General features: G+C 67.3%; 51 protein-coding genes. 23 read left to right on the top strand and 28 right to left on the bottom strand.

What is annotated here, in order from left to right; translation table 11 throughout:
• Positions 1-24: 24 nt before the first annotated feature.
• Together ACFQ2V_RS20305 and ACFQ2V_RS20300 are read right to left on the bottom strand one after the other, a co-directional pair.
• On the bottom strand, positions 25-858 hold the full coding sequence (locus ACFQ2V_RS20305) for a hypothetical protein (protein WP_386054759.1): 834 nt from the start codon (positions 856-858) through the stop codon (positions 25-27).
• Between the two features lie 616 nt (positions 859-1474).
• Complete coding sequence (locus ACFQ2V_RS20300; protein ID WP_386054758.1) at positions 1475-1711, bottom strand: hypothetical protein; 237 nt, start codon at positions 1709-1711, stop codon at positions 1475-1477.
• 293 nt (positions 1712-2004) lie between these two features.
• On the opposite strand from ACFQ2V_RS20300, the gene ACFQ2V_RS20295 reads away from it, so the two are divergent.
• From ACFQ2V_RS20295 to ACFQ2V_RS20285, 3 genes are all read left to right on the top strand, one after another.
• Positions 2005-2412 (top strand): hypothetical protein, encoded by a 408-nt coding sequence (locus ACFQ2V_RS20295; RefSeq protein WP_386054757.1) that lies wholly within the window; start codon positions 2005-2007, stop codon positions 2410-2412.
• Between the two features lie 82 nt (positions 2413-2494).
• On the top strand, positions 2495-3169 hold the full coding sequence (locus ACFQ2V_RS20290; RefSeq protein ID WP_386054756.1) for a DUF6766 family protein: 675 nt from the start codon (positions 2495-2497) through the stop codon (positions 3167-3169).
• 136 nt (positions 3170-3305) lie between these two features.
• Positions 3306-3596 carry a hemerythrin domain-containing protein gene (locus tag ACFQ2V_RS20285; RefSeq protein ID WP_386054755.1) on the top strand — a complete coding sequence of 97 codons (291 nt, stop codon included), beginning with the start codon at positions 3306-3308 and terminating at the stop codon, positions 3594-3596.
• 906 nt (positions 3597-4502) lie between these two features.
• Here the strand turns inward: ACFQ2V_RS20285 and ACFQ2V_RS20280 are convergent.
• The 7 genes from ACFQ2V_RS20280 to ACFQ2V_RS20250 all read right to left on the bottom strand — a co-directional run bounded on the left by ACFQ2V_RS20280 (position 4503) and on the right by ACFQ2V_RS20250 (position 15080).
• A complete protein-coding gene (locus ACFQ2V_RS20280; RefSeq protein ID WP_386054754.1) occupies positions 4503-6122 on the bottom strand; it encodes an ANTAR domain-containing protein in 1620 nt (539 codons plus the stop codon).
• Positions 6123-6701: 579 nt separating this feature from the next.
• Positions 6702-7439: a GAF and ANTAR domain-containing protein gene (locus tag ACFQ2V_RS20275; RefSeq protein WP_386054753.1), complete on the bottom strand. Its 738-nt coding sequence runs from the start codon at positions 7437-7439 to the stop codon at positions 6702-6704.
• 112 nt (positions 7440-7551) lie between these two features.
• Positions 7552-8229 (bottom strand): GAF and ANTAR domain-containing protein, encoded by a 678-nt coding sequence (locus ACFQ2V_RS20270; protein WP_386054760.1) that lies wholly within the window; start codon positions 8227-8229, stop codon positions 7552-7554.
• A 752-nt stretch (positions 8230-8981) separates the two neighbouring features.
• Positions 8982-10175 carry an IS256 family transposase gene (locus tag ACFQ2V_RS20265; protein WP_386054752.1) on the bottom strand — a complete coding sequence of 398 codons (1194 nt, stop codon included), beginning with the start codon at positions 10173-10175 and terminating at the stop codon, positions 8982-8984.
• Positions 10176-11123: 948 nt separating this feature from the next.
• On the bottom strand, positions 11124-12107 hold the full coding sequence (locus tag ACFQ2V_RS20260; RefSeq protein WP_386054751.1) for an NADPH:quinone oxidoreductase family protein: 984 nt from the start codon (positions 12105-12107) through the stop codon (positions 11124-11126).
• Between the two features lie 29 nt (positions 12108-12136).
• Positions 12137-13258: a CaiB/BaiF CoA transferase family protein gene (locus ACFQ2V_RS20255; protein ID WP_386054750.1), complete on the bottom strand. Its 1122-nt coding sequence runs from the start codon at positions 13256-13258 to the stop codon at positions 12137-12139.
• Between the two features lie 307 nt (positions 13259-13565).
• Positions 13566-15080, bottom strand: coding sequence for a 3-hydroxyacyl-CoA dehydrogenase NAD-binding domain-containing protein (locus ACFQ2V_RS20250; RefSeq protein WP_386054749.1), 1515 nt, complete (start codon positions 15078-15080; stop codon positions 13566-13568).
• A 65-nt stretch (positions 15081-15145) separates the two neighbouring features.
• Here ACFQ2V_RS20250 and ACFQ2V_RS20245 point away from each other — a divergent pair, with 65 nt between their 5' ends.
• Genes ACFQ2V_RS20245 through ACFQ2V_RS20210 form a run of 8 tightly spaced genes read left to right on the top strand, consistent with a single transcriptional unit; the run spans position 15146 to position 23175 of the window.
• Positions 15146-15997: a 3-hydroxyacyl-CoA dehydrogenase family protein gene (locus tag ACFQ2V_RS20245; RefSeq protein WP_386054748.1), complete on the top strand. Its 852-nt coding sequence runs from the start codon at positions 15146-15148 to the stop codon at positions 15995-15997.
• Between the two features lie 29 nt (positions 15998-16026).
• Positions 16027-16656 carry a 3-hydroxyacyl-CoA dehydrogenase NAD-binding domain-containing protein gene (locus ACFQ2V_RS20240; protein WP_386054747.1) on the top strand — a complete coding sequence of 210 codons (630 nt, stop codon included), beginning with the start codon at positions 16027-16029 and terminating at the stop codon, positions 16654-16656.
• 22 nt (positions 16657-16678) lie between these two features.
• Positions 16679-17470 (top strand): enoyl-CoA hydratase-related protein, encoded by a 792-nt coding sequence (locus ACFQ2V_RS20235; RefSeq protein ID WP_386054746.1) that lies wholly within the window; start codon positions 16679-16681, stop codon positions 17468-17470.
• Positions 17467-18402 carry an acyl-CoA dehydrogenase family protein gene (locus tag ACFQ2V_RS20230; protein WP_386054745.1) on the top strand — a complete coding sequence of 312 codons (936 nt, stop codon included), beginning with the start codon at positions 17467-17469 and terminating at the stop codon, positions 18400-18402. Before ACFQ2V_RS20235 ends, ACFQ2V_RS20230 begins: the two co-directional genes overlap by 4 nt.
• Positions 18399-20081, top strand: coding sequence for an AMP-binding protein (locus ACFQ2V_RS20225; protein WP_386054744.1), 1683 nt, complete (start codon positions 18399-18401; stop codon positions 20079-20081). Before ACFQ2V_RS20230 ends, ACFQ2V_RS20225 begins: the two co-directional genes overlap by 4 nt.
• Positions 20074-21279, top strand: coding sequence for a CaiB/BaiF CoA transferase family protein (locus tag ACFQ2V_RS20220; RefSeq protein WP_386054743.1), 1206 nt, complete (start codon positions 20074-20076; stop codon positions 21277-21279). Before ACFQ2V_RS20225 ends, ACFQ2V_RS20220 begins: the two co-directional genes overlap by 8 nt.
• Positions 21267-22049, top strand: coding sequence for an enoyl-CoA hydratase/isomerase family protein (locus ACFQ2V_RS20215; RefSeq protein WP_386054742.1), 783 nt, complete (start codon positions 21267-21269; stop codon positions 22047-22049). Before ACFQ2V_RS20220 ends, ACFQ2V_RS20215 begins: the two co-directional genes overlap by 13 nt.
• Entirely contained in the window at positions 22042-23175 is a 1134-nt protein-coding gene (locus ACFQ2V_RS20210; protein ID WP_386054741.1) for an acyl-CoA dehydrogenase family protein, read from the top strand. The genes ACFQ2V_RS20215 and ACFQ2V_RS20210 overlap by 8 nt, the downstream gene beginning before the upstream one ends.
• A gap of 207 nt (positions 23176-23382) precedes the next feature.
• On the opposite strand, the gene ACFQ2V_RS20205 is transcribed toward ACFQ2V_RS20210, so the two are convergent.
• Complete coding sequence (locus ACFQ2V_RS20205) at positions 23383-24084, bottom strand: NADPH-dependent F420 reductase (RefSeq protein ID WP_386054740.1); 702 nt, start codon at positions 24082-24084, stop codon at positions 23383-23385.
• 96 nt (positions 24085-24180) lie between these two features.
• Here ACFQ2V_RS20205 and ACFQ2V_RS20200 point away from each other — a divergent pair, with 96 nt between their 5' ends.
• On the top strand, positions 24181-24480 hold the full coding sequence (locus ACFQ2V_RS20200) for an ArsR/SmtB family transcription factor (protein WP_386054739.1): 300 nt from the start codon (positions 24181-24183) through the stop codon (positions 24478-24480).
• 46 nt (positions 24481-24526) lie between these two features.
• Here the strand turns inward: ACFQ2V_RS20200 and ACFQ2V_RS20195 are convergent, their stop codons facing one another.
• The 3 genes from ACFQ2V_RS20195 to ACFQ2V_RS20185 form a co-directional block, all read right to left on the bottom strand.
• Positions 24527-24736: a hypothetical protein gene (locus ACFQ2V_RS20195; protein WP_386054738.1), complete on the bottom strand. Its 210-nt coding sequence runs from the start codon at positions 24734-24736 to the stop codon at positions 24527-24529.
• Between the two features lie 98 nt (positions 24737-24834).
• Entirely contained in the window at positions 24835-26046 is a 1212-nt protein-coding gene (locus ACFQ2V_RS20190) for an acetyl-CoA C-acetyltransferase (RefSeq protein WP_386054737.1), read from the bottom strand.
• A 10-nt stretch (positions 26047-26056) separates the two neighbouring features.
• Positions 26057-26794, bottom strand: a complete 738-nt coding sequence (locus tag ACFQ2V_RS20185; RefSeq protein ID WP_386054736.1) for an SDR family NAD(P)-dependent oxidoreductase — start codon at positions 26792-26794, stop codon at positions 26057-26059.
• Positions 26795-26919: 125 nt separating this feature from the next.
• On the opposite strand from ACFQ2V_RS20185, the gene ACFQ2V_RS20180 reads away from it, so the two are divergent.
• Positions 26920-27657 carry a FadR/GntR family transcriptional regulator gene (locus ACFQ2V_RS20180; RefSeq protein ID WP_386054735.1) on the top strand — a complete coding sequence of 246 codons (738 nt, stop codon included), beginning with the start codon at positions 26920-26922 and terminating at the stop codon, positions 27655-27657.
• Here the strand turns inward: ACFQ2V_RS20180 and ACFQ2V_RS20175 are convergent, their stop codons facing one another.
• On the bottom strand, positions 27658-28323 hold the full coding sequence (locus ACFQ2V_RS20175; RefSeq protein ID WP_386054734.1) for a carboxymuconolactone decarboxylase family protein: 666 nt from the start codon (positions 28321-28323) through the stop codon (positions 27658-27660).
• A 118-nt stretch (positions 28324-28441) separates the two neighbouring features.
• Between ACFQ2V_RS20175 and tcuA the strand changes: the two genes are divergently transcribed.
• The 7 genes from tcuA to ACFQ2V_RS20140 all read left to right on the top strand — a co-directional run bounded on the left by tcuA (position 28442) and on the right by ACFQ2V_RS20140 (position 36749).
• Positions 28442-29950: an FAD-dependent tricarballylate dehydrogenase TcuA gene (tcuA, locus tag ACFQ2V_RS20170; RefSeq protein ID WP_386054733.1), complete on the top strand. Its 1509-nt coding sequence runs from the start codon at positions 28442-28444 to the stop codon at positions 29948-29950.
• On the top strand, positions 29931-30956 hold the full coding sequence (locus ACFQ2V_RS20165) for an Ldh family oxidoreductase (RefSeq protein WP_386054732.1): 1026 nt from the start codon (positions 29931-29933) through the stop codon (positions 30954-30956). Before tcuA ends, ACFQ2V_RS20165 begins: the two co-directional genes overlap by 20 nt.
• A 181-nt stretch (positions 30957-31137) precedes the next feature.
• Positions 31138-32457, top strand: a complete 1320-nt coding sequence (locus tag ACFQ2V_RS20160) for an MFS transporter (RefSeq protein WP_386054731.1) — start codon at positions 31138-31140, stop codon at positions 32455-32457.
• An 11-nt stretch (positions 32458-32468) separates the two neighbouring features.
• Positions 32469-33740 carry a CoA transferase gene (locus ACFQ2V_RS20155; RefSeq protein WP_386054730.1) on the top strand — a complete coding sequence of 424 codons (1272 nt, stop codon included), beginning with the start codon at positions 32469-32471 and terminating at the stop codon, positions 33738-33740.
• Positions 33740-34933, top strand: a complete 1194-nt coding sequence (locus ACFQ2V_RS20150) for an acyl-CoA dehydrogenase family protein (protein WP_386054729.1) — start codon at positions 33740-33742, stop codon at positions 34931-34933. Before ACFQ2V_RS20155 ends, ACFQ2V_RS20150 begins: the two co-directional genes overlap by 1 nt.
• Entirely contained in the window at positions 34930-35925 is a 996-nt protein-coding gene (locus tag ACFQ2V_RS20145; RefSeq protein WP_386054728.1) for a MaoC family dehydratase, read from the top strand. Before ACFQ2V_RS20150 ends, ACFQ2V_RS20145 begins: the two co-directional genes overlap by 4 nt.
• The gene (locus tag ACFQ2V_RS20140) at positions 35922-36749 is read left to right on the top strand and encodes an HpcH/HpaI aldolase/citrate lyase family protein (protein ID WP_386054727.1); all 828 of its coding nucleotides are present in this window, start codon (positions 35922-35924) and stop codon (positions 36747-36749) included. Before ACFQ2V_RS20145 ends, ACFQ2V_RS20140 begins: the two co-directional genes overlap by 4 nt.
• Positions 36750-37394: 645 nt before the next feature.
• Here the strand turns inward: ACFQ2V_RS20140 and ACFQ2V_RS20135 are convergent.
• The 14 genes from ACFQ2V_RS20135 to ACFQ2V_RS20070 form a co-directional block, all read right to left on the bottom strand.
• Positions 37395-37934: a DUF2269 domain-containing protein gene (locus ACFQ2V_RS20135; RefSeq protein WP_386054726.1), complete on the bottom strand. Its 540-nt coding sequence runs from the start codon at positions 37932-37934 to the stop codon at positions 37395-37397.
• A 581-nt stretch (positions 37935-38515) separates the two neighbouring features.
• Positions 38516-39301 carry a glucosamine-6-phosphate deaminase gene (gene nagB / locus ACFQ2V_RS20130; protein ID WP_386054725.1) on the bottom strand — a complete coding sequence of 262 codons (786 nt, stop codon included), beginning with the start codon at positions 39299-39301 and terminating at the stop codon, positions 38516-38518.
• Positions 39302-39675: 374 nt separating this feature from the next.
• Entirely contained in the window at positions 39676-40329 is a 654-nt protein-coding gene (locus tag ACFQ2V_RS20125; protein WP_386054724.1) for a bifunctional 4-hydroxy-2-oxoglutarate aldolase/2-dehydro-3-deoxy-phosphogluconate aldolase, read from the bottom strand.
• A gap of 205 nt (positions 40330-40534) precedes the next feature.
• Positions 40535-41572: a sugar kinase gene (locus ACFQ2V_RS20120; RefSeq protein ID WP_386054723.1), complete on the bottom strand. Its 1038-nt coding sequence runs from the start codon at positions 41570-41572 to the stop codon at positions 40535-40537.
• A 23-nt stretch (positions 41573-41595) separates the two neighbouring features.
• Entirely contained in the window at positions 41596-42660 is a 1065-nt protein-coding gene (locus ACFQ2V_RS20115) for a Gfo/Idh/MocA family protein (protein WP_386054722.1), read from the bottom strand.
• Between the two features lie 11 nt (positions 42661-42671).
• Entirely contained in the window at positions 42672-43778 is a 1107-nt protein-coding gene (locus tag ACFQ2V_RS20110) for a pyridoxal-phosphate dependent enzyme (RefSeq protein WP_386054721.1), read from the bottom strand.
• Between the two features lie 140 nt (positions 43779-43918).
• Positions 43919-44725 carry an IclR family transcriptional regulator gene (locus ACFQ2V_RS20105; protein ID WP_386054720.1) on the bottom strand — a complete coding sequence of 269 codons (807 nt, stop codon included), beginning with the start codon at positions 44723-44725 and terminating at the stop codon, positions 43919-43921.
• Positions 44722-46044 (bottom strand): M20 family metallopeptidase, encoded by a 1323-nt coding sequence (locus ACFQ2V_RS20100; RefSeq protein WP_386054719.1) that lies wholly within the window; start codon positions 46042-46044, stop codon positions 44722-44724. Before ACFQ2V_RS20100 ends, ACFQ2V_RS20105 begins: the two co-directional genes overlap by 4 nt.
• On the bottom strand, positions 45992-47521 hold the full coding sequence (locus ACFQ2V_RS20095; protein ID WP_386054718.1) for a xylulokinase: 1530 nt from the start codon (positions 47519-47521) through the stop codon (positions 45992-45994). The genes ACFQ2V_RS20100 and ACFQ2V_RS20095 overlap by 53 nt, the downstream gene beginning before the upstream one ends.
• 31 nt (positions 47522-47552) lie before the next feature.
• Positions 47553-48494 (bottom strand): sugar phosphate isomerase/epimerase family protein, encoded by a 942-nt coding sequence (locus ACFQ2V_RS20090; protein ID WP_386054717.1) that lies wholly within the window; start codon positions 48492-48494, stop codon positions 47553-47555.
• Positions 48495-48538: 44 nt separating this feature from the next.
• Positions 48539-49321, bottom strand: coding sequence for a sugar isomerase domain-containing protein (locus ACFQ2V_RS20085; RefSeq protein ID WP_386054716.1), 783 nt, complete (start codon positions 49319-49321; stop codon positions 48539-48541).
• A gap of 7 nt (positions 49322-49328) precedes the next feature.
• The gene (locus ACFQ2V_RS20080) at positions 49329-50165 is read right to left on the bottom strand and encodes a carbohydrate ABC transporter permease (protein ID WP_386054715.1); all 837 of its coding nucleotides are present in this window, start codon (positions 50163-50165) and stop codon (positions 49329-49331) included.
• 1 nt (position 50166) lies between these two features.
• The gene (locus tag ACFQ2V_RS20075) at positions 50167-51135 is read right to left on the bottom strand and encodes a carbohydrate ABC transporter permease (RefSeq protein WP_386054714.1); all 969 of its coding nucleotides are present in this window, start codon (positions 51133-51135) and stop codon (positions 50167-50169) included.
• Positions 51135-52463 (bottom strand): ABC transporter substrate-binding protein, encoded by a 1329-nt coding sequence (locus tag ACFQ2V_RS20070; protein ID WP_386054713.1) that lies wholly within the window; start codon positions 52461-52463, stop codon positions 51135-51137. The genes ACFQ2V_RS20075 and ACFQ2V_RS20070 overlap by 1 nt, the downstream gene beginning before the upstream one ends.
• A gap of 164 nt (positions 52464-52627) precedes the next feature.
• On the opposite strand from ACFQ2V_RS20070, the gene ACFQ2V_RS20065 reads away from it, so the two are divergent.
• From ACFQ2V_RS20065 to ACFQ2V_RS20055, 3 genes are read left to right on the top strand one after another with little or no spacing between them, the layout of a single operon-like run.
• Entirely contained in the window at positions 52628-53413 is a 786-nt protein-coding gene (locus tag ACFQ2V_RS20065) for a GntR family transcriptional regulator (protein WP_386054712.1), read from the top strand.
• A gap of 13 nt (positions 53414-53426) precedes the next feature.
• Entirely contained in the window at positions 53427-53831 is a 405-nt protein-coding gene (locus ACFQ2V_RS20060) for a RidA family protein (protein ID WP_386054711.1), read from the top strand.
• The gene (locus ACFQ2V_RS20055) at positions 53828-54571 is read left to right on the top strand and encodes an MBL fold metallo-hydrolase (RefSeq protein ID WP_386054710.1); all 744 of its coding nucleotides are present in this window, start codon (positions 53828-53830) and stop codon (positions 54569-54571) included. Before ACFQ2V_RS20060 ends, ACFQ2V_RS20055 begins: the two co-directional genes overlap by 4 nt.
• The last annotated feature ends 116 nt before the right edge of the window (positions 54572-54687 follow it).

Here is a 54687-nt window from a genome sequence, read left to right as displayed (position 1 = left end):
AGAACTACAGGCTGCGCATGCTCCTCATCGCAGGCGGCCTGAACCTATGACCCCACACTCATCTGGGAAGAGCCCCTTTACCCGGAGCGCCTCCTCCGCGGCCGCGGCCTTCTCAGCCGCAGCCGCCGTTGCGATCGACTTGAGGATCGCAGCCCTCTGCGGGTGGTCAGGGCACAGGACCAGGGCGCCCATCTGCTCGTCGACCTGCTCCTTCGTCCAAGGAGTATCCGCGAATGCGGCGGGTGAGTTCTCCGAACAGATCCCCACCAAGACCCCGAGCGAGTCATAGTCAGTCGTGCCAGCGCCGTACGCCCGTTCTAGCGCTGCGACCTCGAAGTTGTTGATAGCCCCGCTGGTCTCGGCCTCGAGCTTCGAGCTCCATGCGTCGCGGAACGCAGTGTAGGACTCTGTCGATCCGTCGTCGTGCGTACATGTGATGTCCGCGGTCCATGTCCAGCTCGATGATGCGTCCTCGGTCGACGAACTACTGGGCACGGCGGTCGGCGTGACAAGAGCGAGGCTGGACTGCTTGCGCGCAACTTCGATGATGGGCGTCACTCCGTCGGCGTCGACCATGCACGCGGCATTGATCTTGGTTTGAAGGTCCTCCACGTCGCCACGCGATGGCGAACCGGGCATCATCCCCTCGACGAGCGTGGCTTGCTCGGGGATGCCGATATCGAAGCGCCACGCTCGGGAGTCGAGGCCCGAAGCGGACGGCGCCCGGGTGGTGGGTGTTGGCGTTAGACTGGTGCCGGCTGAGCTGACGCCGCCAGCGATCGGGACACCCGCTGCTGAGCACGCACTCAGCGCCAGCACCATGCCGACGATAGACATGAGCCAACGCACTGCCTTCATCCCTGTTCTCCAAAGCCTTGCAACCAAAGCACTTTGCGCCGAGCCATCCTCGGCTCTGAGGGCTGTCGGCGCAGCCACTGAATACACGTTCCTAGGAGAAACCCATCTGCTCGCGGCGACGCCCAGTCGGAGCACGGGAAGGTATGAACGATTAGCTCTCGCACCGAGACCTGAGCCATGCCCTTTGTCCGTTGAGCTCCTCCGTGAGCTCAGGCATCGGCCACACCTACTTCGCCGCGTCGCGTTCTCTCGCAGACCCCTGATTCAAGTGGCGTTGCCTGGATCGGGCACGCACGGCTGCATACCTGGACCGCCGACGCTTGTCCCGGAGTGGTCATCGGTGAAGGGTGATGCTTGGGCGCAGCCCGCTCACTCCCACCCCAGTGCGGGCTGCGCCACCCAAGGACCATCCTCGGTCCCGTCGACCGTTGTTCCGTTGGGGTCGTCGGCTCAGGTCTCGCAACCAGGACTTCGTCAGCTCTGGCGCCGATCTCGTGGCGCTGAGCGGCGGCCGGACCGCGAGCCTGTCGCCGTCATTCGTCTCGCCAACGAACCGCGATGACCCTTCGCACAGACGGCGGACGTGCAAGGTCGCCGAACGAGGTGGCCCGAACCGCTACAGCACGAGGACAACCGACACCAACGTAACCGTGGCGAGCACCATCAAGGCCATCGAACTCCCGAACTGGCTCTCGTCGCGAGCTGAATTCGCGGGTTGGTTCCGACTCAGCTCCCCGCCTTTCGCCGGCGAGGCGTCATGTTCTTGGCCTGTCAGGGTGTGTTTCTCGAGCCACTGCATGAACAGCATGAGGGCCAAGCTGACGAGAGGAGCGGCCAGAGTGAGGGCGATCATCGGAAGGTCTCCCTCGCGAGTTGTTGGGGAGCGGCATCTGCCCCCTCGATGTCTGTCGCCCGGTGATGACGTCGACCTACCCCATTTCTGAACCGACAAGCGCGACCTCGTCCGCCGCCCCGCTACGACTTGGGTGCCGCGCCAGCCGCCGAACTGGCCACGGCTGGCCTGGAACACGGACGGAGAGATATCTGTGGCGAGCCTCGTGGTGTTGAGAGTGTGGACCAAGTGGACGGTGTGATCGTGGCGTGCCTACGAAATCTGCGGGCTCGCAAGGCTCTAGGCTCGCGGCCATGAAGAGGATTCGGAGCATCGCGGCAGTCGTGGTGTGCGGCTACTGGGCCTTGGCGGGATGCTCCACCGGTGACTCGCCTGGACCGGCGGGGGCGGGCCAAGCGGCTGAAGCCTTCGCTGCAGCGGTAACTGGTCAGCCTGACGCCGCTTGTGCACTGGTCGCGCCGGGCACGGTCAAGGAGCTTGTGGACTCATCTGGGTCGTGCGCGAAGGGAATCACCGACGCCGACCTGCCGCGAGCGGGCCGGGCGCTGGACGTGGAGGTCTTCGGCCTCGACGCGATCGTGCGTCTCGAGCACGACACGATGTTCTTGGCCTTCTTCGACTCCGGTTGGCGCGTGACGGCAGCTGGCTGCACACCCGAGGCGCGGGAACGGCCCTACTCGTGCGACCTGAAGGGGGCGTGAGCATGCGTGCCGCGTTCGTGGGGATCCTCGTGTTCATCGCCGTCGTGCTGTCAGCGTGCATCACGATCGGGCTGGGCCAGCGGTGAGGAAGGTCCTTCGTGAGCAGGGACTGACCCTGGCCTTCATCGCCTTGCTGCTCGGCGCCCTGGTCGGGCAGGCGCTGACTGGTTTGGCGGTCTACAACCGGCAGGCCGCTGATGCGCACCTGCCCTTGATGACCTTATGGCGTTACGTGACCTCGTCGCAGTTCGCCGTGGACGTGGCCGAGAACTGGCAGTCGGAGTACCTGCAGTTCCTCCTGTTCATCCTGCTCACCGTGTGGCTTGCCCAGAAGGGGTCGCCCGAGTCCAAACCGCTCGACTCGCTGGGCCGGGAGTCCGACAAGGACCAGAAGGTCGGCCACTACGCCCAAGACGACTCGCCGGCCTGGGCCAAAGTCGGTGGATGGCGCCTGCGTTTGTTCTCCCGGTCGCTTGGACTCGTGATGGGCGCGATCTTCTTGCTCTCCTGGCTGGTCCAGTTCATCGCCGGTCGCTCCGCCTACAACGCCGACCAGATCCAGGACCTGAAGGCGCCGCTCGGTTGGGCTGAGTACCTGACGGCTCCGGACTTCTGGAACCGGACCCTGCAGAACTGGCAGTCGGAGTTCCTTGCTGTCGCAAGCATGGTCGTGCTCAGCATCTACCTGCGTGAGCGGGGCTCACCGGAGTCCAAACCCGTCGGGCAGCCGCATGCCTCGACCGGAGTCGAAGGCTGAGCCGTTTGGCTTGGTCGCAGCTGCACGCCCGGACGTTCGCCCAGGTGCAGGTGGGCAAGGGATGGTCGTGCTCCGCCCGAGCCGACACCGATGGTCCGCGACGGGGGTCGGTGTTTCCCTAGTCGAGAGGCCTCCCGTGTCTGGTCTCATCACGCTGATCAAGGACGACCACGCCAAGCTCGAAGCGGTGTTCAAGAAGCTCGAGTCCGCCCAACCCGACCAGATCCCGGACCTCCTGCAACAGGTCACCGAAATGCTTGTGCCGCACTCCAAGGCAGAGGAGGAGGTCATCTACCCGGCCATCAAGTCCACCGCGCCTGACGAGGGGGAAGACGTCGACGACGGGCTCGCGGAACATCACCACGTCGAGGCGACGCTCAAACAGCTGCGCGTGTCCGATCCAGGTGCCCCGGAGTGGATGGCCTGATCGCCGCGATGATCGGCGAGGTGCGCCACCACGTCGAAGAAGAGGAGGAGCAGATCCTCCCGGCCTTCGCCGAGGTGGCCAGCAGCTCAGCGAGCTCGGTGAGCAGTTCACGGCCGCCAAGGACCGTCACCTCGCCGAGCTCCGAGGATGACGAACCGGCAACGAGTCAGGCCGTCCGTGGCGCGTGCTGCGGTAGGCGTCGCGACGGTCGCGCTCACTGCCCTGGTTGTCGCAACCGTTCTGGGCGAGCGGAATCGTGCGAGTCGGGCATCGAGTCCCACGTTGATGGGCCGACTGCTCAACAGGATCGAAGGCGGCGGCGACTCGAGCCAACCGCAGCGACAGGGAATGTGAAGGCGGCAGGCCATTCGCGGCCATGGCGACCCCGAGCCTCCCCGAGCGATCCCGGGCGTCAGGCACCCGTCTGTGGTCATCCATGGCTCCTTCGCATCGAATGCAGCTAAGCCGACTGCGGGGTGCTCTTTGCCTCGCACGAAACAGACGACGATGCGAAAGTCGCGGAGTCCCTGCACAGTTCGTCTAGAACGGCTGCACGTTTCTCTCGTCAACCGCAATTCAGGGCGCGCCAGTGCGAACGCGTAACCGACTGTCCCGGCGGCGCAGCAACGCGAGACCGGAAGGTTAGAGCATGGAGGACGAGTTGGAGCGCGATCCGCGCCGCGACTGCGCCCAATGCAGCGGTCTCGCGGTCTCGAACCCGCACTTGGTTGACGGCGGTAGAGGGCAGCGGTGGTGCCTTCCCGAGATGCTTGGGCCGCCCCGTGCTGTGATGTGCCGCGTCCGCCTCGTGCTGGTCATCGGGGCCAACTCGGATGGCCGCTCCCGCGAGGCGGACCGGGTGCACGGTGCCTATCGCGTGCCCACATCACTACGGGCGCGGTAGCGCTAAAGGCTCCTGACCGCCTCGTCGTCGGCTCTGAGTGCTTGCGCGCTGCCGTTCCTGGGCAGGTGCAGGGCGTCATCAACCTGCTGCGCGCTCAGGTGGCTACGGTGTTCGGAGGCGGTGACGATGACGTCGAGCAGGAGCTCGATCTCCTCGTGCAGCTGGTCATCCTGCAGGGGTGGTCCGGGTACCGACTTCGCGGCGACTGCTGCGGAACTATGCAGGGTGTCGCTGCACGTCAGTCCGGCCGAGGGGCTGGCCGCGTCGGATGGGTGTGATACCTGTGGCGAGGAGTGTGAGGCCGCCTCGTCAGACGCGGCCTGGTGCATGTCTCCGAATGCGGGCTGGGAGGGCTGCGGTGGTTGGGTCGTCACAAGGCCTCTCCTGGGGTCGGGCGAAACGTCGAACCTGAGCTCGCTCTGGGAAGGTTGGGAGGCGAGGCGGCGTCCCTCGATGCAGCCGTCGGCGAGCTCACGTGGCGTGGTCACGAACACAGTGAGCGGGGGAATGGCCCCAGTCAGCAGTACCTCCTCGGCGATGTCGGCCAGCTTGCGGTTGCAGTTCTGGCTGATGGTCACCAGGTGGTCGAAGGCAGCGGTGTAGGTGCACCGGCGGGTGGCCATGCAGATCCCGACCGCGGCCGCGATCGCCCGGTTGCTCGCCAACGCGAGGGTGAGGTGGTGTGCGGTGTCGCTGCTGGTTTTGGCCGCCAGGGCCAGTCCGAGCAGGTCCGCAAGATAGTGACACTCCTCGTCGAGGATGTGCTGGAACGCGCCTACCTGAGGGGAGTAAAGGTTCATCGTGGCCATCGGTGCCGGCACGGAAGACCTACGTTGATGCCTCGGGGCTGCAAGGAAGTTCGGCGAACTCGACGTGCTTCTGACCGGTCCGCCCGGGATAGGCACGATCAGGACGGCGCGCACCTCCGGCCCGGCCCATTCCTCCTGGGTTGCTGCTGGCTCACTCGTCCCGCTGGACGCGAGCTCAGCGAAGCCAGCCCACCGGGGGTCAGCGCGCAGGTCAACGACACGAATGGGACAGCGTGTCCGGGCCGCCTCGTGCCTCGGCCCGTCTCCGGCCAGCTCCTCCAGGGCATCGATCGCCGCAGCAGCAGGATCACTGACCACAAGGGGTTCAGTTCGACAGTCGGCGTCCGCCCGTCGGGGAGGGGTCAGGGTGGCCCACCGGGCTCCGGGGAGGACCTCAGAGAGACGGTTCACGAACGCTTGGATGGCGTCGTGGATCGATGCACTCGTCGGGCCGGGATCCTCGGGAGAGGGCTCGGGATTGGGGTTCGGCGCGACGCTGCTGACGAGCGTGGGCTCGCTCGTGGCCGCCGCGACCGCGCGCGCCAGGTCCCCGGCGGCCTCGAGAAGCGTGCTGCGCCCGCCGAGTGCCCGGGCGCGTGCGTTGCCGCCCGGGTCGGCGTCTAGCCCTCGATTCGACCCGATGGGCTGTGGGCTGGGTGGGGGCAGCCGGCCTGCCGAGCGGGGCTTGAGGTCGATTCCGTGGCGGCCCAACAGGGTCAGAAGGGCGCGTTCCCGAGAGTCGAGCGAATGCGGCAGTGGTGCGGCGTCCCCGTGGCGCATCGCATCCTGGGTGTAGGCCAGCTCGCTGAGCAACGCACGGACCGTGTCGGCCGGATCCTCCCGCGCCGACTCTGGCTCGGCTTCGGCATGGGACTCTGTCCCCGGGGGAGTCTCTCGCTGACACAGCGGGGATACCGCAAGGAACTCGCCAGCGGCCACATCGGCTGGGGCCTCGGGCGCGTGTGGGGCACGTTGGTTGTGCGCGCTGGCGGGGGCGTGGCCCTGGTTAATCATCGGCGCATGGACGGGTTGTCGGTTGCGGGCCATCGGACCTCAGCTCCCTGGGCACTTCTGGACTGATCGATGTGAACAGGTGCCGGGTCTGGGGTACCGATATCAGAGTAACTCTCTAGAAGGCTTCTCCTGCGGTCATTGCATGACTGATTCCGATGGCCGTTCTACAGCCGGTGAGGTGGCTCTCCTCGATCAGGCAGCGGGGCGAGCCCAAGGAGCCGCTCCATAGGCCTGCGCTCAGCCCGCAGAGGGGGTCTCGACGCGTGAGGGCCGTAGTGAGCCCGTGGCGAGAGGGCGCGGGGCGCCAAGTCACGGTAGCTGGCCGCTACCGGTGAGCTTTCGAGCACTGACGTCTTGGGTCTGGTCCGCCAGCGCCGATCATCGTTGTGGTGGCCGGGTGAGGGTGGGGTGCCGGTCGGGGGTGGTGACGACCTCGGCCGCGACGGTGCTCAGCCGGAGCCCCTCGCTCCGGGCATACGAGCGAAGGATCGTGAACGCCGTCTCGACGCTGGTGGCGTGGATCCGCGACAGGATGCCCTTGGCCTGCTCGATGCTGATCCGGCTGACCAGGGCGAACTGCAGCTGTTCGGTCAGGACGTCGCCAGCGTGGATGGATCGCTCCTGGAGTATCCCAATGGTGGCGATGTCCGCGATGGCTTGGATAACGCGCACGTCGGCGGCCTCAAGCGGGTGGGGGTGCGCGCTCAACAGGGTCAGGGCCCCGACGGTGGCGCCTTGGTGGCGCATGGGCAGTGCATGCACGGACCGGTAGCCCATCGCGGCGGCGCGGTCGGCGAACGCCGGCCATCGCGTCTGTGCCTCGGGTTGGGTCAAGTCGGTGTTGACGACCGGCACACCGGTGTGGAAGCAGTCCTGGCAGGGGCCTTCCTCAAGTTGGACGGCCAGCGCTTCGAGCAGGCGTACGGACTCCTCGGAGGCGGCCACGAACTGCAGCTTCCCAACTGGGTCACCCAGCACGATCCCGGCGGCGGTGGCCGCGCTGATCGTGGTGGCCTTCTGGGCCACGAGCTCGAGGAACTCGATGATGTCGAAGTCAGCGACCAAGGTATCGGCGACGGCGACGAACATGTCGGTCAGCTTCTCGATGGCGATCATGAGCGGTCAGCTCCTCTCTGCGGTCGGGGTGGAAGAGGGTGTTCCGCGGGCCTGTGGTGAGACCCGCGCAAGCCTGCTGGCCTGCCCGGGTCGCCCGCCATGAGCGGGCACCTCATGGTGGCTCCACGGGAGGCTTCGGAGGCTCATCACGAGGCAGGTGCAGCGTGCCGTCGATGACGCCTCGGGCGATCTCGGTGATGCTGCGTCCGGTCGCGAACGCACGCCCTCGCAGCCGGGCCATCGCATCCGTGGCGTCGACCTGTAGGTCGACCATGACCATGCCCTGGGCCTGGTAGACCTCCATGCGGTAGGTCAGCGCGTCATCCACGCCCGCCGGGACCTGGCCCCCTGCGGCGTCCGCCTGCCCCTGCAGCAGCAGCCGGAGCGCGACCTCGGCGAAGGTGTATCCAGCAGCCAACGCCTCCCGCGAGAGCGGCCCGGGCCGCTTCCGGTAGATGTCGAGCACTCCCACCCGGGCCGCGCCGACCTGTAGCGGGAAGGCGAACACCGCTCCGACCCCGAGCTCGGCGGCTTGCGGCCCGTACACCGGCCACCGGCTGGACCCGGCCCCAGCGAGGTCGGGCTCAAGCATCGGCCGGCGCGCCGTGTGCGCGTCTAGACACGGGCCCTCGCCCAGCGTGAATTGCAGCTCCTCGAGCCGACGGCTGCCCGGACCGGCAGCTGCGGCCACGCCGGCCGAGCCGTGCCCTTCACCGACCAGACTGATACCCGATCCGGACGCCGGTAGGTGTCGGACCAGAGCGGTACACAGGCGAGTCAATGTGCTCACGAGACCGTCCACTCCCGGCGGGCTTGGTTCCTCAGCGAGCTGCAGCAGTACCCGCGCTACCGCCGGATCCGGACTGGACGCTGTCACGACTACCTCGGTTCTAGGGGTGATAACCACGAAGCCCGGCGCCAAGGTCTGGGGTCGTCCCGCCTGGATCACTTCAACCCTACGCCCCAGCCCTCAAGGCCGAGGCGTAGACCGTCGCCGAGATCAGCGGCGTTGGATCTCGCCTATCGGATGACGGCACTGCCGCGGCCCGAGGGCGGCCCGGTCGGTGCTGCAAACCCAACGCTCACCACCCGTCCGGCACCAAGACGGTAGGGCCGTGATCGACCACCGAGACCTCATGCACGGCCTCACCTGCGTCATGGCGTCGACGAATCCGGCGTCGATCCGACGCCCCCTCAACCCAGGGCACCCGCCGGCTGGCGCCCCTTCCGCGGATCAGCCTCCGAGAGCTGCCTCTCGCCCATCGCACGGGCAGCTCGACCGCGGCACTCCGTGGACAGTTCAAAGGGACAGCGGGTGCAGCTACTGCGCTCAGCGCTAACCGGGGCCGAGTGCGTCCTGATCCACGACGCAAGCTCGCCACTTGACCGGTTAGGGCCTCTAGTTCTGGGACGGCAGCAGCACACCGAATGCCCATCAGCGCCAAGCACCGGCGGGCCCCTTCGGGTTGAAGGTCGAAAGAGTTAATGATCAGACATTTACGCTGAAGTGCAATGGCATGCGTGCTCGCTGACAGGATGGGGCTATGGACACCGCCCGCCTGCCTGAGACTCCCGGAGACTGCGCGGAAAGCGCCCGTGGGGTGGTGGGCTTTGAGGGCTGGTTCCTCGGTGCTCACGGGCCGCTGGTGATGGCGGTGGTGTCAGTATCGCTGGTCTTGTACAGCAGCGCCATGGACGCTTCGGAGAGGAGCGGCGGTCGGCGACTTGCCATTCGTCGTGGGCGTCGGCCAGCACGGCCCCGACGAGGCGGATGACCGCGGGGCCGTTGGGAAAGATCCCGACGACGCGGGCTCGTCTGTTGATCTCGCGGTTGAGCCGTTCGATGGGGTTGTTGGACCAGATCTTGGTCCAGTGCGCCCGGGGGATCGCGGTGAACGCGAGAACTTCGGTCTTCGCCTCGTCCATCAGCGGCCCGATCTTCGGGAACCGGACGGACAGCTCGTCGCGGACGTGGTCCCAGGTGGCGGCGACCGCGTTGGCCTCGGGGTGGGCGAAGATGGTCCGGAACACGGCGGCGACCATGTCCTTGTGGGACTTGGGGACCAGCGCGAGCAGGTTCCTGGCGAAGTGGACCCGGCAGCGCTGGTGGGCGGCGCCGGCGAAGCAGCGGGTGAGGGCCATGACGAGGCCGGCGTGCTGGTCGGAGATGACCAGCTGCACCCCGCCGAGTCCGCGACTCCTCAACGAGGTCAAGAACGCCCGCCAGAACGTCTCGTCCTCGCTGTCGCCGACGTCGAGCCCGAGGATCTCCCGGCCACCGTCCTCGGTGACGCCGGTGGCCACGACGACGGCCTGGGAGACCACCTGCCCACGGGAGGCCTCGCGCAACGTGCAGGTAGGTCGCGTCGAGGAACACGTACGGGAACCGGTGTGTCCCAGCGTCCGAGTGCGGAATGCGGCGACCATCTCGTCCAGGCCCGCGCAGATCCGCGAGACCTCGCTCTTGCTGATCCCGGTGTCACTACCCATCGCCGCGACCAGGTCATCGACCGCCCGGGTGGATACGCCGTTGACGTAGGCCTCCATCACGACCGCGTACAGGGCCTGATCGATCCGCCGGCGTGGGTTGAGGATGCTGGGGAAGAAGCAGCCCTTGCGCAGCTTCGGGATCCGTAGCTGCACATCGCCTGCGGTGGTCGTCAGCGTCCGCGGCCGGGTCCCGTTGCGTTCGGTCCTGCGTTTCTCGGTGCGCTCGTACCGGCCGGCGCCGATCACGCCGGTGGCCTCGGCCTCGATCAGCTCCTGCAGCGCGACCTGGCCGCGTCCTGGATCAGGTTCACCCCCTCCCCGGTGCGGAACGCCTCGAGCAGCTCGGACAGGACAGACTGGGACAAGGCCATCGGTGTGGCTCCTCTTCGACGAGTACCTGGCCGTACAGACCGAAGATCCCGCCGATGGCCCCCTCACGTCCTCACGACATGCCGGGCCTCAAACCCCACCACTCAACGGGACTCACACGATCTCGGGGCGGGGATGCCAGGCGGTCCTGCGGAAGGTCAAGGTACCCATCAGGTACCCGCAGTCTCGAGAGCTGCCGCAAACAATCGGCATACAGCAGCGCCAAAAGCCTTGCAGCACAAAGACATGCGAGGAGATGCCTGGTCCCCGTCGGACTCCTAAAGCGGCTGTCGCAGGTTCGAATCCTGCCGGGGGCACGTCTCGCAATCAGCCGCAACTACCAAGCATCAGCCGGTATCAGTGGGCCACTCCCCCGGCGGTGAGTCATGGCTTCGGGAAAGCGGGACTCATCTGTGGTCAGGGCACAGGGGCCGGACAGCGTTTTGGCAGGTCAGGCGCGGTGGAAGCGGTTCAGGCAGCGTCTTATGAGGAGATCTGTGAGCGCCGCGGGACCTGAGAGGTCCCCGGACAACCACGAGAATGAGGATCGTGGGTTGGGCCTGCGCCACCCGAGGGTTTGAGCCTGCTACCAAGCGCCCGGACGTTACCAGGCAGCAGGGACAGCACATGGCTCGGTGACGCGATGCTTCCGGCGAGCCACTGTGGCGGTCGTCATCAGGGGCATGCGTGTGGGCGTGCGGCGAGGAGGGCGAGCGGCACGGGCGGCGAGGAGGACACGAACAGCTGCCCGTGATGGGCGGAGCCAGCAAGAGATTCTGGCTGGTGAGGGCACGCCGGAAATGGCGGGCTGGCAACCGCCCGCCCTCACCCCCGTCCCGTCGTGAGAACGGCCTTGCCGTGCGCCTTGCCGTCCTTCACGTACTGCAGGGCCTCGGCGGCGTTCTCCAGCGGGAACGTGGTGTCGACGGCGCCGTTGACCATTCCCTGCTCGAACAGCGCGAACATCTCGGCCATCGTGGACCGCATCAGGTCCGGCGTCCGGTCGCGGTAGTCGCTGCTCTGCAGGCCCAGCATTGCGATGTTCTTCACGAGCAGGTGTCCCGGCTTGATGGGCTCTTGTCCACCTGAGGCGAAGCCGACGATCACGATCCGGCCCTCCCAGGCAGTGGCCCGGATGATCTGGGTGAGGAAGGCTCCGCCGAGCATCTCCAGGACGACGTCGACCCCCTTGCCATCGGTGGCTGCGAGCAGGTCGTCGCGCAGCGTCTCCGGCGTGGAGGTGAGCACGACGTCGGCGCCCTGCCCTCTGGCCACCGCAGCCTTGCCTTCGTCCTGGGCAAGCGCGACGACCCGGGCGCCGAGCGCCTTGGCGAGCTGGACACCAGCGGAGCCGACGCCGCCGCCGGCCCCGGTGACGAGCACGGTCTCGCCCTGCTGCAGGCGGCCGCGCCGAACGAGGCCGAAGTACGCCGTGGAGTAGACCAGGCCGAAGGCTGCCGCCTCCTCGTAGCTCATGGGCTCGGGCAGTTCCATGACCAGGTCCGCCGGCACCCGCAGCTGCTCGGCGTAGCCGCCGTATTCGACCAAGGCAAGCACCCGCTGTCCGACGACGAGGCGCTCGACGCCTGCGCCGACGGCGATCACCCGCCCGGCGGCCTCCTTGCCCGGGCTGAAGGGCCGCGGCGGCAGATTCTGGTAGTTGCCCTCGACGACGAGGATGTCCGGGAAGTTGATGCTGACCGCTGCTACGTCGATCACCACCTCCCCGGGCCCGCACTTGAGCTCCGGCACCTCCTCCACGACGAGGCTCGAGGGTGGACCGAACTCCTTGACGAGCGCTGCACGCATGGCGGAAAACTCCTAGTCGTCTCGGGCACTCAGGCCCATGGGGAAGCGTCGCCGAGCCTGGCGAGCGAGGGATACTGACGGGTGCCCGCCCTGCGTCGGAGCGCGGGCGAGATCGGGCTGGGCAGTGCCGGGAAGGACCGGTCGCCGGACGGAGTGGCCACCCGATCCGGGGCGTCGACGTCCACCAGTCCGACGGCCACCGCTTCGTCCCAGGTCGCGACGACAACCGTGCAGACGTCCTCACCGCGCAGGACCGACCGCCAGTGCTCGGAGGTCTCCGCGGCGAAGCGGTCCGCGAGCGCGTCGGTGACTGCCTGCTCCTGACCGGCGTCGTCGTGGAACTTCGGGTCGAGTCCGACGAGTTCGACCAGCCGGTCCCAGAACTTGGGCTCGAGCGCGGCGCAGGCGACATGGCGGTCGTCGGCGGTCCGGTACACCTGGTAGCGGGGGCTACCGCCGGTGAGTAGCTCCGCGCTGGGGCGCGGCCAACCGCCGCCCGCCTGGTAGCTGGCGAAGTACCCGTAGGCGAGTACCTGGAGGTTACCGGCCATCGACACGTGCAGGTGGCTGCCCTTACCGGTGCTGTCCCGCTGGCGCAGCGCGAGCAGGATGTTCACGACGGCTGGGTAGGTCCCGCCCGCGATGTCGGCGAGCACCGAGATCGGCAGGCTCGGGGACCCTGTGCTGTCGGTCACCACGCCAAGCAGGCCCGACTCGGCGAGGTAGTTCAGGTCGTGTCCCGCCCGCTGGGAATGGGGACCGTCCGGGCCGTACCCGGTGATCGAGCAGTAGACGACGTCCGGGTTGACGGCCCGCACCTGCTCATAGCCGAGCCCGAGCCGGTCGGCGACCCCCGGCCGGAACTGCTCCACCACCACGTCCGCCTCGGCAGCGAGGGCGAGGACCCGGTCGCGTTGCGCTGGGTCCTTGAAGTCCACGGCGTAGGCGCGCTTGCCCCGGTTCAGCACCGCGTAGTTCGCGCTCGCCTCGCCGAACCGCGGCTCGTATGAGCGCATCTCGTCGCCTCGCCCCGGGCGCTCGAGCTTCACCACATCAGCCCCGGCGTCGGCGAGCAGCAGCGTGGCTAGCGGGCCGGGCAGGAGAGTCGAGAGGTCGAGCACATTGATCCCGGCCAGGGGCAGCGCGCTCATGCGAGCACCTCCCACAGCCGGAACTTCTCGATCTTGCCGGTAGGTGTCAGGGGGGGCTCCGGACGTTGATCACTCGGTCGAGCTGGCGTAGGTGCCGGTCGAGGCAGGGGCCAAGCAGGTTGCTCACCGAGGGGGCCATTCCCCGGGCAGCGGGGCGAGCAGCGTGGCGCCTGCCACGGCCCCGGAGCTGTCGACGCGCTCGACGCCGAGGTGGCATGGGGCCGTGCGGGTCCAGGGCCGGGTCGCCTCGACGGCTGCCGGCCAGCGGTCCCTCCGCTCGTCCCCAACCTCTCCACAAGCCACGTGGTCACACCAGCGATCCTCCGGTGAGTGCTGCTTGGCGAAGGTAGAGACTGGGCCGATAGCGGGATGATCGGTGTTGTTCGGCAAGCGCATCGATGAGCGCCTCCACGTACCCCGCTCCCCAGCGATCGCCCCACTCCAACAGCCCGAGCGGGTAGTTGGTCCCAAGCCGCATGGCCACATCGACGTCGCCCGCGGAACACAGGCCGATGTGCACCGCCTCCGATGCCTCGTTGACGAGCATGGAGACGACGCGCGCGGTGACGAGGCCCGGAAGGTCCTTGACCCGGATCATCTCGAGCTCGGCTTGAGCGCTCGCCGCGAGCAGGGTCGACTCGAGTGCGGAGGGCACGGCAGAAGTCGTGTAGGCCAGTGCGGAGGCGCTGGCCACGTCGACGGCGCGGTCGACGACGATCACGGGCACACCACCGGCACGGACGGACTCCTCGGCGGCGGTCAGCCCGCGAGTCAGGCGCAAGAGCCCGTCGTCCCCGAAGTCCCAGACACCCGGTCGCGGACCCGGTGCGCCGATGGAGAAGCGCAGGCGGTGGACGAGCGCCGCGACGGAGTCGGCCGGACCCTCACCCGTCAGGGTCCGGTCCAACTCGAGGCGCTGGGCGCTCGACCCCTGCGCGCCAACGTCGCCGTAGTCGTAGAACCCCAGGCCGGTCTTGCGGCCGAACCGACCGGCAGCGACCAACTCGGCTTGGAGGTTCGAGGGCTCGAAGCGCGGGTCGAAGTGGTGGCCCTCCCATACGGTCCGGGTCACGGTGGAGTTGACGTCGTTGCCGACCAGGTCCATCAGCTCGAACGGTCCCATCCGGAAGGCACCGGAGGCGCGCAGCAGCCGGTCGATCGTCTCGACCGGGGCGACTCCCTCCTCGGCCAGCCGCAGGGCCTCGCCGTAGTACGGGCGGGCGACCCGGTTAACGATGAAGCCGGGCGTGGACTTCGCCAGGATCGCCGTCTTTCCCCAGCCCTCAGCCAGCCGGAGAACCTGCTCGACCAGCTCGGGAGCGGTCTGCACACCAGGCACGACCTCGACCAGCTGCATGACCGGGACCGGGTTGAAGAAGTGCATGCCGACCACACGGTGAGGATGCGGGACACCTGCGGCGATTGTGGTGATGGAGAACGAGGAGGTGTTCGTCGCGTAGACGCCGTCACCTCCGAAGAGCTCCTGGGCCTCGGCCAGTAGGTGCTGCTTGACCGCCAGGTTCTCGACGATGGCCTCGATCACCACGGGCGCGTCGAGCCCAGCGCGGGAGTGCTCTGCGGCGACGGCCGCGAGGCCGACGTGCGGCGACAGCCTCGCATGCAGCTCATCCTCGGCCGGACCCTTCCGGATGAGGCGCTTGATGATCTCGTCCTGCGCGCGCTCGAGCTGTGCCTCATTGGTGTCGACCAGATGGGTTCGGTGACCCGCCGCGACGGCGACCTGGGCAATGCCCACGCCCATGGTGCCGGCACCTACGACGACAATGGAACGGCTTTGGCCCACCTGGAACTCCTCGAACAAAATTGACATTGCGACAACTGTAAGACTTTTGTACCCTCGGTCAAGTGACAACACACACAACGCCCGTGACAGTGCTCGGGGGCGGCACCATGGGCCGAGGAATCGCCCTGACGGTCGCCCGCGGCAGCCATCTCGTCCGGTTGGTCGACAAGGACCCCTCTCAGCTCGCGGCAGCACAGCAGTGGGTCGGGGAGTATCTGCGGGGCAGCGTGGAGCGGGGCAAGCTCGACGCAGCGGAGGCCGACCGGATCGTCGAGCGCCTCACCTGGTCCGCTGACCCCGCGGACGCCTCCGACTCCGAGCTGGTCATCGAAGCACTTCCCGAGTCACTCAGCCTCAAGCGCCAAGTCCTCAGCGCTATCCAGCACGGCGCGGACCACCCTGTGACGATCCACACCAACACCTCGACGCTCGCCATCAGCGACATCGCGGAGGGCCTGCCTGCGCCGGAACTTTGCATCGGCACGCATTACTGCAATCCCGCGCCCATCATGCCGCTGGTCGAGGTGGCCCTGGGCGATGCTACGGAGCAGGCCACGGTCGACTCGACGCTCCACTTTCTCACCTCGATCGGCAAGACCCCCGTGGTGCTCAAGGACCGCCCGGGCCTGATAACCAACTACCTGGTCGTGGCCTTCGAGAACGACGCCGTGCGGGCCCTCGAGACCGGACTGGCCACCGCAGCTGAGATCGACCGGGTGACGCTGGAGAGCATGAGGTTCCCGATCGGACCGTTCCGACTTCTCGACATCGTCGGTCTGGACGTTCACGTAGCGGTCAGCCAGAGCCTGCGCGAGCAGCTCGACGACGAGCAGTACACCGTTCCTCAGACCATCCACGACATGGTCGCTCGCGGCGATCTCGGCGTGAAGACGGGGCGAGGCTTCTACGACTATCCGGTGGAGGCGAAGGCATGACGACTTACGGAATCATCGGGCTCGGTCGCGTGGGCTCGACGCTCGCGACGGCGCTCACTTCCGCCGGCCATCCAGTTCGGTGGCTCTCTGACTCGGACCAGGAGCCGGCCGGTACGGGCATGCGGGCCAGCGTCGAGACGATCCGCGGGTGCGACGTCGTCATCGAGTGCATCTCTGAGGACCGCGCGGCGAAGATCTCGGTCCTGGGCGAGCTGGCGGGCACGTCGGCCGCGGTGCTGACCACCACCTCCTCCTTCACCGTGGCCGAGCTGGCCTCAGAGTCCGGCCTGGAGGGACGCCTCGCGGGTTTCCATTACCTACCGTCGTACGGCGGCAAACTGGTCGAGCTCACCACGGCCGCGAGCGATCCGGACGTGCGCGCGGCGGCCGCGGCGCTCGCTGACGAGCTCGGTCTGGCGACGGTCGAGGTCGCCGACCGCCCCGGCCGGATCTCACGACGCCTGATCGTTCCGTTCCTGGAGAACGTCCTGCGCGCCGTTGAGCTCGGCATCGCCTCCCCCGACGACATCGACCGAGTCGTCCACCTCGGACTCGGCCATGCCGTCGGTCCGCTGCATCGGCTGGGCGAAGCGGGTCTCGAGGACCACCGCGCCGTCGTGAAGGCGTTGCTGCCCACCATCCCCACCGCCGGTCGCTGAGCACCCATCAGGAAGGAAGCCCATGTACAAGCCCATGAACTACGAAGAGATCATCGTCGAGGCGTCCGACGGCGTCGCCGTCATCACGATCAATCGTCCCGAGCACGCCAACAAGCTGACCTTCACGACCGCGAAGGAGCTGTACGACGCGCTGCGCGCCGTGCGCGAGGACCCGACGCTCGACGTCGCCATCCTTACCGGTGCCGGCGACAAGTTCTTTTGCATCGGTGGCGAGCACGAAGAGCTGGAGCGGCTCGACTACTCCAACGTCATGCCGGTCGTCGACCTGTACGAGATGATCGACACGATGCCGAAGCCGGTGATCGCGGCGGTCAACGGCTTCGCGGTCGGCGGCGGCAACGTGCTCCAGGTGGTCTGCGACCTCTCGGTGGCCGTTCCGGGCGCGATCTTCCGGCAGGTCGGTCCTATGGTGGGCAGCTTCGACGCTGGATACGGCACCTGGTACCTCGAGGAGCTGATCGGGCGCCGTCGGGCCAAGGAGTTCTGGTACCTCAACAGGAAGTACACGGCCCAGCAGGCACTGGACTTCGGCTTGATCAACGAGGTCTGCGAGGAGGGTGTCTCGGCGCTTGACCGTGCCAAGGAGATCGCGGCCGAGATCCGGCGCCGGGGACCCTTCGCGATCGCCTCGCTCAAGACGGCCTTCTCCGGGCGCCACACCGGCGTGGTGGGCCAGGCCCGGCTCGCGCACGACCTGCTCCTCACGGCGTACCGCGGTGGTCAGGAGTCCAAGGAGATTTCCGCCTCCTTCGACGAGCGTCGCGACCCCGATCGCGACAAGTTCTACCGATGAGCATTGATCGCCGCGAGCTCGACGACCTGCTGGCGGTCGTCGTCGACTTCGCGGACAAGGTGCTCGTCGACGCGGCCGAGGTCGACCTCACGCTGGTCGCCTCGACTCCTCTTCCGACTCTCGTCACCGATCTCACAGAGGCGGAGGTTCCCGACGCGCTCGCCTGGACCTTCGAGGTCGTCGAGGCCGTCGCCGCGCGGGACGCATCGTGGGGTTTCGTGCTCGCGAGCCGGTACGCCGCCGAATTCGCGCTGGCGAGCGCTGCCGACACGTCCCCCGGTTGTTACCTAGCGAGCAGCCAAAGCACCGAGGGCGGCGTTCTCGTCCCTGCGGCGCCCCTCGCGGCCGGTCCGCTGGACGCGCTGCTGGTCGTGACCGAGGAAGGCATCCGGCGGCTGGAGGGCCCCACCCCCGACGCCGAGCAGCCGCACCGGACCGGCCTGGCCGGAGCCCGCCTGACCGCGGTCACGGCCCGCTCGGGTGCCGTCGTCGAGGGGGCCGCCGCCGCCGCCTGGCCGGTGCTCCTCGGCGCGGCGGTCAGCGGACTGGGCAACGCCTTGTCACGCGAATCGGTTCGCTATACCGAGCAGCGCGAGCAGTTCGGCGCCCCGATTGCCTCGTTCCCCGGCCTGCGCGCCCTTGTGGGAAGCGCCTACGCGGACCTCCGTCGCGCCCGAGCCCATCTGTACGCGCAGGCGCTGGGCGCCCCGGCTACCCCCGTCGCCGACACGCTTGCGCTGGCCGCCGACGCCGTCGTCAACAGCGCGATCGATGCCGTGCAGTCCATGGGTGGCTACGGCTATATCGACGAGTTCCCCGTCGCAGGCATGTTCCGCGACGCCATCAGCCTTCGGGCCCGCGCGTCAACCGCTCTCTCTGGCTGGCGTTCCGGCGCCGAACTCGCCTACGCACTGGAAGGTCAGGGCACGTGAACATCAGCACCCCGTCTGCACAGAGGAGCCTGAGCCTGCCCCCTGGCAGCGTCGTCACCGAGGCGCAGGCCCGCGCCCGCTTCGAGTCCGGCGAGTGGTCGGATCGGTCGCTGGCGCAGTTCCTCGGCGACGCCGTCGCAGCCCATCCCGACCGCATCGCCGCCATCAGCATCGACCACAACGGCGACGCAGTGCGGGAGATGACGTACGCGGAGATCGATCTCATGAGCCGCCAGGTAGCGGCCGGCCTGCAGAAGATGGGAGTCAAGCCCCGCGATGTCGTGACGGTCATGATGACCAACTGCGCGGAGTTCGTCGCCGTCGTATACGGCATCATGCGGGCAGGCGCGACCTATTCCGGGATCCCGATCACCTACGGCGCACACGAGGTCGAGGTGATGACCCGTAAGGCCGGCACCAAGGTCCTGATTGTCTCCCGTCACCTCGCGGGCAAGGACATCCTCTCGGCCGCCGTACCTGCCGAGGTCCGCGACAATCCCAGCATCACGCTGGTCGTCGCCGGCCCGGCAGCCGAGGGAGCACTGTCCCTGGAGGACATGCTGCAGCCGGAGTCGGATTTTACGCCGGTGCCGGTTGACCCGCTAGCCATCGCGCAGCTCGGGTTCACCTCCGGCACAACCAGTGAGCCGAAAGCCGTGATGAATCTCCAAGCCACCCTCGACGTGGTGGTTCGCGGCTGGGCCGCCCACGTCGGGCACGACTCCTACGGCACCCCCGTCCGCAATCTCGTGATGTCCCCGGTCGGCCATGCCACCGGGTTCATGTGGGGACCGCTGCTCACCGTGCACCTCGGCGGCACCGCGGTCCTGGTGGAGAAGTGGAGCCCCCAACTCGGGGCGCGGATCATCGCTGACACCGCCATCACCACCATGGTGGGATCACCGACGTTCCTGATCGATCTGCTCACCACCGGCGGGCTGACCCGGTCGACCGCGCCCAGCCTCAAGCTGGTCGTCGTCGCCGGAGCCCCTATCCCTCGACCGCTGATGCGGGAGGCCGAGACGGTGCTCGGCTGCGACGTGATCCCCGCCTGGGGCATGACCGAGTTCGGCATCGCCATCTCCGGCAGGCCGGGGCTCGGGGACATCAACCGCGACAGCGACGGCATCCCCGTTGCCGCGGCGCAGGTCAGCATCCGCGACGTCGACGACAGGGAGTCGCTCGACGGCGTGGTGGGCAACCTCTGGCTGCGAGGAGCCGGCATGTTCGTCGGCTACTACGGCCAGGAGGATGCCACGCGAAGCCAGCTGGACGGCGAGGGCTGGTTCAGCACCGGCGACACGGCGTACCGCTCGGCGAACGGCTCGATCACGATCGCGGGCCGCACGAAGGACATCATCATCCGAGGGGGTGAGAACATCCCCGTCGCGATGGTCGAGAGCCTGATCTTCCAGCACCCGTCGGTCACCGAGGTCGCAGTCGTCGGCTATCCCGATCCCCGACTCGGGGAGCGTGCGTGTGCATTCGTGCGCCTTCGCCCAGACGACACCCTCGACCTGGAGGGCCTTCGTACCTTCCTCACCGAGGCTGGGCTGGCGCGACGCTACTTCCCCGAGCGCCTCGAGGTCATCGACGAGCTCCCGAAGACGATGAGCGGAAAGATCCGCAAGGTCGATCTGCGGGGCTCCCTGGCGCATGAGCGAGACACTGATGACTGAGCACACCGGACCGCTCGGCAACGTGCGGGTCCTCGATTTGGCCTCCTCCTACGCCGCACCCACGACGTCTATGTACCTCGCTGACATGGGGGCTGATGTCGTCAAGGTGGAGCCCGTCCGAGGAGACGACGCCCGAGGATGGGGCCCACCCTTCATCGGTGAGGACGCCGCCTGGTACCTGACCGCCAACCGTCGCAAGCGCAGCGTCTGCCTCGACATCAGGACGTCGGCGGGGCTTGACGCGGTCTACGCGCTGATGGGGAACGCCGACGTGGTGCTTCTCAACATCGTGCCGACGAAGCTCGCCGCCGCGGGCCTGGACCCCCGGGAGATCCGCACGAGGTTCCCGCAGCTCGTGGTCTGCGTGATGTCGGGCTACGGGATGGACGGGCCCGACGCCGGCCTGCCCGGCTATGACCTCATCGCCCAGGCACGGTCAGGGATCATGAGCGTCACCGGCGCTGCAGGCGGATCGCCGCAACGCGTGAGCGCCCCGCTCTCCGACGTGGCTGCGGGAACCGTGGCCGCCTTCGCCATCGCCTCAGCACTGGTGCGGCAACAGGCCACCGGCGAAGGGGAGATCATCGACATCGCTCTGCTCGAGGCCGACCTCGCCTTCATGCGACCCCGAATCACGTGCGTCGCCGCGGGCGACCCGGTACCCCAGCCTTCAGGAGGCGGTGACTCGGTCGTCGCGATCTACCAGCCGTTCGAGACCAAGGACGACCCGATCGTCGTCGCAATCGGGAACGACCGCCATTGGGAGCGCGCACGCAAGGCGCTCGACCTCCCCGACTGGACCGGCGCCGACGACCTCGCGACCAACGCCGGTCGCCGCCACCGTCGCCCGGAGGTGGTCGCCGCCGTCCAGGACGCGATCGCCGTCATGATGCGCGCCGACGCGCTGGAGCTCCTCAACGACGCCGGCATACCGGCAGCGCCGATCTTCTCGCTCGCCGACGTCATCGACGACGACCACCTGCGCAGCCGTGGCGCTCTGGTCGAACGCAGGACCCGCACCGGTGAGGCATACGTCGACGTCGCCCCTCCTTGGAAGCTCGCCTCCGTGGACCGCAACGACGGCTTCTCCGCCCCCGCCGAGAAGGGGGCCCACACTCGCGACGCCCTGCAGGCTGCCGGGCTCAGCACTGAGACCATCGACCGACTCTTGACCGAAGGGGCAGCATGGGCACCCTGACCATGGTCGCGGACCACGGACGGGTCCGCGTCGTCAGCCTCGCGCGCGAGCCGCAGCTCAACGCGATGTGCACCGAACTCATCGACGAGCTGAAGGCGGCGATCTCCGCCGCCGAGCGCGACGACCGGATCGGCTGCATCGTCCTGCGGGGCACGGGCCACCGTGCCTTCTGTGCCGGTGCCGACCTCGGCGAGATCCTCGGCGCCGACCACGAGCAGGCCCGCCTGTTCATCAACAAAGGCCACGCCCTGATGGACGCCGTCTCGAACGCGAACCTGCCGGTCATCGCGGCGGTCGACGGGTGGGCGCTCGGCGGCGGCATGGAGCTCGCGCTCGCGTGCCATCTCATCATCGGCTCGACGCGCGCCAGGTTCGGGCTGCCGGAGGCGAAAATCGGATGCATGCCGGGGTTCGGTGGCACCCAGCGCATCTTCGACCTCACGTCCAAGTCGTTCGCGATGCGGATGCTTCTCGTCGGCGAACCCGTCCACGCCGACGAGGCCTACCTCCACGGGCTGCTCGCCTTCGAGCCGATCGCACCGGAGGACTTCCACGCACGGGTGCTCGAGGTGGCCACCGCGATCGCCAACGGCAGCAAGACGGGCCAGGAACGCATCCTGCGGGCTGCCCGGCTCGCCGTACACCCCGCCGCCCTCGAGTACGAGGCCGCTCTGGCCGCTGCCGCCATCAGTTCGGCCGATGGCCAAGAGGGGATCTCCGCCTTCAACGAGAAGCGGACCCCGAACTTTCACAGGAGCTCTCATGACTGACCTGCTGGACCGCGTCGCCTCGGTGGTGGAGACCATCGTCCGCCCCATGGCGGTCGAGCTCGACCGCAGCAGCGCCTTCCCCGAGGCCGCCATCAAGGCGTTCGGTGCCGCCGACGCGGGAGGCATCTTCATGCCGCGCGCCCTCGGTGGCCAAGGCGGGACCATGCAGGACTACGCCAAGGCCATGACGCTGATCGCCTCGGCGTGCGGCGCGACCAGTACCGTCTACATGACCCAGATGCATTGCGCCCACCCCATCCACAGCAACGGCACGCCCGAGCAGATCGAGCGATGGGTTCCCGCCCTGAGCAGCGGCGAGGCAATCGGCGGCATCGCGCTCACCGAGCCCTCCGCCGGCTCGGACGTGGCGACCATGACCACCAGGGCCCGGAGGGTCGAGGGCGGCTATGAGATCACCGGAGCGAAGACCTTCATCTCCAACGGTGACCGTGCCGACGTGATCGTGCTGTTCGCGACGGTCGACCGCAGCCTCGGCAAGGACGGCATCACCGCCTTCCTGATCGACACGAAGCAGACCAAGGGGTTCACGCCGGGACGACCGATGAAGAAGCTCGGCCAGAAGGCCGCGTCCACCGTGGAGCTGACCTTCGAGAAGTGCTTGGTCCCCGACGCGGCCGTGCTCGGGGACGTGGGCTCGGGCTACCAGATCCTGCTCGACTCCGTCCTCACCTCGCGGATCAGCGCCGCAGCGCAAGGGGTCGGGTTCGCCACCGGCGCACTGGACGCCACGTGCGCAGCGTTCGGCGGCAAGGGCCTGCTCTCCAGCCGGGCACGCGAGTGGCAGGACCTGCAGTTCTTCCTCTCGCGCCTTTACGCCGAGGTCTCCGCCGGTCGGGCGCTCCTGGAGCGGACCGCCGGACTGGTGGACGCCGGCGATCCCGAGGCCGGAACCCAGGTCTCGGTGGCCAAGTTGTACTGCACCGACCTGGGCGTCCGGGTGAGCAGTCAGTGCCTTCGTGTGCTGGGCGAACTCGGCGACGACAAGCAGCTCGGAGTCGAGCGCTGCCTACGCGACGCCAAGATCACCCAGATCTACGACGGGACCAACCAGGTCCAGGCCATGCTCGTCGGACGGGCGCTGCGCACGCCAGGGCTCGCGACGTGACCCTCGACCTCGACCTGGGCGGCACATCCACCCGACGCTGCCCCGCCGCGTCGGGTGGCCTCCGTGGCCGCGCCTGACCTGATCCTCGCCGAGTTGGGGGCGCCAATTGCGCCTTCGCTCTGTGGCCGGCGTGCAGCGAGGCGCCCCGGACACGAACCATGTCAGCGCCTCCGAGGCGGCCGTGGTTGATGCGCGTGGGGGCCACTCCTACGCGCGGGATGCGCGCGAGAGGGCTGCTGTGATGTCGCCTACGCTCGCGGGACGGGTTGCGAGCGGGCGACTGCCAGGAGAGCTGGCCAGCAATGCCGCCGGGTCAGCCGCGTACGGGAGGCAATATGCCGGCTGGCCATTCTCAAAGCGCCAACTGTCGGTCAATGAGCCAGCGTCGAGCGGGTCGTAGCCGAGGTCATCGATGAGGCGGGCCACCTCCGCCTTGGCCTCGGCCTGATCAGAGGCGACCGGAAGGGCCGACCGATGTGGAGCCCCTTGAGGCGCGGCCAACTTGATCAGATGGGTCGAGATGATGTTGTTGAAGGCTTTGACCACGCGGGCGCCAATGAAGTGGTGGGCGGTCATGAGGGATGTCGTTGTTCGGCGGTCTTCGAGCTCGGAGATGACACCATCGCGCGCCGGATAGTAGTTCATCGTGTCGACGACGATCTTGCCCTGCAGCAGGTCTTCAGGGAGAGCCCACAGTCGACTGAGCGGCACAGTCACGACGACGATGTCTGCCGTCGCCGCGTCCTGTGTTGTTCCGGCCGTCACATGCGAGCCGAGAGCTTGGGCTTGCTGTATCAGAGTCGCCGGGCCCCGGCTGTTGCTCAACACGACAGCGTGGCCGGCTCCCGCAGCCAGTCGCGCGATGGCGCTACCGATGTTTCCCGCTCCAATGGTTCCAATGGTGGTCACGCATAGGAGCGTATCGACAATTCGGCAACCATCGAACCGTAAAACGATAGAATGTTCGACTCTTCCCCGATTGTCGCCCTGAGGAGTGCTGCGCCCATGCCGCGTCCTACGCCAGCCCCACCTGCGAGTTTGGAAATCACTCAAGTTCTGCACGCCTTGGCCGACCCTGTCCGGCTGTCCATTGTCCGCCAATTGCGAGAGTCCGACGCGCCCATTCCGTGTGGGGACTTCGATGTCGGGGTCGCGAAAAGCACGTTGAGCCACCACTTCCGGGTGCTGCGCGAGTCCGGCGTGACTGCGGCGTGGCATGCAAACGGTCGCACCGTCCTGAATCGCCTGCGCGAGGACGAGATAGACAAGCGGTTCCCAGGCCTGCTCGCCGCGGTTCTCGAGTGAGCCCCCGTTCGATATCCATGGGGCCAGACGTCATTGGGACACTCCGTCAGCGCGTGGTCGAACACCGCGTGGACCGCCGCCTTGTTCGCTCCGCACTGTCCTTCATCAGACGGGCGTAGTTGGGCAGGGTGAAGCCCGGGCCCGCGTGGCAGAGGTACTCACTCGTCCACTTCGTCGCCTCGCAGGTCGGCACGACGGCCACGGACTGGCTGCCGTCCTGGCCGGACGCCACCGCGATGCCGGACGTACGGATCACGGTCGCGACCTCGGCGGCCTCCTACCGCACGAAGTCGTTGAGGGGCTGGTGCCGCGACCGACACGTCGCGACCCCGGCCCCTCACCGTGTGCCTGGGTTCAGCAGGCCTCGAAGACGGCGGCCAGTCCCTGCCCACCACCGATGCACATCGTCTCGACGCCGTAGCGGGCATCGCGGCGGCGCAGCTCGCGCAGCAGGTTGGCGAGGATCCGGCCGCCAGTGGCACCGATCGGATGCCCGAGCGAGATCCCCGAGCCGTTCACGTTGACGCGCTCGAGGTCCGCGTCCGCGAAGCCCCAGCCACGGAAGCAGGCCAGCACCTGCGCGGCGAACGCCTCATTCAGCTCCACCAGGTCGATGTCGCTCCATGAGAGACCCGCCTTGGCGATGGCCTCCTGCGCGGCAGGCACCGGACCGATGCCCATCGTCGCCGGGTGCACGCCAGCCAGGGACCAGCTGACCAGTCGCCCGTAGGGCTCAAGCCCGAGCGCGTCGGCCTTCTCACGGGTGGTGACGATCGCAGCCGCCCCCGCGTCGTTCTGTCCGCTGGCGTTGCCAGCGGTCACGGTCGCCTTGTCATCGCTGGAGGAGAGGATCGGGCGGAGGCGTGCGAGAGACTCCAGAGTGACGTCTGGGCGCGGGTGCTCGTCTCGGGTGACGACCCGCTCGGGGATCTTGCGGCTGGCCGGGACCGTCACCGGGACCGTCTCGTCCTCGAACAGCCCGGCCTCGATGGCTGCTACCGCACGCTGATGCGAGCGCACCGCCCAGGCATCCTGCTCCTCGCGGGTGATGGAGTACTCACGTCGTAGGTTCTCCGCCGTCTCGATCATGCCGCCCTCGACGGGGAAGCGGTGGCCGCCAGAGTTGCTGCGCGGCTGCGCCAGCCGGTCCAGCACGCGGGGCGGGGCACCGGTGGTCCACCGCGGGTTGGGCAGGTAGTACTCCGCTTGGCTCATGCTCTCGGCGCCGCCGGCGATGACGAGCTCGGAGCCGCCGGTGGCGACCTGCATGACGGCATAGAGCACGCTCTGGAGGCCGGAGCCGCAGCGGCGGTCGATTTGCAGGCCGGGGACGTTGATGTCCAGTCCTGCGTTGAGCGCGGCGACCCGGCCGATGGCGGCGGCCTCTCCGCTGGCATAGCCCTGTCCGAAGATCACGTCATCGACGTCTTCGGACGTGATCTTGGTCCGCTCGACGAGCCCACGGATGGCGGTGCTGGCGAGGTCCTGCGCAGTGAGGTCCTTGAACATCCCGCCGTAGCGTCCTACTGGGGTCCGTACCGGCTCGCAGATGACGACGTCCTTCATGGTGCTTCTCCTAGCTGGCGGACTCGCCGCCATCGATGGCGATGACCTGTCCGGTCAGGAAGTCGGGGGCATCCAGGGCGAGGTAGCGCACCAAGTTGGCCACCTCGTGCGCCTCCCCCATGCGCTTCGCCGGGATGCGCGACACCACGCGCTTCATGAATGCCTCGTTCTCGCGAATCTCCGCGTTGATGTCGGTGCTGATGTAGCCGGGCGCGACGACGTTGACCTGGGCTCCGAACTTCGCCCATTCCGCGGCGAGGACGCGGCTCAGGTTGATCAGGCCCGCCTTCGAGGCGCCGTACGCCCCGAACCCGGACCGTCCGAGAAGGCCGAACACCGATGCAATGTTGATCAGGCGACCGCTGCCGGCTTCGCGGTAGACGGGTGCGAGTGCGCGGGCGCTCCGGAACGCGGCGTTGAGATTGATGTCGACGACCCGCGCCCACTCCTGGTCCGTCGTCTGCTCGACGGAGGACTGGGGAGCTACGCCGGCGTTGTTCACGAACACGTCGAGTCGGCCGAACTGGCCAACCGCATGATCGACCAGCGCCTGCATTCCGGCAGGGTCCGATACGTCGGCCGCCACGACGGTGGCCGCGCCGGCCCCGATGGACTGGGCGACGGCGTCCAGCGAGGCCACGTCTCGCGCGGCCAGGATCACGTGTGTGGCGTGCGCGGCGAGATCGATGGCGATGGCCCGGCCCAGTCCGCGGCTTGCTCCGGTGATGACGGCAACCCTATTCTCCATGGTGGCTAAAATGTCAGATAATTGCCCACCGGGTCAAGATGGACTACGGGCAGGGCGCGTTGACAACAGTCAGGCATTAGAAGCGCTGTTAGCATGAGGAGCAGCCCTACAGTCTGGAGACTCCCGTGGCAAGCACCGATACCGCCGGCTTCGTCGTACAGCAGGTCCTGCGTCCTCGCGAGCAGGTGCAGAAGCAGATCGAGGACGCCATCTTCAACGGGACGTTCGCTCAAGGCGAGAAGCTGCCCTCGGAGAATGCGCTGGCCGAGATGTTCGGCGTGAGCCGCCCGACGGTGCGCGAGGCGCTGGGCAACCTCGTCACTGCCGGTCTGGTGCGCAAGATCCCCGGCGCGAGTGGCGGGTCGTTCGTGCGCGAGATCGACGCCAAGGCGGTCGGCCAGATGCTCCAGGACTCCCTCAGCCACGTTTTGCAGCTCGGCTCGATAAACATCGAGGAGGTCAGCCAGGCGCGCGAGGTCCTCGAGGTACCCAGCGCGCGGCTGGCAGCGCGCCACCGCACGCCGGAGCAGGTCAAGGCCGCCCGCGAGGTCGTCGAGCAGCAGAAGAGCATCGCACTCAAGAGCCCAAAGGTCTCGATCTTCGATCAGCAGTTCCACCAGATCATCGCCGAGGCCTCCGGCAACCGCCTCCTCGTGGCCTTCGTCGAGGCGCTCCACGCCTGCACCGCGCCCGTGACCTACCTCCAGCTCACGCCCGAGGTCGGCCACAACACGATCCTGCAGCACGCGCAGATCATCAAGGCCGTCGAGGCCGGCGACGAATCCGCCGCCGCGGAGGCCATGCAGGAGCATCTCTCCTATGTGCGGCGGATGAGCCGCGACTTCCCCGCCCAGGACAAGTAGTCAGTCCTGGCGGCACCTTTCGAGCTCGTCAGCAACCAGGTCGTACGCCGCGGTGTCGGCGACGCCAAGCAGTGTGAAGACGTTCGCGATCTGAGCCTCCGTAGCCCCCAGACGCATCGCATTGGCTGCGTGGATCCCAATGCCGGGTCGGTAGAGGTGCTGCGGACTGGCGTCGAACCCCAGATAGACCAGCTCCCTCTCGTACGGCTCAAGCACGCCCACCTGCCACGCATGCGAGGAGAGGTCGGCGTACGCCTCGAAGAACGGCCGGTCGTAGCCCAGCAGGACGGTCCAGAAGTCGTTCCAGTAGCCCCGCTTGACCTCGAAGTCTTGCTTCACCAGAGCCTTCGCCACATCGAAGCCCGCCGCTATCGCCGCGGCCGACCGGTGGGCAGCCGTCGCGAGCGCCGGCATTCCCTCCGTGCAGGCGTGGATCGGAAGGACCGAGGCGAGCTCGCCCACCTCGAGCACCTCCGTCGCGGAGCACCCTAGATCCATCAGTGCCGCTACGTGTCGCGCAATCCCCTCCGGGTCCCGGGACGCCTTCGCCGCAGCCTCCGCCAACAGCACGAGGTGCTTCTGGCGCGGTGAGAGGGCAGGGTTCTCCCACGCCGCCTGTGCCAGCCTCGACGCCAGTTGCTCGTAGCTCGACTCACGCTCGCCCACGCCTGCCCCCTTGCTTTGTTTGACCAACACCGACAGTCTAGCCAATGTCTGACAGATTGAGTATTGTCAAGCCCGACAATTGACCGTGCGTCGCGCAAGTTGAGAGGGCCGAAAACACATGGAGACGCCGAAGACGGGGGCACCGACAGTGGTGGTGGCCGGGGCGGGCCTCGCTGGCTTCTGCGCCGCGATCGCGGCACGAGACGCCGGAGCTCGCGTCATCCTGCTCGAGAAGGGCGGCCCCGAGGACGTCGGCGGAAACGCGGCGTTCTCGGCAGGGCTGTTCCTGTTCCCCTACGCCGGCGCCTCCGACCTGCTCTCGATCACCGGGGACTTCGAGGAAGGGCTCGAGGCGGACAGCATCGAGGCTCCGGCCTACACGCAGGCGGAGTACGGAGCCGAACTCATGTCCATGAGTAACGGTGAGGCCGATGCCGACCTGGTCGATGCACTGGCAGCCCGATCACTCGACACCATGCGGTGGCTCACGACCAAGGGCATGAACTTCACGTTCGGACGGTCCCTTGGCCCCGAGGTGCGCGACGGCGTCTTGCACGTCCCGCCCGGCCAGTGTCTGCAGACGACCGGCAACGGCTTGTCCCGCGGTTACGAGATGTTCGCACCGCTGATCGAGTACGCCGAGACACATGGCATCGAAGTCCGCTGGTCCACCCCGCTGACCCAGATCCACCGCACCGACGGGCACATCACGAGCGTCGTCGCCGGGGGCCACAAGATCCGGTGCGACGCACTGGTCGTCGCCACCGGCGGCTTCCAAGCCGACGCCGAGCTCCGACGCGAGCACCTCGGCCCGGCGATGGCCGAAGCGGTGCTCCGGGGCACCCGGCACAGCACCGGCGACGGCATCCTTGCGGCACTGACCGCTGGCGCCGACCGGTCCGGCGCGTGGGGACGCTGCCACTCTGCGGCCGTAGACGTGACGATGCCCTCCCCTAGGCGTAGCGACGACGATCCACCGGCACCGTTGCACGGCTTCTGGCTGGGGGTCCTCGTCAACCGAACAGGACAACGGTTCGTCGACGAAGGGCCAGGCCCCTGGGTGAAGCACTACTCCAAGATGGGCAAGGCGATCCTGGGCCAACCCGGGAGCGACGCGTACGAGGTCTTCGACCAGCGTGCGGCCAGTCGCGTGGCCAACGAGTTCGCCGGCGCCGCCGTGCCCCTCACCGCCGACACACTCGAAGACCTGGCGCACCAGATGGGCGTCCCGGTGGCGGAGTTCGTCGCCACCATCGAGCGGTTCAACGGGGCGTGCCGACCCAGCCCGGTCATCGCCGAGGCAGCTACCACCGATGGGGTCGAGCCACCCAAGTCGCGCTGGGCCGCGCCGATCGACGAGCCACCCTTCGTGGCCTACCACGCTCGGCCCGGCGTGACGTTCACCTTCGGAGGCGTCCGCATCGACGCCGACGGGCACGCGCTGGATCACACCCGCACCCCCGTCCCGGGCCTGTATGCCGCCGGCGAGGCCACCGGTGGCCTCTTCTACGGCGACTACCCCGGCGGCGCAGCCCTGATGCGCGCCGCCGTGTTCGGCCGGACCGCAGGTGCTAGCGCCGCCGCCGAGGCCGCGCACTGCCCCCCAGATGCCCCCCAGACCCACTGATACGCAAAGGAATCCCATGCAACTCCCCATCGACCAGGTTGCCGCAATGGCCCGCGGCGTTCTCGCCACGCTCGGCTACGACACCGACGAGGTTGCCGCGATCACCGAGCACCTCATGGACTGCGAGTACCGCGGAGTCACTTACGGCGGTCTGGCACGCACCCTCACCCTGCACGAGCGCCTGGCCCGGACCGGAGGTCGGAGCTCGGAGAGGCCGGCGGTCGTGCATGAGACGGTGACGGCGGCGCGCATCGACGGCGCCGATGAGGTGGGCTACCTGGTGGCGCTCGATGCCACTCAGATCGCCATCGAGAAGGCCCGATCCCAGGGACTGAGCATCGTCGGCGCCGCCAACACCTGGTGCTCGGGCATGAGTTCCTTCTACCTGGAGCGCGTGACGGCCGAGGGTCTCATCGGCATCACGGTGTCCTCGGTCGACGCCTTCGTCGCGCCGTTCGGCAGCAGTGAGGCCAAGCTGGGCACGAACCCTGCGGCGATCGGGTTCCCCACCACCGCAGAGCCGGTGATCTGGGACATCGGTACCTCCGCGGTCATGCTGGCCGAAGCCACCCTGGCAGCCCGGACCGGGCAGGCGCTCAAGCCAGGGCTCGCGTACGCCCCCGACGGCACACCCACGACAGACCCGACCGAAGCACTGGCGGGCGCCTTCGCGGTCTGGGGCGACCACAAGGGCTCCGGGCTCTCGATCATGATCCAGATGCTGGGGTTCCTTGCTGGCAGCGGCGTCGAACCGGAGTACCTCACCGATCACGGCTTCCTGATGATCGTCATCGATCCGGCGATCTTCGGCGACGCAGCGACCGTGCTGAAGAACGCCACGACCTTCGCCAACAGCATCCGCTCGGCCCGCCCCCTCGACCCCAGCGTCCCCGTAAAATTGCCCTTCGACGGCTCTCGGGAGCGGCGACAGGCTGCCCTCAGCCGCGGCTGGCTCGAGGTCGACGACGTGGTGGTCAGTCGAGCCCAGGCGATCATCGCCGGCTGAGCTTCCCGGCATTCTCGACCGCGGCGGCCTTGCCGCCGCGGTATTGGGCCGTCGCGCGCCCGCCCCTCGGTCAGGCAAAAGATACGACCGTCGCCAAAGAACAGACTAGTAATTGTCAGACATACCCACTAGTGTCAATTTCACATCGTCCTTGAGAGGACCTGTTCTGAGAGGTAGCGCCATGTCCCAGCCCCAGACGACTGCCGTACGGCGAGTCGGACTCGCCAGCTTGATGGGCACCACGATCGAGTACTACGACTTCTTCATCTACGGCACCGCCGCAGCCTTGGTCTTCGGCCACGTGTTCTTCCCAAAAGCCGATCCCGTGACCGGCACCCTGCTGTCCTTCGCCACTTACGGCGTCGCCTTCGTCGCGCGGCCGCTCGGCGGCATCGTCTTCGGCCACTTCGGTGACCGCGTCGGTCGGAAGACAGCCCTCGTCATCACGCTGGTGACCATGGGCGTCGCCACCGTTGGCGTCGGCGTGGTGCCCTCTTACGCCAGCATCGGAGTCGCAGCGCCGATCATTCTCGTCGCGCTGCGGTTCCTCCAAGGCATCGCGCTCGGCGGCGAGTACGGGGGCGCGGTCCTCATGACTGTCGAGCACAGCCCCGCACACCGACGCGGCTTCTACGGTTCATGGGTCCAGACCGGCGCCCAGTTCGGCTTGATCATCGCCAACGTCCTCTACCTCATCCTCGGTTCGGCAATGGGGGACGACACCTTCAAGAGCTGGGGTTGGCGCGTTCCCTTTATCGCCAGCGCGATCCTGGTCATCATCGGCCTCGTCGTACGCCTCAAGCTCGAGGAGAGCCCTGAGTTCCAGGAGCTCAAGAAGTCCAGCGCCATCGAAAGTATGCCGCTGCGCGAGGTCGTCCGCGGCCACCTCGGATCGGTCCTGCTCATCGCCGGTACTGCTCTCAGCTTCTCCGTCGTCTTCTACGCCGTCTCCACCTGGGGTCTCGCGTACGGCATCGGCCAGGGCTTCACGAAGAACCAGATGCTGCTCGCGATCATCGCCTCAGCCGCCTGGACCATCATCCTGGCCATCGTCGCTGGCGCGTGGTCAGACCGGGTCGGCCGCAAGCCGCTGTTCGTGGCCGGAAACCTCATCATGCTGGTCGCGATCTTCCCGTGGGCCGCTGCAATGCAGTCCCACAACCAGACGGCGTTGGTCCTGGCCTACCTCGGCATGATGACCGGCTACGCGCTGACGTGGGCGACCATCGGCGTGATGATGTCCGAGGCTTTCACCGGAGCGATCCGCTACACGGGGCTGTCGCTCGGCTACACCATCGGCGTCATCGTCGGCGGAGCGATCACCCCGATCGTGCTGACGCAGCTCACCGCCAAGACCTCCTCCACCGCTCCGATCGTGCTGTGGGTTGCGGGTGCCTGTCTCATCTCGGCGGTCTGCGCTCTCCCGCTCCGTCGACTTGCGGCGGCCACGCCGGGCCGCGACGCTGTGCGGCCGACGGCGGCAGCCGAAGCGGCTCTGTGACCGATCAGCACATGAGCGCCTATCCCCCGAGTGGTGTCGGACCGCTGGCCGGCCTGAAGGTCTTCGAGATCTCCGCCTTCGTGGCGGCACCACTCGGCGGGATGACGCTCGCCCAGCTCGGCGCCGACGTCGTACGGATAGACCCCCTCGGCGGCGCAGCGGACCGAGGCCGGTGGCCGCTGGCCCCCTCCGGCACCAGCCTCTACTGGGCAGGCCTCAACAAGGGCAAGGAGTCGCTGACCGTCGACTTCGCCAGCGCCTCGGGCCGAGAGGTGGTCCACCAGCTGGTCCGATCAGCTCCGACCGGCTCGGCGGTGGTGCTGACCAACGCCGTCGGTCGGGACTGGCTCTCCTACGAGCTGCTCCAAGCCCTTCAGCCGGACCTGATCCACGTCCAGGTCCAGGGTGCCAGCGACGGAAGTCCCGCGGTCGACTATACCGTCAACGCCGCCATGGGGTTCCCCCTGGTCACGGGCCCCCAGACCTTGGCAGACCCAGTCAACCATGTGCTGCCCGCGTGGGACATCGCCTGCGGGCTGTACGCCGCGATCGGCGTCACGGCGGCGCATGTGAAGCGGCTCAGGTCCGGTGCCGGCGAGCGGGTGACGGTGGCCCTCGCGGACGTCGCACTCGCCACCGCCGGGAACCTCGGATTCCTCGCTGAGGCGCAGGTCAACGGCACCCAGCGTCGCCGCATCGGCAACTACCTGTACGGCGGATTCGCACGTGACTTCGTCTGCTCGGACGGCGCGCGCGTCATGGTGGTCGCCTTGACGCCTCGGCACTGGCGCGACCTCATTGTGCTGACGGAGATGCAGGCGCCCGTCAAGGCTCTGGAGCAGAGCCTGGGCGTGGACTTCTCCCGCGAGGAGGACCGGTTCGAGTACCGCGAGGTGCTGGCGGGTCTCTTCGAGCGGTGGTTCAGCTCGCTTCCCGAGAAGGAGGTGCTGAGGCGCCTCACGCCGACGGCGCTGCTCTGGTCGCGCTATCGGACGTTCGCCCAGGCCGTCGGGGACCTGCAGGAGCAGCCGAACCCCTTGATGAGCGTCATCGACCAGCCGGGCGTGGGCGAGCACCTCGCTCCTGGAAGTCCAGTCCGTCTGCACAGCACTCCGGACGAGGCACGTCCGGCTCCCGTCCTCGGCGGCGACGGGGCCGAGATCCTCGCTCGCGACCTGGCCCTGTCCGGCCACGAGATCGGCCGGCTCGTCGATGCCGGCGTGGTCGGGATCCCCGGCTGGAAGAACCACTCACAGCTCCTCGCTCGAGAAAGGGCATTCTAGTGCCGAAGTTGTGCCGGACCGACGGTCTCACCGACGACCAGCAGGAGATCTTGCAGGTCGTGCGCGACTTCGTCGAGGACAAGATCATCCCGGTGGCGCAGGAGTTGGAGCACTCCGACACCTATCCACAGGAGATCGTCGATGGGCTCAAGGAGCTGGGCGTCTTCGGGCTGACCATCCCCGAGGAGTACGGCGGGCTCGGGGAGTCACTGCTGACCTACGCGCTGGTGGTAGAGGAGATCGCCCGGGGCTGGATGAGCGTGTCGGGCGTGATCAACACCCACTTCATCGTGGCCTACCTGTTGATGCAGCACGGCACCGAGGAGCAGAAGCAGAAGTACCTGCCCCGCATGGCGACCGGCGAGGTCCGCGGTGCGTTCTCGATGTCCGAGCCCGCGCTGGGCTCGGACGTCGCCGCGGTCTCGACGAAGGCCACCCGGCTCGAGGACGGCTCCTACTCCATCACCGGCCAGAAGATGTGGCTGACCAACGGCGCCTCCTCGACGCTGGTCGCGCTGCTGACCAAGACCGACGAGGGCGCGGATTCGGTCTACAAGAACATGACGACGTTCCTGGTGGAGAAGGAGGCCGGGTTCGGGGAGACCGCCCAGGGCGTCACGGTGCCGGGCAAGCTCGAGAAGATGGGCTACAAGGGGGTCGAGACCACCGAGCTGATCTTGGAGGAGCACCGGATCTCCACCGACCAGATCCTGGGTGGGGAACCGGGCAAGGGCTTCTTCCAAATGATGGACGGCGTCGAGGTGGGCCGGGTCAACGTCGCCGCCCGTGCCTGCGGCCTGGCGGTCCGCGGCTTCGAGCTCGGGGTGGCATACGCCCAGCAGCGCAAGACGTTCGGCAAGGCCATCGCCGAGCACCAGGCGATCCTGTTCCGCATCGCCGAGATGGCGACGAAGGTGGAGACGATCCACACCATGATGGTTCGCGCCGCCCGTCTCAAGGACACGGGGCAGCGGATGGACGTCGAGGCCGGGATGGCCAAGATGCTGGCCAGTGAGTACGCCAACGAGGTCGTCGAGGACTCCTTCCGCATCCACGGCGGCTACGGCTATTCCAAGGAGTACGAGATAGAGCGGCTCGTGCGCGAGGTCAAGTTCATGCTGATCGGCGAGGGCACGAGCGACATCCAGAAGATGATCATCGGGCGCAGCCTCCTCAAGGACTACCAACTGTGACGAGCACCGTGCGTGGCCCGTACTTCGACGAGCTCCACATCGGACAGGTCTTCGACACGGCCCCGGCGGTCACCCTGACCGAAGGGCTGGCCGCAGCGCACCATGCGATCGTGGGCAACCGGCTTCGGTTAGCCCTCGATCACGACTTGAGCCGAAAGGTAAGCGGCGAGGGAGCTCTCGTCACGCCCGCTCTGGTGTGGGATCTGTCGATCGGTCAGTCCACCGCCGCCACGCAGAAGGTGCGCGCCAACCTCTTCTACCGGAACCTGCGATTCCAACGCTTTCCTCACATCGGCGACACCCTCCACACTGTGACCACCGTCGACGCCCTGCGGGCCAACCGGCCCCAGCCTGACCGGCCGCGCACGGGAATGGCAGCGCTCCACATCGTGACGACGGACCAGTCGGGCAGGACCGTCTTGGACTATTGGCGCTGCGCGATGCTGCCCGTGTCGCCGGGCTTCGAAGGCTCCCTGGCGGAGGACGACCTCGACGCCATCGGCACCTTCGGAAGCGAACCGGCCCCAGAGTCGACCATCGCGGGGTGGGACCTCAACCAGTTCCGGAAGAATGTCGCCGGTCTCGGCTTCGGCGATCTGAGAGTCGGGCAGACATGGTCAATCGACGGCCCTGACGTCGTCACCTCCGCCCCCGAGCTGGCCCGCCTGACCGGGAACGTTGCCGCGGTCCACCACGACGCGGCCCGAGCGGGCGGGCGACGCCTGGTCTACGGCGGCCACACGGTCGGGCTGGCGCTCCACCACGTGACGCGCGCCATTCCGACCCTCGTCACCGTCCTCAGCTGGCAGTCCTGCGATCATCTCGCTCCCGTCCACGAGGGGGACGCGCTGACCTCGACGGTCGAGGTGACGGCAATGCGAGCGCTCGACCCCGACGGGGGGATCGCCGACCTTCGCGTCGTCACCTCCGCCCAGGGCAGCGGAATGGACATCGCCGTGCTCGACTGGCGCCTGTCCGTGGTGCTCCCATGAGGCCGGCTGCGTACGCGCGAAGCCTTCTCTTCGTGCCCGGCGACCGCCCCGATAGGTTCGACAAGGCAGCCGCGAGCGGCACCGACCTCGTCGTCCTCGACCTCGAAGACGCGGTCACACCGTCGAACAAGTCAGCGGCCCTCGCCAACGCGCTTGCGTGGTTGCACCGTACGGGCGCCGACGCCGCGGTGCGCATCAACGGACACGACACCACGTGGCACTCGGCTGAGATTGATGCACTTGCCTCGACGACCGCGACAGTGATGCTGCCAAAGGCGGAGAACCCCGCGGCGATTGCTCAGATGGACGACCGGCTGGGCGGGGACCGCATCATCGCGCTCATCGAGACCGCCGTCGGGATCCGTGATGTTCATGCGGTCTGCTCAGCACCCGGTGTCACCCGCGCTGCCCTGGGCACCGTCGACCTCGCCGCCGAACTCGGCGTCTCGCCCTCGAGTCACGCCGCGTTCGCCTATGCCCGCTCGGCGCTCGTCGTCGCTGCTGCCGCGGCCGGCCTGCCACCCCCGATCGACGGCGTGACGACCATGCTCAAGGATCCCCTCAGCCTGCAGCAGGACCTCGCGAATGCGAGCGAGCTGGGCTTTGGAGCGAAGCTATGCGTCCACCCCGAGCAAGTCAGCGCCGTCAACAAGCACTTCACGCCAAGCACCCGCGACCTCGAGTGGGCGTTGAGGGTGGCTTCCGCAGCACGGGGGGCTGACGCAGTGGCTGTCGTCGACGGTGCCATGATCGATGCACCGGTGGTCCGACGCGCCGCGAGCATCGTGCACCGGTCACAGATGTTCGATGGAACGCTCGACTGAGTCGGGACCGACCAATCGTCGCCTTGTCCGGCCGGCTCGCTTCGGCGATACGCATCGCCGCGGCATGTCAGGCGGTCTTGAGGCAGGTCGAGGTACCCACCAGGTGCCCGCAGTGTCGACAGTTGCCGCAACAACAGGCGTATTGCAGCATGAGAAGCCCTGCGGCACAGGGACATGGCCTGTGCTACTTGGTCCCCGTCGGACTCCTAAAGCGGGTTGTCGGCAGTTCGAATCTGCCCGGGGGCACGCGGAGTCCACCGGATGCACTCGGAATCAGTCAGTGCGAAACACGATGTTTGGTCGGACTCGAATCATGGTGCCGGAAAGCGGGTGTCACATGCCACGGTTCTCGGTAACCAGTCTCCCCTTTGGCCAGGTCAGCGCGCGTCAGGCGTCGCGGGGACGCTTGCGGAAACCCATCACCCTTGATCCGAGGTGCCCATGCGGTGCCCGAACGAGCAGCCGCCGCACCGGGGCCGCTGAGAGGTGCGCACACCGCTTGCCCGACTGGCCCCGCCGATGTGGGCGCCGCATGTGACCGGTGTGACTGGTCAGCTGGTTGAGATAGCGCTCGGCGCGCTGCGTGGGGACCTTGCCTTGAGCGGTAGGCACGTCGTCCCGACAGGTAGTCATCAATTCACGCGGTCAGTCCCGGTCCGCATCCACCAGGGAAGGGCCTGCGGTGCGCTTGTCACGCTGCTGGCGGCGCCATCCGTGGCGGGTGAGCCCGCGGGGCTTGTACATGTTCAGCCACAGCGGGATGAGCAGCGCGATGAAGCCGCCGATGCTGTGGAACAGGTCGCCGCCGGCGTTGCGCATGTCGACGTTCGGGTCGCGCGCCAGCTCGGCGAGCTCACGAACCGTGCCCAGGTGCAGAATGAGGACCACCGTGGCGAAGGTGGTGACGACGAGGCTCACCACCACCCAGTAGTGCCGGAACAGTCCCCACGGGGTGCCCAGGGACTGGATGACGCCGGTCAGCAGCGTGGCCAGCGACAGCGGCACGATGCCGTAGAGAGCCACAGGCTCCATCATCAGGTATGCCGCCCGCACCGTCTGCGGGTCGGTGCTCACCACCGCGGGCACGTTGAGCGCGATGTAGGCGCCGATCGCGCCGAGCCAGCCGACCGAGACAGCGACGTGCACGGTGCGTAGGAACCTTCGCAGGGGCGGCGAGAACGTCATGCGACTCCTCGGGTGATCAGCGCTGCCCCGACCACGGTCGAGTGCTGGGACATTCCGCGGCCCATGCCCGGGCCATGCAGTTGCGGTCCCCCGCCCTGGAGCACGTGCATCACGACGAACGCCAGAACGACCACGAGGATGCCCAGGAGTAGGACCTTCAGCCAGCGCGGACGCGGTGGCGGCTGTCCGCCTCCGTCCCGCTGGCGCGTTGCCATGATCTGTCCGGTCGCTCACCTGCGGTCAGCTCGCTTTCACGTGGATTCGGTCGGGTCACTGCAGTCTGCGCGGAGCGCCGGTCGATGTCATCGCCGGCCAAGGCTATTCCGCATTACCCCGCCTGAGGTAGCCGGAATACCCCGTCGCGGCGGTGCTCGCAGTCGGCGACAGAACTAGCGTGGCGGGGTCGCCGCGCGCCTCTCCCCCTGTGGGTCGGCCGGTCGCGGCGCCGGCACATGGCGGGAGGTTCCCCGCCCGCCACGAAGCGGATTTCTCTGGCACGGCGGGTATGGGCACCCGAGGGCGCCGCCACTTGGTCTCAACTGCTAGAAACGCCGTTCACCGGACAAGCCCATCCACACGAATCAGAAAGCCTGCCATGTGGGCTTGTGCCGCCATACGTCGCGGTAGTAGTCGGCAAGTTGGAGGCGAGATGCAGCCGCGCTGTCCAGCACCACCAGCACCCGCGGGTGGAACTGGAGAGCCGAAGCAGGCCACATCGCGCTGACGGGGCCTTCCACGGCTTGGTGGACCGCCTCTGCCTTGGCCCGGCCCGTAGCCACGACCACGATCTGCCTCGCTTCGAGAATGGTCCCGACGCCCTGCGTGAGGCAGTGGGTGGGTACCGCGTCAAGGTGGTCGCCGAAGAAGCGGGAGTTGTCCAGTCGGGTCTGCTGGGTGAGGGTTTTGATCCGTGTCCGGGACCCGAGGGATGAGGAGGGTTCGTTGAAGGCGATGTGTCCGTCGGTACCGATCCCGAGGATCTGCAAGTCGATGCCTCCGATTCCCCGGATCGCCTTCTCGTAGGCCGCGCAGGCAGCCTCGAGGTCGGCCGCGTTGCCGTCCGGCCCGTGGACCCGTGAGGGGTCGATGTCGACCTTTCGCGTGAACACCTGCTCAATGACGGTGCGGTACCGCTGCGGGTGATTGGCCGGCAGCCCGACATACTCGTCGAGCGTGAACGCCGAGGCGCCCTTGAAGGAGACTCGTTCCGCTGCGACACGCCGGCTTAGCTCGTCGTAGATGCCGATCGGGCTGGAGCCGGTGGCCAGTCCGAGGACGGCGTCGGGTCTGGACGTGAGCAGGTTCTCGATCGCATCAGCAGCAAGGGAGGCCACCTGCTGGGGTGACCCTTCGATGGCGACTTCCATTCGGTTCCTTTCGAGGATTCTGCGTCTCCGCGGGTGATGCGCCCAACTCGCTTCAGCGCCGCAGCGGGGGTCTGGGGAAGGCTTCCCATCAGCACAAGTCCTGGTTGGCACTGCTCTGTTGCATCGGTGCCAGGAAAGCCGACATTCATGGATGCCGGACGTCAGGGTCGTGACGACCCCACCGATGAGCGCGCGGTCGCACTTCCGATCGCATGCACGAGGAAAGCCGAGCGTGCTGACCGGTTACGGCTGCGGAATGCCTTACCGTGCTTGCCCGCGAGGAGTCGACGGCGGGGCTAGCGGCCGAAGACGGGCCATAGGTCGGTGAACACTCCAGACCTCGTCAGGGATGCGTCGTCTACGGCCGGTTGTGATCACACCGGCGCCCTCGCGCGGCAAACCGCATCAACAGCTTGCTTGGCTCGACGGGCCAGGTCCTCGACGGCTCCGTCGTGCAGGGTTCGGCCGATAAGCGGACCCCCAAGTCCTACGGCAACAGCGCCCGCTTGGAGGTAGTCGCAGATGGAGTCGATTAGGACGCCACCGGTGGGGATGAGCGGAATGTCGTCCAGCGGTGCCCGGATGGAGTTGAGGTAGTCAGGACCGCCGACGGGGCCTGCGGGGAAAACCTTGACCGCGGTTGCCCCTCGGTTCCAAGCGAGGGATATCTCGGTTGGCGTCAACGCGCCGGGGTACCAAGCTAATCCGGCGTTCATGGCGGCCTGCCCCACCTCAACCACGGTGTTGGGCGCGACCACGAAGTTCGCCCCGAGTTCCGAGGCCATCGCTACGTGGGCGGTGTTTCGGACAGTGCCGAGGCCCAGTTCTATCTCGTCGCCGTAGGTGTTTCGTAGGCGCTTCAGCGCGTCCGCGCCTCCGGGCGTGTTGGTGGTTACTTCGATACATGAGATCCCGGCCTCGATTAGCGTCTCGCACGCTGCTTGTACGTGTCGGCCATTCCCTCCGCGTACGACTGCGACGATTCGCGAGGTGAGTAGCCCGGCACCGATGGTGCGTCTTGCAGTCATGTCGCTGCCCTGGTGTACCGCATCCCTGCGCTGCGCCGGCTATCTCGTGTTTGGAGCATGGGGGCGGGCTCCCAGTCGGCACGGTCTGGTATGCGGACGTCGGTATGCCACGTCCCCGCCGAGCAGAGGAGTGTTGGCGTACCCGCACCTCTGACAATCGGTTGAGGGGGTCTTCCGACGTTCCCACGGACGCGAGTCTTCCTGCTCACCGGCGGCCTCCTTGCGCGGAGAGGAGTTGGTCTTCGGCCGGGGCTTGTGTGCGGCACTTCGCTGCCCCGGCAATGGGCAGGCGGCCGCGGGACCATGTCTGGTCATCCACGGAAGCTGCGGCGGCCATTTGGGTGGGAGGTGGCGGTACGACTTGATCCGCCACGCTCGACAGCGCAGCCGAAGCGAGCAGGTGGCCGTACCTCAGTGCGGTTCGATGATCGGCCTCGTTCAGCACTGCGGAGAGGAAGCCCGCGGCAAACGCGTCTCCCGCTCCGACGGGTTCCACCACTGCTGTCGGAAGAGCGGGCACGGCGATGGTTGTGTCGTTCATGAAGGAGTAGGCGGCCGAGGAAGAGTCCTTGACCACCAGGTGCGGGACTTGCGGCAGCAGCGCACGAATCTTTTGTGGGTGCGCGGTCCCCCAAAGATGGTGGGCCTCGTCGCATCCGACGAACACGATGTCCGCCATGCGGGCCAGGTCGAGCAGCACCGGGCCCGCTTCAGAAGGGTCCCAGAGCGCTGGTCGGTAGTTCACGTCGAAGGACATGAGCGCCTCGCCGGTGGTGCGTGTGTGCCGGGCGAGCTCCTGAACAGCGGTGAGACACTCAGGGCTCAACGCCGCTGTGACTCCCGTGGTGTGGAACAACCGCGGCAAACCCAGGTAGGGCCGCAGATCCTCGAAGGTCAAGCGGGTGGCCGCAGACCCACGCCGGTAGTAGTGCATCCGGCTCTGGCCGCCGTCATAGTCTTTGACGTAGACGCCTGTTGGCCGGTCCTGGTCGCGGACCACCGGATCGGTGTGGACGCCTGCCGTGCGCAGCACATCCAGGATGCGGTCGCCAAACGGGTCTGAGCCGACTCGACCGACGTAGGCGACGTGATGTCCCAACCGGGCCATCGCCAAAGCCACGTTTGCCTCCGCACCGGCTGTATGGATCTCCAGCTCGGTGGCGTCGGCCAACCTCACACCGCTGCGGGGCGTGAGCTGGATCAGCGGTTCGCCCAGGGTAACGACTTCCAGCGGTTGGGTCACACCTGTTTCCGCCCGGCTGCACTTCATGACGAGACCTCGATGTCGCGCGGATCACGGGTGAGATGGACGGCCTTATTGTGGTGCAGCGACTCGACCACGGCTTCGGCAGTCGCGACGGCCCAACACACCTGATGCAACGGGATCCGGTCAGGGGCACGCCGTCCGCGAAAGACGTCCAGGGCATAGTCCACCTCTCGGCGCAGCGCTCCACCCACCACGCCATCGTCGTCTGGCCAGAGGGACAGGTCAGGCACGAAGCTCCCCGCGTTCGTCCACTCCACCAGGTTGTCCCCTAGGAGCCGTTGACGCAGGACGCCCTCGAGTCCGAGCGCCTCCATCTCGGCGGCGATGGCTCCGGACAGCTCGAGGGCGCCGGCCAGGGTCTGCGGTGCTGACTCAGGCAACAACCAGGCCGACTCGACCGTCGCCGAGACGCCACCTTCGAACTCGAGCAGTGCGCTGACCACGCTGGGTGCCGCCTCGGATGCTGCCCTGCTCTGGATCGCCATCACCCGACTGACGGGTTCGTTGACGAACGCGATGGCGAGGTCGATGTCGTGGATGCACGACTCCCATACCGGGTGCACGCGCTCACCGAATGCGAGGTACCAGCTGCGACTGAAGTCACGGCGCAGACGCAGCGCGCACAGGCGGCCCACCCGACCCTGCTCCACGCTGCGCTGCATCCGGGCGTAAGGGGCGGCGAAACGCGAGATCTGCCCAACGACGACCTGGCGCCCAACAGATCCGGCGGTCGCGTGAATTCGCCACGCGTCGTCGGAGGAGAGGGCCAGCGGCTTTTCAACGAACACATGACAGCCCGCCTCGAGGGCCGTGATGGCCAGCTCCGCGTGGCTCGCTTCGTCGGTGGCCACGATCACGGCGTCCGGCCTCACCCGGTCGAGCAGTCTGGGCAGCAAGGTGTCCTTCTCCTGCACGGCGAACCGGGCGGCCACCGCGCCGACCCGGTCCGGGTCGACGTCACACATGCCCACGATGCGGGCACCGGCCTCGGTCCATACTCTGGCGTGGAGGGCGCCGAAGCGTCCAACCCCAGCGATGACCACGGTGGGCTGGTCTGGCGGCATCAGGGCTCCTGTCATGATCGTTTCCCGTCGGGCACTTCGAACGTCGGCGTGGCCGACGGCTCCTTCGCTCCGTGCCCGGTGAGGAGGAGCACCACGTCGTGAGCCTGGGACTCGTGTGCATCCGAGATGACGTCCCTGACGCCGACCAGACCGAGCGCGGCCAGGGCAGCAGCCGCTGCAGGTTCCACGAGGAGGCCACGGCGCGCGAGCTCGTGTGTCGCTGCCAGGATGCTGTCCTCGTCCACCGCCACGACGGTTCCCCGGCTCTCCTTCACCGCGGACAGCGTCAGGAGGCCTTCGCGCTCGTACCCGCGTAGCGAGTCGGCGATCGCACCTGCCAGGGTCGGTGAAACAGGCACCGCTTCGGCCAAGGCCAGCCGCCAGTTGTCTTGCGACCAGGCGTGGGCGAGTGGAGCGCAAGCCAGAGCCTGCACCCCGATCATTCGCGGCACGCTGTGCGCCAGACCTGCCGTGACCAGGTCGCTGAATCCAGCCAGCACGGCTCGCAGTAGCGGGCCTGCTCCGACCGGCACGATCACGACACCGGGCACTCGCCCGAGCTGCTCGAAGATTTCAACGGCGATGGTGCGGTACGCCTCTGCCAGCGCGGGGTTGCGGTAGGTCGTGGTGACGTTGAACCAGCCGTCCGATTCGGCACCTACCGCCGCGGCATACGCGGCGCTGTAGTCACCATCGACCAGGCGAACCTGCGCCCCGTGAGCTGCGGCCGCCGCCAGCTTCTGGTGGGCCCGTGACTCGGTGCCGCAGAAAATCCGGCATTCCATCCCGGCCGCCGCCGCGTATGCGCTGGCGGAGACGGCTGCGTTTCCGGTGGAGGCCAGCATCAGGCCGCGCATCCCGAGGTCCAGGGCCCAGGACGACGCCACAGCCATTCCGCGGTCTTTGAACGAGAGGGTGGGGTTCAGCGATTCGAGCTTTGCGTGGATCTTGACCCCGGGCGGTGCCGTGCTGACCGAGAGGGGGAGCAGCGCAGTCTCACCTTCCCCGAGTGTCACCGTGTGCCGGCTCGGCGGCAGCAGTGTCCGGTGCCGCCAGATTCCTATGGCGCTGGGGTCGCTGGTCAGGTCCTCTCGGGTCGCAGGCGTGGGGTCAGCCACCAAGGGCCCGTCGCAGGTGGCGCACCGGTAGGCCGGCATGGTGGCAGGGTGGTAGCACTCGGCACACCGGACGGCATAGTGCCGCCTCGTCGCCGGCCGCTCGCCGGCGCTGTCGGTGGTTGATGAGACTTGGTCCACGTCTACCCCACCTCCGCCTGTGTGCCGGACCAGCCCAAGGCGCGGGAGACGCGTTCCCCCGCCGCGGCCACCAGGGCGCCGACTTGGTCGAGGCGGGAGGAGTCGAACCGCGAGGATGGGGTGGAGAGGCTGAGCCCGGCGATGACGCGACCGGTGTGGTCGAAGACGGGCGCCCCCACGCAGCAGATGCCCAGTTCGTTGTCCTGTAGGTCTGTGCTGTAGCCCGAGCTCCGGACATCATCGAGGACTGCGTCAATGTCTTGTTCGTCGAAGGGCATGCCGAAGAGGCGTTCCGAGCCCTCCAAGACCTCGCGGAGCACGGCCTGCGAGGAGTGGGCGAGGATGGCCCGGCCGATCGCCGTACTGACGGCTGGATTGGTTCCCCCGACGGTGCTGTGCATCCTCACCGGGTGCGGGCTGTCGATCTTCTCGAGGTAGACGACGTGCACGGAGGCGAGAACGCCGAGGTGGCACGTCTCGCCAGTCGCCTCCACCACAGCGGCCATCTCCGGCTTCGCGATGTCGCGCAGGTCCACACCGTCGAGGAAGGCCCGTGCAAGGACCACGCTTCCGACACCGACTGTGTGCAGCCCGGTCGCGGTCTCGGCCACGAGCGAGGCGGAGCGCAGGACCCCGAGTAGTCGGTGCAGGGTTGTCATCGGTATGCCGGTTACGCGTGCAAGATCAACGAGCGAGAAACCGGACGGGCGTTCGGACAGCGTGGAGAGCACCTGGAGCGCGCGCTCGACGGAACGCATTCCAGCCGGCCCCCGGTCAGGGGTGGACTGCGGCCCTGCTTCGCCGGTCATCTCGGATCTCCCGTCCGTCGGTCGGTCGCCTCATACAGGGGGAATGTCGTCTCCGAGGCGGGCGATGCTGTGAGACGAGCATCGAGGTAGCGTGCGGCGAAGAGCAGATATGTGCCTGCCGCATGCTCCAGTTGCTCCAAGGCGACCCACTCGTCGAGCGAGTGGGCTTGGGCGATGTCTCCCGGGCCGCAGACGACCGTGGGGGTACCGGTGGCTGCCGACAGCAGCGCCCCATCAGTCCAGAACTGGACGCCTACAGGTTCGGCCGGGCTGCCCGTGCGCTCCGAGACGACGTCGCAGAGGAGTTGTAGACCGGGGGTGTCCGCAGGGCAGGCCAGCGGGGCGTGCACGAAGGAAGACGTGCCTTCCATCTCTGTCACCGTCGCCTTCACTGCGGGGTCTTCCTGGCACAAGCGCTGGACGACTTGGCGCACCTCGTTGAGGACATCCTCGTACCGCTCCCCGGGTAGCCATCGCCGGTCCAACTGGACCGTGCACCGCGCGGGGACCATCGGGGGGCGGTCCCCGCCGCTGACGACCCCGGTGTTCACCGTGGCCGACCCGAGCAGGGGATGCGTGCGGGCGGCCACGGCGGGCGTCAGCTCGCGCTCGACCAACGTGACGAACCGGGCGGCATGGTAGATCGCGTTGATGCCTTCGTGCGGGACGCTCCCGTGCGTCGCGACGCCGTGGAACTCTGCCTCGACCCACATGGCGCCCTTGTGGGCCGTCGCGACCCGAAGGGACGTCGGCTCCCCCACCACGGCGAAGTCGCACTTGATCCCTGACTGGACCAAGGCCTGCATCCCGGGGCTCCCGTTCTCTTCTCCAGCGACGCCTGTTAAGACCAACTCACCGGCGAACGAGACATCATCGGAAGCCATGATCTCGGCGCAGACCATCATGGCCGCCAGGGCCCCCTTCATGTCGGCAGCGCCACGGCCACGCAGGCGTCCGTCCCGGATGTCAGGTTGGTAGGCATTGGGCATTCCATAGCCGGGGACGGTGTCAAGGTGCGCGTTGAACATCAGCGAAGGTCCCGGCGCCGACCCTCGTACGCTCGCCACCACGTTAGACCGGCCATCGCCGATTGGCTGCAGGGAGACCTTGCACGAGGCGCCCGTCAGCCGCTCGCTGAGGTATGCGGCCACATACTCCGCGACCGCGCTCTCCTGCCGCGGATGGTCTTGGTGCCCCTCCACCTCGATCAGACCTGCAGTCAGCTCGACGACGGCTCGAGGGTCGAGTCGCCGGAGAAGAAGCGCTTCAGTCACCGGGTTCAGCTCCTTCTGCCACGTCTCCAGCGTTGCTGGGATCACGGCTCAGTGTGGCGAGGGCCGCCGAAACGGCCTCGTAACGTTCATATCCTCGGCGGTATAGACCCAGGGCCTCCGGCGCCGGCGAGCTGAGCGGGAGGTGCCGCACGCACAGGTCCGTGGCCTCCCCCACGTCCTGCCAGGCGCCCAAGCCCATGCCCGCCAGCATGGCGGCCCCCAGCGGGGAGGCATCGTCCGGGACCCGCTCGAGCGGCACGTCATGGACTGCAGCCATGGCCTCGCACCAGATCTCAGACCGTGCGAGCCCTCCACCGACTCGGACCCGGCTCGTGCCCCCGGAAGCCTCACCGATCTGCTTCACGGCAGCCGCGCAGCTGTAGGCCACCCCTTCAAGGATGGCCCTTGCCACCGCGGCGGAGGTATGTTCAGCGGCTAAGCCCACCAGTGCGCCTCGGGCCGACGCGTCGTGCGCCGGCACGCTTGTGCCCAGCAGATGTGGAACAAAGACCACTCCGTCTGCTCCGGGGCGCGACTGCCGAGCCAGTTCCTCGACCATCGCGCCTCGGCTACCGCTTCCGGTTTGGAACCGCCGGCCCAGCAGTGTGTTCGCCGCCCAATCCACGCTCATCCCGGCGGCGTAGACGGATGCCATCGCCAGGTACCCTTCGGAGGCGGCCCGCCCGAACGTGAAGACGGCTGCGTCCACCACCTCGTCCACGGCGCCAAGGATCTGCGCGGCGGTCCCGGCGTTGACGTAGAGCGTGCCGGGTGACACCAGTCCCGCACCCATGGCGGAACAGGCCACATCGGAGGCACCTGCGACGACGGGGACTCCGGGCGGGAGGCCGGTGCGCCCGGCCGCCGATTGCGTGACTGTCCCGACGACCTCGCTTGACCCTGCCACATCGGGCGCCAACGCAACGTCGGCGCCACACAAGCGCCAGAGCTCCTCATCCCACTTGTTGCGCCGCACATCGAACAGCAGCGTGCCTCGCGCGTCCGTGAGATCCGTTCCCCACGTGCCGGTCAGCTCGTGGCGCAGCGCGTCCTTGGGTTGAACGAGCCGCACTGCCTGTTCCAGGCATCGAGGCTCGTTCTCGGCGACCCAGGCCAGCTTGGGGGCGGTGAAGGCTTCGACCACTGGGTTACCGCACCGCTGGGAGAAGACCTGGTGCCGCCGCAACCGTTGGACCTGTGCCGTGCAGCGCCGGTCCGCCCATGTCATCGCCGGGCGCAGCCAGGTGTCGTTCACGTCGGCGAGCACGAGCGCGTGCATATGGCCACTGAGCCCTACAGCCCTCACCGCGGCGGGGTCTGCCTCCATCAGGCACTGGCGGATCGCGGCCGTCGCTGCGCTCCACCAGTCGGTGGGGTTCTGCTCATGGGCGCCTTCCAGGGGCGAGGCTGAAGGGTACGCGCGGTAGCCGCGCGACACCACCATGCCGGTCCCGATTTCGACCACCACCGCCTTGGCGCCGGTCGTGCCCAGATCGACACCCATAACCAAGCCGCCGCTCACGGGGTGCTCCTGTCTGAGGGGTTGGGTGACGTCACTGGGCTCGCTGCGGTTTGAACCCGAACTCGGCCAAGAACTCCAGGGACTCCTCGGCGACACGGTCGAAGTCCGCGAGCCCCACACCAGCCGGCTCTCCGACGCCGATCTGCCCGCCGACCTGCCAGCCCTCCCACTCGACGCTGGCGTATCCGTCAAAGTTGATCTCTGCGAGAGCCTCGAAGGTCTCACGGAAGTCGACCAGGCCACCGCCGAACCAGATGTGGTTGGTGTTGACGATGGTGGGCAGGCCGACCTCGTCCTTGATCTGAACGACGTCGATGTACTTGCCGAGGCGCTTGATCGCCTGCTTGACGTTCATGAACGGCTTCACGGCCACGTAGAACGCGCCGGTGTCCATCGTCATCCGCAGGTTGTCGGCACCGACCTCGTCGAACATGCGCTCAATGAGTTCGACCCGGTTAAGGATCGTTCCTTGGAGGAGCTCGATGCTCACGTTCAGGTCGAGCGTCGCTGCGTGCGCCGCCACCTCGGTGATCGCCTCCCGGCACTGCCGCCACGCGTCACGCCGGCTCAGCAGCACGTTCAGCGGCGGGTCGTAGTACCCGTCACCGATCAGCGTGACCACTGACTTGGCGCCCAGCACCGAGGCAGCGTCCAAGGCCTTCTTGAAGGTCTCGATACCCCGCTCGCGGTCGAACTCCCGCGGGCTGACAAACGTGGTGTGGCACCCCAGGTATCCGATGCCGATGCCCAGGCGGTCGGTCGTGGCACGCAGGTCCTTCAGCTGCTGGTCGTACTGGTCGGAAGGTACGTCGAGCAGCTTGGCGAAGATGAAGTCGACCCCGTCGTACCCGTAGGAAGCGGTCTGTTCGGCGCACCAGGTGACCGGCTTGTCCCCCCAGGAGTTCCAGGCGGGTCCGGCGGCTTCCAACCGACCCCAGGGCATGTTGGGCCAAACTTCAAGGCTGAGCTTCATGGCTTTTGCTCCTTCTTTGTGTGCGCGAACAGGTTTGCGTGGTGTTAAAGGTGAGGGATGACTTCGGAGAGTTCGGCCACGACCGCTTCGTTGTGATCGCGGGCCCCCGGCATGTTGGCGCTGAGGAACACCTGCGGGCGGCCCCCGCGCTGCAGCTGCAATGCGCAGGCCTCGACGATCAGTGTGTTGAGCAGAGCGAGGCCGACAACGGTCGAGGCCGGACCGGTCGCAGGCAGCGCTTCATCCAGCGAGACGAGAGCGTCGCCCGGCGGGCAGTGGTTGTCGATGACCACGTCCACGACGTCGTGCAGGCGTGGCCCCGACCGGGCCACGGAGTCGGCGTACCGCCGTGAGGTGATGGCCAACACCGGCAAGCCGAGCGACTTGACCGTCTGGGCCACCTCGACGGGCAGCGGGTTCACACCCGAGTTCGACACCACGAGCATGCAGTCGCGTGCTGGATCGAAACGGTAACCCGCCAAGACTTCCTCGGCATGGCCACTTTCCCTCTCTAGCCGAGTGCTCCGCACAGCGCCTGCGTGGAGCATGTACGGGGGCTTGAGGACCGGACACACCTGGACTGCGCCCCCCGCTCGGTAGAACGCCTCCTCGGCGAACATATGGGAGTGGCCGCTGCCAAAGATGTAGAGCAGTCCACCGGCCTGAAACGTGTGGACAAGGACATCAGCCGCCGCCCGGACTGCCTCCCGCTCCTCGGCCAGTGCCTCATCCAGCACCTCGCGCAACAGTTGTTGGTAGGCGAGACCGCCAGCTAGCGCTGAGGCGCCCAGGATGGCTTCGGATGGTGACGTGCTTGAGTCGTTCACGAGTGCCTCACTTCACCGCGCCGGCCGTGAGACCACTGATGAAGTAGCGACCCACAAAGAGGAAGGGGACGATGGCTGGCAACATCGTGAACACGGTGCCGCCCATCAACAGGCCCCAGTTGACTGTGTATTGGCCCATGATGGCGCTCAGCCCGATGGGCAAGGTCTTCAGCTCATCGCTCACCAGAAGCTGCGAGGCGAAGACGAACTCTGTCCAGGAATACACGAAGGCGTAGACCGCGACGGTGGCCAACCCCGGCGCGAGCAAGGGCAGCACGATCTGGAACATGGTACGGATCGGGCCGGCGCCGTCGATTGCCGCCGCTTCGTCGATGTCCTTCGGGATGGCGAAGAAGAAGCCGCGCAGAAGCCAGGTGCAGAAGGGTGCGGTGAAGGCGACGTTCACTATGATCAGCGCGGTTCTCGTGTTGACGAGCTGCAGCTGGGCGAAGACCTGGTAAAGCGGGACCAGCAGGAGGGTCCCTGGAATCATGTAGGCCAAGAGAATGGCGCCCGCGATCCTCCCGCCACCGGGAATGCTCATCCTGTACAGCCCGTAGGCGCCGGAGAAGGCGACCAGAACGGTGAACAGCGAAGTGAACAGCGCGATGATGAAGCTGTTCGAGAGGTAGAGGTTGTAGTCCGTTGCAGTGAACAGCTGAAGGAAGTTGTCGACGGTGAAACTCTGCGGAAACAAGGTCGGAGTGCGGCGAAGGATCTCTTCGCGGCCCTTGAAGGAGGAAGCCGTCACCCAATACAGCGGGCCGATGACCAAGACGGTCAGGAGCACCATGGCAACCCAGCGAGGCGAGCTCCGGATCACCGAGGATGAACGTGGGGTCATGTCAGTACTCCTCAGACTTCGCGAGGCGAATGTAGAGCCACGCCAGCACTGCGATGAGCACGATCGCGGCGACGCTTGCAGCCGCCGCCTCACTGGTGCGGAAGGCCTTGAAGGCGGTGTCGTAGATGAAGACGGGGGCGGTCGTGGAGGCGTCTCCGGGACCACCCTTTGTGACAAGGTAGATCGAGTCCACGATGTTGAACGACCAGAGCGATCCGACCAGACCCAAGGCGAAAAGGACTGGCTGCAGCATCGGCAGCGTGATGTGCCAGAAGGTGTGCCATGCGCTGGCTCCGTCGACTTTCGCCGCCTCGTAGACCTCCGCTGGGACCGTCTGAAGGGCGCCGAAGATGATGACCGCACCCAAGGGGAACCAATGCCAGCTGTTCATCACGATGAGAGTCGGCATCGCCCAGGTGCTGTCAGCGAAGAACCGTGCATCGTTCACCCCGAGCGCGCCGAGAAGCTTGGCGAAGATGCCGTAGTTGGCGTTGGTCAGCCACTGCCAGATGACAGCGACCGCGACGGTGGGAATCACCCACGGCAGCAGCACCCATACCCGGGCGGCACGGGACCAGCGGCCAACCCGGCTCAGCAGCAAGGCGGTGACGAAGCCGAGCAGGGTCTGCACGACCATGTTGCCGATGAGCCAAACCGCCGAGCGGCCAAACGCCTTCCAGAGCCCGCTGGTGGCCAGGACCTTGCGGTAGGTCTCGAGTCCGACGAAGTCTGAAGGGCTTCCCGCGATTCCTTGGTTGCGCAGGCTCAGGAGCACGGTATTCAACAGCGGGAAACCGATAACGAGGAGGATCAGCAGGACCAAAGGGGCGACGAGGAGGAACCCCAGCAGGTCCTGCCTGCCAAGCCGGTTGCGGCGGTGTGCTGCTGGGGTCTTGGTTTCCGAGATCGCGTCCGCCTGCCGGGCACGGGCCACCTCCTCCGTGCCCGGCGTCGAGACCTGCCGGGTCATTACTTTTGCACCGCTTGCTGCATTTGCGTCTGTGCCCAAGCGACCGAGGTCTTGGGGTCCTCACCCTGGACGGTGGCTCGTTGGACGACCTGGGCCAGAACGTTCTGGCCGGAGATCTTGCCGATGCTCTCGTTGTACTGGCCGTTGGTGAACCCAAACAGCGCACCGCTCTTGGACTGCTCGAGCATGGCGTTGACGCAACCGGCATACTTCTTGATCACGGGGTTGGAAACCCAGGACGAGGCCTTCATCCCGTCCTCGGTAAGCGGCAGGAACAGCCCTGGCTCAGCATCGAGGAAGTCGCCGTAGTTCTCGGGCTTCAGCAGCCACGTGAGGAAGGCCTTGGCGGCTGCGGCGCGCGTGCTGTCCTTGGACATCACCATCGCAGCGTTGGAGTAGTAGATGCTGCCGTCCTGGCCGCCCGCCGGCTTCGGGATGAATGCGCAGCCCAGATCGGACGCCGGCCGGCCGGATTCCGCTTCAAAGGGCGCGAGGTACTGGCCCTTCTCGATGGCCATGGCGGCGGCGCCGCTGTTGAAGGCTGCCTGCGGCTCACCCCAGGAGTAGTTCGCGCTGTCCTTGGGCGAGTACTGCATCAGCCTCTTGTAGAAGGCGACGGTCTCGGCGGTCTTGTCCTGGTTCAGGGCGACCGAGCCGTCCTTTGAGAAGAACTGGCCGGCCCCGTTGGTCAGCATCAGGCTGTAGAGCACCTGGTCCGTGGCGAGGTTCTTGCCTGCCGGAAGAGCGATCCCCGAACGACCGTCCTTCGTCAGCGCCTTGGCATCTGCCTCCAGCTCGTCCCAGGTCTGCGGAGCCTTGTTGATGCCCGCCTTGGCGAAGAGGTCCTTGCGGTACCACAGCATCTGCACCATCCCGTAAAGCGGCACGGCCCAGTACTGCCCCTTGTCGAGGTAGGGGGCCTTGGCTGCGGCGATGAGGTGATGCTCGGCATCTGCCTGCTTCACCACGTCCGTGACGGGCTGGACCGCCCCGAGCGGCCGAACATAGGTGGTGAAGTCAGGAATCGTGAACAGGATGTCGGGCTGCGTCTGCGACTGCACCGCGCCGGCGATCTTGGTGTAGATCTGGTTCCAGTCCTGAACCTGCTGCTCGACCTTGAGCGGCGGGTTCGTGGCGTTGTAGCGGTCGATCACCGCCTGAAACGCCTTGACTCGGTTCGGCGGCTGTTCCATGTGCCAGAGCGTCAGCGTTCCGCTCTTAGCCCCTGATCCACCGGTGCCGCCGGTCCCTCCGCCGCACCCTGCGGTGGCAGCCACTGAGGCTGCCAGCACCGCCACGGTGAAGCCCTTTGCCCAACGAAGCTGCATGGCCCCGTCCCTTCTGACTTTGTCCGGTCCGTCGCGCCGCTGCCCGAGCGAGCTGGCTTCATGTTGGTCTAGACCTAGGCCACGAAACTGGCGCTTCTTGGAATGTGTTTCCATAAGGTACGGTGGCGGTCTAGATAGGTCAAGAGCCCGTTCGCAGGAGGAGCATGAACGCCCAGCGAGAAGCAGCGCCAACCAAGCGCGCTCAGCCTCCGAAGTACCGCGAGATCACCTCAGTGCTGCGCGACGAGCTCCGCAGCCAGGCCATCGGCACACAGCTCGCCCCCGAGCGTGAACTGGCGGAGCGTTTCTCGGTAAGCCGGATGACGCTGCGCCAGGCGCTTGACGAGCTCGAAGCCGAGGGCCGGATCGCGCGCGTGCGCGGGAGCGGCTCCTTCGTGCGCCGTCCGACTGTGGCGATGGGCCCTACCCTGACCTCGTTTACTGAAGACATGCGTACTCGTGGTCTGCAGCCCAGCTCCCGTCTCTTGGGATTTGAGCGGATCGATTCCGGCACGGCCTCGGGCGAGATGCTTGCGGAGGTGACCGACGAGGTCATCAGGATCGAGCGCTTGCGCTTGGCGGACGACGAGCCCATGTGCATCGAGGTCGCGCTTTTTCCCGTGCACCTGCAGCGGATGCTCGAGAGCGGAGACCTCGAGAAGTCAGTGCACGCCATCCTCCGGGCCGGCGGCATCGAGCTCACGTCGCTCGATCGCCGCGTTCGCGCTGTGGCGGCGGGCCCTCGAGAGTCCCGGCTGCTGGGGCTTCCGGAAGGAGCTCCAGCCCTAGAAGTCTTCGACATCTTCCGCGACAGCTCTGGCCTCACGGTCCAGTGGGCTCGTTCCCGCTACCGCGCTGACCGGTATGAGGTCATGACCCGAACCAACCGGATCGACAACGACAGAGGCGACTCCGCGGTTCGGCATCAACGCACCACGGCACCACAATGACTAGGAGAACGCGGTGACTCGAACAAGCCACACAAGCCCCAGCCTGCCCGCTCCTGCGGGCCCCTACAGCCACGTCGTAGCCGCGGCTGGCTTGGTATGGACCGCCGGCTTTGGTCCGCAGGACCCTCGCACCGGATCCGTGCCCGAGGGCATCGTGGCGCAGACCGAGCAGGTCATCGCCAATATCGAAGAGGCGTTGACCATCCACGACCTCGACCTTGAGGACGTCGTCAAGGTCACGGTGCATCTACAGCACCTCAAGCGCGACTTCGCCGCCTACAACGAGGTGTATGCCCGGCGTTTCTCACAGCCCTATCCGGTCAGGACCACGGTGGGGAGCGATCTGATGGACATCCTGGTTGAGATCGATGTGACCGCGGCGGAGCGCCCGGTGCGTAGCAGAACTGCGTCGCCGTGAGCGCGCAGCAGCTTCTCGAAGGCGTCTGGTTGGTAGGCAGCGGCACCCACCCACACGCTTTGACCGATCCCCACGACTGTCACAGTTACCTCGTGTGGGACGGAACCGGAGGGTTCGTCGTCGACTGCGGCACGGGACTGGGGTCCGACACTTGGCTGGCGAACATCGGCTCTGTCTGCGACCCAGCCCGCGTCGGAGGAGTGCTGCTCACCCATTACCACGCTGATCATGCCGGCGGCTCAGCCGCTGCGACCGCGGCGGGTCTTGACGTGATGGCGCACCCCCTGGCCGCGAAGGCACTCCTCGCCGGGGATCAAGCCGCGACACAGCTCAATCGAGCCAAGGCAGCCGGGATCTACCCCAGTGACTACACGCTTGCGCCCGCCAACGTAGAGCCATTACCTCCCGGCCGACGCCTTCGCTCGGGCGGAATCGAAGTAGACGTCGTAGACGCCCCCGGACATTGCGACGGCCACTTGGTCTTCCTCTGGGATGGGCCGGAAGGCAGGACCCTCTTCAGCGGTGACTGCGTCTTCGCCGGCGGCCGCATCTCGATGCAGGCGATTCCGGACTGCCGGCTTGACCTCTACGCGTCCACATTGATCGACCTCGCATTTCGAGACATCGACATCCTTCTGCCGGGCCACCAAACGCTGGTCCTTGAGGGGGCTGCGGCCCAGCTGAAGCAAGCTGCAGCGTCGTTCAGCCGGCTTATCCCCCCACCGAACGTCCTCACCTGACAGATCAGGTCCGAAGTGGCACGCTGTGTTTGCCAAAATGGCTCTTCCCAGATGAGTGTGGGGTCAGGGCGACACGCGGGGTCTGCGGCCTGAGCTGAGAAGGGGTCGAGGTCCCG

The sequence above is a fragment of the Terrabacter terrigena genome (assembly GCF_042676085.1).
Classification (GTDB): domain Bacteria; phylum Actinomycetota; class Actinomycetes; order Actinomycetales; family Dermatophilaceae; genus Terrabacter; species Terrabacter terrigena.
This window is presented reverse-complemented; position numbering and strand designations above follow the sequence as displayed.

Excerpts from the sequence above, each read along its gene's own strand:
- ACFQ2V_RS20305 (WP_386054759.1), bottom strand. The coding sequence starts at position 858 with ATGAAGGCAGTGCGTTGGCTCATGTCTATCGTCGGCATGGTGCTGGCG.
- ACFQ2V_RS20300 (WP_386054758.1), bottom strand. The coding sequence starts at position 1,711 with ATGATCGCCCTCACTCTGGCCGCTCCTCTCGTCAGCTTGGCCCTCATG.
- ACFQ2V_RS20295 (WP_386054757.1), top strand. The coding sequence starts at position 2,005 with ATGAAGAGGATTCGGAGCATCGCGGCAGTCGTGGTGTGCGGCTACTGG.
- ACFQ2V_RS20275 (WP_386054753.1), bottom strand. The coding sequence starts at position 7,439 with ATGATCGCCATCGAGAAGCTGACCGACATGTTCGTCGCCGTCGCCGAT.
- ACFQ2V_RS20260 (WP_386054751.1), bottom strand. The coding sequence starts at position 12,107 with ATGCGTGCAGCGCTCGTCAAGGAGTTCGGTCCACCCTCGAGCCTCGTC.
- ACFQ2V_RS20255 (WP_386054750.1), bottom strand. The coding sequence starts at position 13,258 with ATGAGCGCGCTGCCCCTGGCCGGGATCAATGTGCTCGACCTCTCGACT.
- ACFQ2V_RS20235 (WP_386054746.1), top strand. The coding sequence starts at position 16,679 with ATGTACAAGCCCATGAACTACGAAGAGATCATCGTCGAGGCGTCCGAC.
- ACFQ2V_RS20230 (WP_386054745.1), top strand. The coding sequence starts at position 17,467 with ATGAGCATTGATCGCCGCGAGCTCGACGACCTGCTGGCGGTCGTCGTC.
- ACFQ2V_RS20220 (WP_386054743.1), top strand. The coding sequence starts at position 20,074 with ATGACTGAGCACACCGGACCGCTCGGCAACGTGCGGGTCCTCGATTTG.
- ACFQ2V_RS20215 (WP_386054742.1), top strand. The coding sequence starts at position 21,267 with ATGGGCACCCTGACCATGGTCGCGGACCACGGACGGGTCCGCGTCGTC.
- ACFQ2V_RS20210 (WP_386054741.1), top strand. The coding sequence starts at position 22,042 with ATGACTGACCTGCTGGACCGCGTCGCCTCGGTGGTGGAGACCATCGTC.
- ACFQ2V_RS20200 (WP_386054739.1), top strand. The coding sequence starts at position 24,181 with ATGCCGCGTCCTACGCCAGCCCCACCTGCGAGTTTGGAAATCACTCAA.
- ACFQ2V_RS20190 (WP_386054737.1), bottom strand. The coding sequence starts at position 26,046 with ATGAAGGACGTCGTCATCTGCGAGCCGGTACGGACCCCAGTAGGACGC.
- ACFQ2V_RS20185 (WP_386054736.1), bottom strand. The coding sequence starts at position 26,794 with ATGGAGAATAGGGTTGCCGTCATCACCGGAGCAAGCCGCGGACTGGGC.
- tcuA (WP_386054733.1), top strand. The coding sequence starts at position 28,442 with ATGGAGACGCCGAAGACGGGGGCACCGACAGTGGTGGTGGCCGGGGCG.
- ACFQ2V_RS20165 (WP_386054732.1), top strand. The coding sequence starts at position 29,931 with ATGCCCCCCAGACCCACTGATACGCAAAGGAATCCCATGCAACTCCCC.
- ACFQ2V_RS20160 (WP_386054731.1), top strand. The coding sequence starts at position 31,138 with ATGTCCCAGCCCCAGACGACTGCCGTACGGCGAGTCGGACTCGCCAGC.
- ACFQ2V_RS20155 (WP_386054730.1), top strand. The coding sequence starts at position 32,469 with ATGAGCGCCTATCCCCCGAGTGGTGTCGGACCGCTGGCCGGCCTGAAG.
- ACFQ2V_RS20140 (WP_386054727.1), top strand. The coding sequence starts at position 35,922 with ATGAGGCCGGCTGCGTACGCGCGAAGCCTTCTCTTCGTGCCCGGCGAC.
- ACFQ2V_RS20135 (WP_386054726.1), bottom strand. The coding sequence starts at position 37,934 with ATGACGTTCTCGCCGCCCCTGCGAAGGTTCCTACGCACCGTGCACGTC.
- nagB (WP_386054725.1), bottom strand. The coding sequence starts at position 39,301 with ATGGAAGTCGCCATCGAAGGGTCACCCCAGCAGGTGGCCTCCCTTGCT.
- ACFQ2V_RS20125 (WP_386054724.1), bottom strand. The coding sequence starts at position 40,329 with ATGACTGCAAGACGCACCATCGGTGCCGGGCTACTCACCTCGCGAATC.
- ACFQ2V_RS20115 (WP_386054722.1), bottom strand. The coding sequence starts at position 42,660 with ATGCCGCCAGACCAGCCCACCGTGGTCATCGCTGGGGTTGGACGCTTC.
- ACFQ2V_RS20105 (WP_386054720.1), bottom strand. The coding sequence starts at position 44,725 with ATGACCGGCGAAGCAGGGCCGCAGTCCACCCCTGACCGGGGGCCGGCT.
- ACFQ2V_RS20090 (WP_386054717.1), bottom strand. The coding sequence starts at position 48,494 with ATGAAGCTCAGCCTTGAAGTTTGGCCCAACATGCCCTGGGGTCGGTTG.
- ACFQ2V_RS20080 (WP_386054715.1), bottom strand. The coding sequence starts at position 50,165 with ATGACCCCACGTTCATCCTCGGTGATCCGGAGCTCGCCTCGCTGGGTT.
- ACFQ2V_RS20075 (WP_386054714.1), bottom strand. The coding sequence starts at position 51,135 with ATGACCCGGCAGGTCTCGACGCCGGGCACGGAGGAGGTGGCCCGTGCC.
- ACFQ2V_RS20070 (WP_386054713.1), bottom strand. The coding sequence starts at position 52,463 with ATGCAGCTTCGTTGGGCAAAGGGCTTCACCGTGGCGGTGCTGGCAGCC.
- ACFQ2V_RS20065 (WP_386054712.1), top strand. The coding sequence starts at position 52,628 with ATGAACGCCCAGCGAGAAGCAGCGCCAACCAAGCGCGCTCAGCCTCCG.